This window comes from Paenibacillus sinensis (assembly GCF_019904155.1).
Taxonomy (GTDB): domain Bacteria; phylum Bacillota; class Bacilli; order Paenibacillales; family Paenibacillaceae; genus Paenibacillus_AQ; species Paenibacillus_AQ sinensis.
Genome location: NZ_JAHCMB010000063.1, coordinates 28,708 through 72,480, shown reverse-complemented (window position 1 = coordinate 72,480; position 43,773 = coordinate 28,708). Strand labels below are relative to the sequence as shown.

The window sequence follows — 43,773 nt, the reverse complement described above, 5'->3', positions numbered from 1 at the left end:
TTTTGGAACCGCCGTATGCGGACCCGCATGTACGGTGGTGTGAGAGGACGGGGGCTTGCCGCCCCCTCCTACTCGATTGTACACCTTCCAACATCCCTATGTTTTACATAAGTGTTAGAATAATGAACAGTGAAATTATTTTTTCCTTAATTATAATTTTGGCTCCTTTTACAGTTATACAGGATAGAGAGGAGGTGAAACGGTGGATGACGAGGAATGCATTCGCCGGATTCGTCGGGGAGAGAAGGAATACCTTGACAATCTGATCCGGCGTCATTATTCCAGTATCGAGAAGTACTGCTACTGGAAGACGGGAAGTCAGGAGACTGCTCAGGATATCACGCAGGAAACCTTCTACCGTTTTTTTCGCTGTTTTGACAGATATACTCATGGAGGAAAGCTTAGAGCATATCTGTATACCATCGCACGCCGACTATGCAGCGACTATCTGCAAGACGGCCGGCCGCTGGCTCTGGAAAACGCGGATATCATATGCGGTGACGACATCCCCATGGAGGAAGCTGTGGAGAGCGGCCAGAGTGTTCGGCAGATGCTCAGCGTTCTGCCGCCGGATCAGAGGGAAATCCTGCTCCTGCGCTTTGTCCACGATATGAAATATCGCGAGATTGCCGAGATTACCGGGATCAGTATCTGCCTGGTTCAGTACAAGATGAGAAGAGGTCTGACGCTACTTCGAAAAGAACTGGAAAGGGGAAAGGAGCTTGAACAAGCAAAGGTTAAAAGAAATGGAAAAGCTTCTGCAGCTGCACCCAACACCTCCATCTGATCCAGGGCGGATTGAGGAGACCATTGCGCGATCTAGTGAAATTCTGGACGGACGCACCGATCTTCCAGAGCAAGGAGGTAGCCGTGACTTTCTTGCCTCACAGCTTCGCTTCATAGGAGCCAAGACCTGGGCGGCGCACCTGCTGATTGTTGTATTGGCGGCGTTGTCTCTGCACGAATTTATGACCTTCTCCTCACTGCCGCCAGCGCAGATGCTGGCCCTCATGACGATTGCAGCACCGCTGCTGGCGTTGGCGGGAGCGCAGGTGCTTGCCCGTTCTTTCCGGTATGGGATGCTGGAACTGGAGTTAAGCGGAAAACGTTCGATCGTACGACTGGTGGCTGCGCGCGTGACTATTTTAGCCTGTACGGATGTGCTATGCCTGGGCGGTCTGCTGGTGATGCTGAACCTCAGCTTTGAGTTCAAAGGATATTTGATTCTGCTGTACGTGCTCGTTCCGTTCACCATTGCACTGCTGGGCTGCCTGCACATTCTGAACCGCATTCGAAGCAAGGATATGGGCTGTTTGGTATTCACGGCACTCCTTGTTCTGGTGCAGTTCTTTCTATCTTTTCTGCATAAGAGCCTGTTCACGGACCAGACAACCGGCATCTGGATCGTCGTTCTGTTTAGTTCCCTCGCGGCAATGGCTGAAGAGCTTAGACGGCTTCCTCAGGCTTACCGAACTATCGACGCGCTGAATGGAGCTTGATTTTCGATCGTCCAAGAAAGAAGGGGGACTAAAAATGGAATTAAAGCTGGATAAGCTGAGCAAACAATTCGCAGATAAAACGGCCGTGCGGGACGTTACCGTCTCCCTAGGCTCCGGAGTCTACGGCTTGCTCGGTGCAAATGGCGCAGGGAAGACGACCTTGATGCGCATGATTTGCGGCGTGCTGTCACCTACTTCGGGCCAGATCTTGTTTGATGGAATCGATATCGAGGAGATGGGTGAGAGCTATCGGGCTTTGCTCGGGTATTTACCGCAGAACTTCGGTTATTATCCTGATTTTACAGCGGAGGAATTTCTCTGGTATGTCGCTTCACTAAAGGGATTGTCGCTACGCACTGGTAAAGCCAGATCCCGCGAGCTGCTGGGGCTGGTGGCTTTGGCAGATGTGTCCAGGCGCAAGATCCGCACCTTCTCTGGGGGAATGAAGCAGCGCCTGGGTATCGCTCAGGCAATGCTGAACGATCCTGGGGTCGTTGTGCTGGATGAGCCCACAGCCGGTCTCGACCCCAAGGAGCGGGTGCGATTCCGAAATCTGATCTCGGACTTGGCCAGAAATAAAATAGTGCTGCTCTCAACCCATATTGTGTCGGATGTGGAGTACATAGCTGATCAAATCTTTGTCATGAGGAAAGGCAGCATGCTGATGAACGGGACCCCTCAACAACTGACGGCATCGATGGAAAGTTCGGTATGGACTTGCCGAATTCCTGCGGGTGAAGCAAATGAGTGGAGTGACCGATACTGCATCAGCAATTTAAAGCATGAGGGTGATGAGGTAGAGCTGAGGATTGTATCCAAGGAGCGGCCTACAAGCGGTGCTGCGCCGGTGCCCGCGACGCTGGAGGATCTGTATCTGTTCTATTTCAGGGACGAAGCTTCCTCCTCCGAACGAAGTGGGGGGATCGCATGAGCTCACTTACTTCTTTCGAACTGCGTAAAATGATTCGAAAAAAGTCGTTCGCCGTTGGCGTGGTGGTCCTGCTGCTGGGCTCTATCCTGCTTCTGGTGTCGGCAGTCTCCTTCGAGAGCTGGACGGATGAGAATGGCAAGGAACTGAAAGGTCTGTCGGCCATTGCTCTCGCCAAGAAGCAGACCCATGCGGAAGCGGGAGTGCTAACGGAAGATAGAATCGCCAAGGTTATCAGCCGTTACCATCTGGTAAGAAGCGACAAAGGCAATCTCAATACATCGGTTGAAGCCAGCGAGGCGGACCTGAGCAATGAAGCTTATGGCAAGTACGAACAGCCGGATTACAAAATCTTAAGCCTCATCCGTGAAGCATATTCCCCCTTATCGGAATACGATTACTACATCGTCGGTAAGCTGAAGACCGGAGATGCCGTCGAATTCTATAACAAACGGCTCGATAAAGTGAACGCTTATTTGAATACCGACTATACATACGGCAATTATTCCGCTGCTGACAAATCCTATTATATGGAAATGAACAGCCGGATTCCCGAACCGTTCAGCTTCGACTATGCGGAGGGGTGGAAAAATGTGCTGCTCAATTTATGGCTGATTGTTTTTGCCATAGCCTTTCTGGTCTGCATATGCGTATCGCCCGTATTCGCGGGTGAATATGAGAGCGGTGCGGATTCGATTATTCTCTCTTCCCGGTATGGGCGCAGCAAGGTGGTTGCCTCCAAGCTGAAGGCAAGCCTGATTCTGACAACCTGCATTTATGTTCTGGGTGTGTTGCTTTTTACCCTGCCGACTCTCGGAGTGTACGGTCTATATGGCTGGAACAGCAGTCTGCAGATCATTCAGCTCCGGGCACCTTTTCCACTGACACTGTTTCAGACCTATCTATGTGCCGTAGCGCTCGGTTATCTGGCTTGTCTGGCGGTAATGGCGATAACGCTGCTGCTGTCTTCCCGAATGAGAACGCCTTTCTCCGTCATCATAGGCTCGGCTATTCTACTGTTTGCACCGCTGCTCATTCCGTACAGTAAAAACAGTCGGCTCTTCAACCATCTGCTCAACCTGTTTCCGGTGAAAATGATGAACGGCTATTCCGCCTTTTCCCATTATGAGCTCTACCATATATTCGGATACCGGATGCCCGAGCCTTACGTGCTGGCAAGTGTAGCTGTGTTGATCGCTGTTCTGTTTCTGCCTTTGGCTTATCGAGGCTTTAAAAAGCATCAGGTTGCCTGACTCCATTCAATAAAGAGGGGACCGAATACAGATTTATATTATTTGATGGTCTACCAAGCATTTTAGTAGCGGTTGTACGCCTATCGGCGGGCAGCCGCTTCTTTGTCGCGGGTCGCAAACTTTATGCCCCCGGCTTAGCCTATTTTTGCTATAATGGGTAGAAGGAATACATATGTTCGCTTTCAGGGCGAAGCTATGGTTCAGAGGAATAGGCATGCTGCTAGGGCAGAGGAGAGATGGTCTTGCGGATTTTGGGGATCGACCCGGGGATTGCGATAGTAGGCTTCGGTTTCATCGATAAGAACGGCAGCAAGCTGACACCGGTGCAGTACGGCAGCATCCAGACGGAAGCTCATACGCCTGACGAGGAACGGCTGCTTCACGTATATGAAGGCATGCTTCAACTGATTGACCGTTACAAGCCGGATGCGGTGGCGTTCGAGAAGCTATTTTTCAACCGGAACGTCACAACGGCGATGTCGGTAAGCCAGGCGCGGGGCGTGCTGATTTTGGCTTCGGTGCAGCGGGGACTTCCGATAGCGGAATATACGCCGATGCAGGTGAAACAGGCGATTGTCGGCTACGGGAAGGCGGAGAAGAAGCAGGTGCAGGAAATGGTCCGAATGTTCCTGAAGCTGAGCGCTGTGCCGAAGCCCGATGACGTGGCCGATGCGCTTGCGGTAGCCGTCTGTCATGCCCACTCCTACACACTCAATTCGAAAATAAATGAGGTATTGCGAAAATGATCGATTTCTTAAGAGGTCCGGTTGTGCACCTGGAGCAGGAATATGTGGTGCTGGACGTGCAGGGAGTAGGGTATCGGGTGTTCTGCCCGAATCCTTACGCTTTTGCCAAACAGGAAGGGCCGGTTACGATATATATACATCACCATGTGCGTGAAGACGCCATTCAGTTGTTCGGATTCCCGACGAGGGAGGAGCAGAAGCTGTTCCGCAAGCTGATCGAGGTGTCGGGGATCGGCCCCCGCGTCGCGCTCGGCATCCTGTCGGGTGGTACACCGGATCATGTTATTTCGGCCATATATCAAGAGAACCTTACGTTCCTCACCAAGCTGCCGGGAATCGGGAAGAAGACGGCCCAGCGCATGATCCTGGATTTGAAGGATAAGCTGGACGGGCTGGGAACGATTACATTCCAGACAGGGCTGTTCGCAGTCGCAGAGGAGAGTGCAAGCGGCGAGACCTCCTGGCAGGAGGCGCGGGACGGCCTGAAGGCGCTCGGTTATACGGAAGCGGAATTGGACCGTGTCTGGCTGTCGCTGAAAAAAGAAGGCGCAGAGGAATCTTCGGTCGATGTGCTGATGAAAAAAGCGCTGAAGCTGCTGTATGTCGCCAAATAAAAGGGTAAGGCTGCATGAGGTCCCAGGGCCGTGTACGCCGAACGCGTTGCAGTTTCTTACCTTTGACGAAGTGGAGCGATGAAAGATGGAGGACCGGATCATATCCGCGAATTTAATGATGGAAGATCAGGCGGTGGAGCTTAGTCTGCGTCCCCGCTATTTAGCCGAATATATTGGACAGAACCAGGTCAAGGAGAATCTCAAGATTTATATCGAAGCGGCCAAAATGCGCAGCGAGGCGCTGGATCATGTGCTGCTGTACGGTCCCCCCGGTCTTGGCAAAACGACGCTGGCGAACATTATCGCCAACGAGCTAGGCGTGAATCTGCGCACGACTTCGGGGCCAGCGATCGAGCGGCCGGGCGATTTGGCGGCACTGCTGACGAATCTGCAGGAGGGCGATGTGCTCTTCATCGACGAGATCCACAGACTGCACCGGACAGTGGAGGAAGTGCTGTATCCGGCGATGGAGGATTATGCGCTTGATATTATGATCGGCAAAGGGCCGAGCGCACGCTCGGTCCGGCTGGATCTGCCGCCGTTCACGCTGGTTGGAGCGACGACGCGAGCCGGGCTATTGTCCGCCCCGCTTCGCGACCGTTTCGGTGTTGTCAGCAGACTCGAATTCTACACGGTGGACGAGCTCAGCTATATCGTATCCCGGGGAGCTGATATTTTCGGCATCGAAATTGTTGGAGACGCAGCCGAGGAGATTGCGCTCCGCTCACGGGGAACACCCCGGATCGCGAACCGCCTGCTCAAGCGTGTCCGCGACTATGCACAGGTTAAGGGCGACGGTATTATCACGCCCGAAGTTGCAGAAGAAGCGCTGAAAATGCTGCAGGTCGATCCCAGAGGGCTGGACAGCATCGACCACCGTATGCTGCATTCCATGATTACCGGCTTCCGCGGAGGCCCGGTCGGACTCGATACGATTGCCGCCACGGTAGGCGAGGAAAGCCAGACCATTGAAGACGTATATGAGCCTTATCTGCTGCAGATCGGCTTCCTTCAGCGAACGCCTCGGGGCAGAGTAGCAACGCCCGCAGCTTATCACCATTTGGGAATCCCGCTCCCTCCGGAGCAGAATTAAAAAAGAGTCAGCACCTGGCTATGGGAGGAGAACGTGAGAATGAAGGGTTTGTGGACCAAAGGAAGACCGGCGCTTGCCAAGGGCATGCTGGCCGCTGTATTGGCTGCCGGTAGCCTGATACTGCCTGCAGAAACCGGCCATGCGCAATCCGGCGATACGATTCGTGTAGCGCTGTTCGCTGATATCGGCAGCAAATATAAACTGACAGTGCCTGTCGTGACGCTGCAATCGGGACAAGCCTGGAGCCTGTCCGCCAAGGACAGCGGGGTCTCGCTGGTGACCGTGCCTGCGGGCAGCAGAGCCCGGGTCAGCCTTGACGGCTACCGGGTCAAGGTACTCGAGACGTCATCCTGGCAGACGGCTGCCGCAGCGGCGAAGAAGCTTAGCGCAACCGATGACAAGCCGCTGCTGTTCCTGAATTCGAAGGGCGGAGCGAACATCTATCAGCTCTATACAGGTACATATGCCAGCGAAAGCGCTGCGAAGAATGCGGCCACGAGAGTCGCGAAGGCAGGACTTGGACTGCCGGCGGATCAGACGCCGGCAGTCCAGGGCGGGAAGCATTTGACCGCCGGAAGTTATACGACCCAGGCGGAGGCCGACACGGCAAGGCTGTCTCTAGCCGCCGCTGGCGTCGATGCCTGGACCGCGGTCGTTCCCGTGGATGGCGGGGGAACGCGGTATGAGGTATGGGTGGCCGAAGCGGCGAATGACGCCGACCTGGCCGCAGCCAAGCTGGTGCTGAGCCAGGCGCTGCCTCAGGTCACACTCGGAACCGCAGGGGCCGGGTTGATAATCCGGACCGATGCGGGTCTTGATTTCAGCGCCGAGACCCAGGCGGCGCATTATGCCGTATCCGGCGGAACGCCGGTCATGGCGGCGGGTACGGCCGGCATTCAATTAACGGAACGGTCGAAGCGGACGTACCGGGGAAGTCTTGAGCTCGGCGCGTCGAACGGCTCGCTGTCGGTGATCAATGTCGTGCCGCTGGAGCAGTACCTGTACTCCGTGGTAGGCGGCGAAGTCTCTTCGAGCTGGCCGGCCGAAGCGCTGAAGGCGCAGGCGGTGGCGGCGCGCAGCTATGCGCTGGCGCAGGGTAACCGTTTCGACATTGCGAATGTTGTGGATACGACGCTTAGTCAGGTGTATAACGGAACCGGAAGTGAGGCGGCCTCGGTGATAGCCGCTGTTGACGCAACCTCTGGCGAGCTGCTCATGAACGGGGGCAGCGTGGTTGAAGCCGTCTTCTCGTCGAACAGCGGCGGGAAGACAGCCGATCCCTCCGAGGTATGGAACAGCGGCGGCAGTGTGTTCGCCAGCGTGGATAGTCCTGGGGATACCTCGGCGGTATCATCCAAGATGTGGTATTATGTGCAGCTGTCAAGCGGCAGCGCCGGTTACGTCCGCGAAGACAACGTCAAGCTGACGGGGAACAAGAACGCGGCGGGTATGCAGCTGTTGACGGCGACGACCAAAGATGTCAATGTGCGGGCGATGCCTGTGGTGGAATCAGGCAAAGATCCGGTTGGCAAGCTGAATCCAGGCGACACAGCGGTTGTGCTGGACAAGGTATCAGAGTCGGGCAGCTATAGCTGGATCAAGGGGCCTTTTACTTCGGCAGATATTTTGAAGAGCCTGCAGGGCAAGACTACGGCCTCCCTTCCTTCTTCGATCATAACGCTTGAGGTCACGCAGCGCGGTCCTTCGGGACGAGCCATGATGGTCAAGGCCAACGGAACACCGCTGAGCGTGAAGTATCCCGATTTGTACCGTTCAGCCTTTGGCGGTCTGCCGAGCACTTTGTTTGATATTGTGCCTGCCGGCAGTTATACTGTATTAGGCGCGAACGGCCAGACCTCAACGGTATCCGGCCAGACAAGCGTCCTCTCCGCTTCCGGTGTTGTGACGGGAGGGGGAAGCGGGACGGTTGTTATGAACAACCAGTCCGAGGCACGCGTCATCAATTCATCCCCCGGCTTCATGTTCATCGGCAAGGGCAACGGACATGGCTTGGGTATGTCCCAATGGGGCGTTAAAGGGATGGCCGATGAAGGGTATGATTACAAGGCAATTTTGCAACACTATTTTCAGAACGTGACTATAACTAAGGAATGACCTGCAATGAATGTGGATTTATATGATTTTGATCTGCCAGAGGAACTGATTGCCCAGACTCCGTTACCGGACCGCAGCGCTTCCAGGCTGCTCACGCTGGATAAATCCAGCGGAGTGACGGGTCACCGGCATTTTACCGATATTCTGAATGAACTGAAGCCCGGCGACACGCTGGTGCTGAACGATACCCGGGTGATTCCGGCCCGCCTCTTCGGGGTCAAGGAAGACACCGGGGCGAAAGCGGAAGTGCTGCTTCTGAAGAATCTGGGTGAGGACCGATGGGAAGCGCTCGTTAAACCCGGCAAGAAGCTCAAGACCGGCGCGGTGATCTCCTTTGGAGAGGAACTGCGTGCAGTGGTCGAGGATGAAAGTGACATGGGCGGCCGTACGCTCCGCTTCATCTATCAAGGTATTTTTCAGGAGATTCTGGACAGGCTGGGCACGATGCCACTTCCTCCCTATATTAAGGAAAAGCTTGATGACCGGGAGCGTTATCAGACCGTGTATGCCAGGAACGAGGGCTCGGCGGCAGCGCCGACGGCCGGACTGCATTTCACGAAAGAGCTACTGAAGCAGATTCAGGACAAAGGGGTTCGTCTTGCGTATATCACGCTGCATGTCGGTCTTGGCACCTTCCGCCCGATGTCGGTGGAGACGGTTGAAGAGCATGTTATGCATGCCGAATTCTTCATGCTCTCGCAGGAAACGGCGGATATACTGAACAAGGCGCGGGCCGAGGGCGGACGGATTGTGGCGGTCGGAACGACCTCGTGCCGGACGCTGGAAACCGTAGGCGGAATGTTTGGGGATGGTCCGCTTGAGGCGTGCAGCGGCTGGACGGATATTTTCATCTATCCGGGCTATTCGTTCAAACTTGTGGATGCGCTGATTACGAACTTTCATCTGCCTAAATCCACACTCGTCATGCTGGTCAGCGCGCTGGCCGGCCGGGAGCATATTTTAAACGCCTACCAGGAAGCGATCCGGGAAGATTACCGGTTCTTCAGTTTCGGTGACGCGATGTTCATTTACTAAGTAAGGATGGGTTATCAAAAATGGCAGCTATAACATATGAGCATATTAAAACCTGCAAGCAGTCGGGAGCCCGGCTCGGCCGGGTGCATACGCCTCACGGTGTAATCGAGACGCCGACCTTCATGCCGGTTGGCACGCAGGCAACGGTGAAGACAATGAGTCCGGAAGAATTGAAGGAGATGGATGCCCAGATTATTCTGAGCAACACCTATCATCTGTTCCTTCGCCCGGGTCATGATATCGTCCGCGAAGCGGGTGGTCTGCATAAATTCATGAACTGGGACCGCCCCATTCTGACGGACAGCGGCGGCTTTCAGGTGTTCTCGCTGGCCGAGATGCGTAAGATTACGGAGGAAGGCGTACATTTCCGCTCCCACCTTAACGGAGATAAGAAATTCCTCTCTCCTGAGGTTGCGATGGAAGTAGAGAATGCGCTCGGCTCCGATATTATGATGGCTTTTGACGAATGCGCACCCTATCCGGCGGAGTATGATTATGTCAAGCGCTCGATGGAGCGGACGACTCGCTGGGCTGAACGCTGTCTGAAAGCCCACGCCCGTCCTCACGATCAGGGTCTCTTCGCGATCGTGCAGGGAGGCATGTACGAAGACCTGCGCCGTCAGAGCGCGGCGGATTTGACTTCCATGGATTTCCCGGGGTATGCTATTGGAGGGCTCAGTGTCGGAGAGTCCAAGCAGCTTATGTATGAAGTTCTGGATTACACGGTTCCGCTGCTGCCGCAGAACAAACCGCGCTATTTGATGGGCGTCGGTTCGCCTGACGCGCTGCTGGAAGGTGCAATCCGGGGAGTGGACATGTTCGATTGCGTTCTGCCGACCCGAATTGCCCGGAATGGAACAACGATGACCAGTCAGGGAAGACTTGTCGTCCGCAACGCCCAATATGCCCGTGATTTCGGGCCGCTTGATCCTGAATGCGACTGCTATACATGCCGCAATTATTCGCGTGCGTATTTGCGCCATTTGATTAAGAGCGATGAGACGTTCGGACTTCGTCTGACGACCTACCATAATCTGTACTTCCTGTTGGATCTGATGCGTAAGGTGCGTAAAGCCATCATGGAAGACCGACTGCTGGATTTTCGCGATGAGTTTTTCGCGCAATACGGTTTACATGACAATACAAAAGGCTTCTAATTGCTGATTGTGCATGATTTGCTGAGAGGAGGGAGAAAGATGTTTCAATACGCTGCTGCTAGCGGCTCGCAAGCCTCAAGCATTTATGGGCTTATCCTGCCGTTCGTTCTGATGTTCGTCGTGTTCTACTTCCTGCTGATCCGTCCCCAGCAGAAGAAGACCAAGTCGCGCAACCAGATGCTGAAAGAGCTGAAAAAAGGCGACAAGGTGGTAACCATCGGGGGCCTGCACGGAACCATTGTGGAAATTACGAATGATATCGCTGTACTCCGCGTTAATGATGTCACCAAGCTGACCTTTGACCGCGGTTCGATCAGCCACGCGATCTCTACGGATACGAAGGAATAATTCCCGGCCATCTGTCGGAAGGTACGATCTACAGCAACAAACTAAAGCAACAAGCCAAGGCAACTTATAAACGGCATTCTTTCCGTATGGGAAGGAATGCCGTTTATTGCTGTGCCCGAAATAAATTTGCGAACTGCCGCATACAGCATGATTGCATTGAGAAGTTGAGTTGAGGAGGATCGTGCAATAACCCTGCGTGCCGAACAGGAAACTTCATATGAGACGGACAAGATGTTGTAAAGAAACGATGCTGACCACAATATGAAAAAACGAAAGAGCCCTGAAGAAGGGCTCTTTGCCTTGTACGTACAATTGCTGCAGCCGGTGCAACGCCAGACACCTTCCTAGGAAGTTTTCTGTTAGATGTGCGGCGCTTCGCTTCCGACTCTTACGGCGGATTCGCCGCCGCGAAGCGTCAGCTTGGCAAGCTGGATGCTGAGCGAGGAGGACACTATAGCCAGCACAGTGCCGCCCATCATGTCGGTTAGCCAGTGAATGCCTAAGTAAAAAATGCCAAAGATGATGACTGCCGCGGATATGCCTGAAATAACCATCCAGCGGCGGTTGCCTGAGCGGAATGCCAGCAGCGCTGTCGTGAGCGAGATGGCCGTATGCAGGCTGGGAAAGCAGTTGTTGAGCCCGGACAATGCGCGGTATTCCGATTCGAAATTAGGGAAGGCATCCAGCATGACAAACCGGACACCGGCCGGCGCATAGGACCATACCTCATTTACCGGGAAATACAGATAGAACGGAATTGCAACCGCATAATTCACGATGACGGCGTAGCAAGTGGCGTACAGCAACAGCCGATTTTTGTCCAGCAGGTACACGCCGAGTGATGCGGCCAATACAGACTGAAGCATGAAGATGTAGAAGAATACGATAATCGGCGTCAGCCAGGGTGCAAAGAAGAGCTGTTGAAAGTGCTGGACGAAATGACCTTCGATTCCAAACACAAAGCTCGTATAATTGGACGTCAGATGCATCAACTTCTCAATCTGCAGCTCATACTTATTCAAGGCCAGGATGGCGAACATACCGGCTACAAGGAGAACCAGCTTGTAGGAATGCAGCAATTCCTTGCCGAGGCTGGCCAGCGCGACGAATGGGTTCCGCCGGGCTCCCAGGCCGATCAGCACAATTACAAGCACCACGGTAAACCAGCTGATGGTAGTCATGGAATGGTAAAGCAAAGGATTCGAAGCCTCCTTGAATGTGTAAAGTGACATGGGATGAAGACAGTGTATCACATTTTGAGAGGCGCGTTTCAATTTTTTTCATCGAAAAATTTACGCTTTCTGGAAATTAACTCCCAGTATGCCTCCAACCGCTCCGATCAAACCGGCCGCTGCAATCCACAGTATATCGGCTGCTCTGAGCGAAGCGTCCAATGCCAGAAATCCAATGAGCAGCACAATCAAGCCGTAAAAAGCGCCTGTCAGACAGCCCTGATACCACCCCTTGGAGGAAGCGCGCCTTCCTGAAGCCCAGCCACCGAAGACAATAGCGAGGGCATGCACGACATAAGTGTACACCGATAAATCATGCTCGGTAAGGCCGCTTCCCCACAGAAGCAGTGACAGGGCAAAGGCTCCCAGCAGCATCCACAGAAAGGCGCGGACAAGCCCTGACAGCACGGGATTTCCGACATTCGGCAGTAATAGTTTGCGGAGCAAATGCATATTTCATCCTCCTAAAAGTTTTGATAGCATATACTTCCTTGATAATATCTTCGCAAAACTCGCTTCGGAAGCATACGCTTTGTATGATAGCCGCTTGGTCCAGGTGCATTGTTCATTGCTTCATTTTATGAGACAGCTTGCCACACTAGTACAAGAATGCGCGGCCTGGCCTTTTACCAAGAATTGATCGCAAGGAGTCCGAATGTCCCAAAGTTCGTGAGGTCAGACTAGCACTACATGGCTCCTGCCCGGAGCTTGTCGGCCGCTAACCTGAAAGGAGAGCTTAAGCCAATGGTTGGGCATATCGCCACACATGCTTTTTTGACTCTGCTGATGTATGTGACCATTTTCTTGTGTATGCGCATTATGGGGAAACGGGAGATCGGTAAGCTTTCGGTGTTTGACCTGACCATTTCCATCATGATCGCCGAGATCGCAACCTTCGTCATCGAAGATATCGAACGTCCGCTGTACGACGGATTTGTGCCCATGGCTACGCTTGTCCTGACTCAAGTCGTACTGGCACATTTCAGCCTCAAGAGCCGTAAGCTTCGTCTACTGATTGACGGCAGACCCAGCGTTCTGATCTCGGGAGGGCAAATCCGGCCCAGAGAAATGCGCAAACAGCGTTACAATATCGATGATTTGCTGCTTCAGCTAAGAGGGCAGAATATCACGAATCTGGCAGATGTCGAATTCGCGATTCTGGAGCCAACGGGACAGCTGACGGTTATAGAGAAGAACAAGGATGCTTCAGGATCAGGCGACACCAGCACGAACCAGGCATCCGGCTTCGGAGGCGGTCATAAGGGTAGCGGCAAATCCTCAGACGGCACCGGTCAATCGGATAAACACGGCATGAAAATCGAGAATATCCGGTATGAGGGGCTTCCCGTTCCGCTGATCATGGACGGCAGGGTGCAGGATGAGAATCTGGAGATGATCGGGAAAAACCGGTTTTGGTTGAAAAATCAAGTCCGGCAGAAGGGGACCTCTGACTTCCGGGATATTTTTCTATGCACGATCGATCATAAAGGCAAAATCTATATCGACCGGCGGCCCAATAAATAGCCATGGGATCTGAGAGGGATACAGTTGGTCCGCGAAAAATTACAGCCAGCGGCGGAACAGAGGGAGCTTCTTGAGATCCTGCCTTGAGAACAAGCCCGTGAGCATCGAGACGCCGATGTACAGGGCGAATCCCAGTGCCGAAGCCAGGATGAAATTAAACCACTGCGCTGCTCCCGGATAGGGAGAGTGCAGATAGACGTATTTGGCGCCGGCTCCCATAATGGTCATCGCAGCGCCGATTTTGAGCAGATCCCCCGACTTCAGCCGCAGGGACACAAGCTTGACCACACTGTAACCGTGCAGCAGCGTTACCAGAATGCTGTTCACGATAATGGCGATTAACGCGCCTTTAATGCCATATTCGGGCCGGGAGGCAAGACCGAGAATCAGCGCGATCTTGACGATGGCGCCTGCGAGCGTATTGAACAGCGCCGTACCCGGACGTTCCATAGCCTGAAGAGTGGCTTGCAGCGGAGGCTGCACATACATGAACAGGGAAAAAGGAGCCATCATCCGCAGCATCGGCGCCGTATCGGCACTGCCGTACAGCAGTGTACACAGCGGGTCGGCGAGAACGTACATGAGCACGGCAAACGGAGCGCCTGTTACCATAGCCAGGCGGAGCGCCTGATGAATCCGCTTGTGAATGGAGCTGCTGTCCTTGCGTGCGGCTGCTTCCGCCAGGGACGGGACCAGCGAGACCGCAAGAGCGGTAGTCAGCGCGCCCGGCAGCAGCAGCAGCGGAATGACCATTCCCTGAAGTGAGCCGTACTGGGCGGTTGCCACCGCTGTTGCGACGCCGGCCATAGCCAGGCTCCGCGCCGTTATGATCGACTCCAGCAGATAGGAGAGGGAACCGACAAGCCTCCCGCCTGTAACCGGGATGGAAATACGAAGCAGCTGCCGGATAACGCCCTGATTGCGTTGATTATGATCTCCCTCTGAATCTGAATACGGGTCTTGCTTGTTTGAAATATCAGTTGGCTTGGTTATAGTCAGACGATACTGAACCAGCAGAACGAGCATACCCGCCAGCTCGCCGACCGTAACGCCAAGCATGGCACCAGCGGCTGCATAGGCCATTCCTTTTGGAAGGAGCAGCCAGGAGAAGTAGAGCATGAAGAAGATGCGAATCAAGGTCTCCAGCACCGAGGACAGCGCCGAAGGGATCATGTTCTGCTTGCCCTGGAAGTAGCCCCGGTAGACAGCTGAAACGGCGACGATGCTGAGCATCGGCGTCATGGCAATCAGCGTCAAATATACCCGGCTGTCTGTTAGGATAACATGGGAGACCCATGGAGCGAGTGCAAGAGAGACGGCCGTAAACAGCAGACCCAGACCAACGCTGAGTCCGAGCGAGGTATGCAGAATTTGCCTGGAACGCTCATTCTTGCCCTTCCCTTCGGCTTCGGCGATCATTTTGGCCACCGCCAGCGGAATCCCCCCGGTTATAACCGTAACGAGCACGAGAAAAAAAGGATACCCGAGCTGGTACAAGCCGACGCCTTCAGCTCCGATGAGCCTGGGAAGCACAATACGCGGTATGAAGCCCAGCATGCGGTTGACTATTCCCGCGGCCAGCAGAATGAGCGTTCCGTAAATAAAGCTCTGTTTGTTGGAGTTTCTCAAGGGGCATTCCTTCTTCCCATGTTGAAATAGGCATAGGCGACAGCGGACCTGTCCTTTATCATGGATATGCCGTGTCTCGCTGGACATGACTGGATGCTTGGCACAACATTTTGGATATGTAAGAAGGAAAGCGGGCTTTGGAGTCGAATATAAGCTATTGAACGTTTGTTGTTGAACGTAACAGGGGTACCGGAGGTGGAACACGTGGAATCGAATCAGGAAGAACAAGAACTGCCCGCTAAGGAAATCGAAGCCATGTGTCTCAGCAAAGCGGAGGAATTCCGGCTTCTCGGCTATGAATATGTGACGGCCGAGGACATATGGGACTGTGTCAGTCGGAATTACGCCAAAGAAGGGACCCCGCCGCTTCACCGGGTAGTGAATGACATTTACTCGCTGAAGGTGACGACGTACATGAACTATTTGACGATTTCCGCCTACAAAGGGTTGAAATAATCCGGGAGGCGGCCGCTTTGCCTTGCAAACGGCTTCATCCTCTAACTATCATCTGAACGGAAGGCTTGTGCGCTCCCGTCTAGCGCATATGGCCGGCCGTTTTTTTATGGATAAAAAATGGAACGGTTTGCCCTCATGTCCGTATGTCCATAGATGCGGGCTTTTTTGGAGACATAAGCTATAGGCGTGCAGGGAATGCCAATACCTGCTTAATTGACGCTTATTTGGCACCTAGCTATAATAGGAATATTGAGTTTAAGAAAGGGGAACTAGCAAGAGCATGAAAAGACTTCTGAGCTTCATCATCACCGTGCTGGTCCTGACGGCTGTCATGGCGGTATCTTCGCCCGGTCTTCTGGACAAAGTGCGGCTTGGTCTTGATTTGAAAGGCGGCTTTGAAATTTTATATCAAGCTACGCCTTCCGAGCAGGGCCAGCAGTTGACCCGGGCTTCTCTGCTGCAGACCGCTGCAGCCCTTGAGAAACGAGCCAACGTGCTTGGAACGAGTGAACCCGAGGTTACGACCGAAGGTTCGGATCGGATTCGTCTGAAAATCGCCGGTGTCACCAACGAGGCTGAGGTAAGAGAGAAGATGAAGGAACCTGCTGTACTGACTTTCCGAAGCGCTGCTGAAGGCGATCCGGCAGGAACGTTCAGCAAGATCGAGCTGGTCGGCAGCGATTTCGTTGAGAATGCCGCTTCCGTTGGCCGCGACAACCTGAATCAGATCGAAATCAGCATCAAGGTTAAAGATAAAGATAAATTCGCGGAAATTACGAAGCGTCTGCTCGGCAAGCAGCTGGCTATCTACCTGGACGATACACTACTGTCCAACCCTCCGTATGTCAGAGCGGTGCTAACGGACGGAACGGCTTCCATCTCCGGCAACTATACCATTTCGGAAGCCCGTGAACTGGCCGATACGATCAATCTCGGGGCACTGCCGCTGAAGCTGACGGAGAAATATTCCCAAAGCGTTGGCGCCACCCTTGGCAAGCAGTCGTTGGACGAGACCATTCGTGCCGGTCTGATCGCCTCCGTGCTCATTCTGATCTTCATGATCGCCATGTACCGGATTCCGGGGCTCGTCGCGAGCTTCGCGCTGATCCTTCACACCTGGCTGCTCATTCTGGTGTTTGTGCTGGCGGATTTCACGCTGACGCTACCCGGCATCGCCGCCTTTATTCTAGGGATCGGGATGGCGGTTGACGCCAACATCATTACGAATGAACGCATCCATGAAGAAATGCGCAGCGGCAAGAGCATTATGTCTTCCGTCAAGGCAGGCAGCAAATCCTCTTTCCGGACGGTTATCGACTCCAATGTGACGACAATTATCGTTGCGGCGGTCATGTTCGCATTCGGCACCGGCTCGGTCAAAGGCTTCGCGCTCGTGCTGATTGTGGAAATTCTGCTCAGTATCGCTACAAACCTTTATTTCGCGCGCTGGATGCTGAACCAGCTTGTCAAGGCCGGCAAGCTGAGCAAGCCAAAGCAGTTCGGTGTAAAGGAGAGTGAAATCAATGCACTTTAAGAAAGAGCTCGATTATGTGCATTTAAGCAAGTACTTCTATATCTTCTCAATCTCGCTGACTGTGATCGGCATTGTGTTCCTCGCCATCTTCAACCTGAATTACAGCGTTGACTTCAAGGCTGGCTCCAACGTGGATATCAGCTTGTCGAAGAAGTTGACCCAGGAGCAGATTGACGGAGCCATTAAAGGGATTAAGAGCGGTCACGAGCCCAGCATGACGATCGGCAGCCAGCGGGTCAATATCCGCTACGACGTAGAGCTCACCAGTGGGGAAGACGAAGCCCTCAAGAAGGCGATCACCAAGCTGGATGACAAGGCTTCGTTCGAGATCAATACCGTTGACACTGAAATGGCGAAGGAATTAGCCCGCAACGCCATGTATGCGGTGCTGTTGTCCTGTATCGGGATCATTATTTATGTCAGCATCCGATTCGAATGGCGCTTTGCGATCGCGGCAATCGTAGCCCTGATCCACGATGCATTCATGGTCGTTGCCGTCTTCTCCATCTTCCGGCTGGAGGTGGACCTGACGTTCATCATCGCGGTTCTGACGATCATCGGTTATTCCATTAACGACACCATCGTTATCTTTGACCGGATCCGTGAGAATCTGCGGTTCGGCAAGCAGAAGACTTACGACGATTTGAAGACCCTGGTCAACAAGAGTGTGTCGCAGACGATCATGCGGTCCCTCTATACGGCACTCACCGTCTTCATCGCGGCATTCTTCCTGATGGTGCTTGGCGGAGAATCGATCAGAATGTTCTCGCTCGCCATGGTAGTCGGCCTGCTGTTCGGGGCTTACTCCTCCATCTTTATCGCCAGCCCGCTGTGGCTGCTGCTTAAGAAGAACCAGAAGTCCAAGGTGAAGAGCAAGCCAGCAAAAGCTCAATGAGGTTATTCGAAGGCCGCGTCCGTGACGACGCGGCTTTTGAAACGCCGAAGGAAGACAGAATTCCCTCATCATGCGTGTCTAAGGTTCGGCAAGGAGGTAACCCAGATGAATGACAACTATTCGTCTAGAAACGAACGAGTGTCGTGGACTGGAATCGCCGGCGATTTTATGCTGGCTCTGGCCAAAGGCGGCGTAGGTTATTACTCGGGAAGCAAGGCATTGATTGCCGATGCGTTATACTCCGGAGCGGATGCCGCGGCGAAGCTGTCGGAGATTCTCCCTTGGCAGAGCGGCTCCGAGGGTAACCGGAAGCGGAGACCGAATACCCGGGATGCCAAGAAGAACGGCGAGCCTGTGCTGCCTGTCGTATTTGCAGTGCTGATCCTGATGGGAGGATTGCAGATTGCCTTTTCCGCCATTCGGGATCTGACCAGTGGAGATCTGAGGCCTTCGGGAGAGCTTTCCATTCTGATCATCTGTCTGTCCCTGCTTGTGAAGGAAGTCATTTTTCAGTATCAATACCGGTATTTCCAGAAGCTTGGCAACGGAAGCCACGCAGCTTACGCTGACAACCACCGCTTCAGCCTATATACATCACTGACCGTTCTGATTGGAGCCGTTTCTTCCATGCTTGGCGGCTATCTGAATTGGCATCCGCTCGTATATCTGGACCCTATTGCCGCGCTGCTGGCAGCCTGCCTCATTCTACGGAGAGGGTACCTGCTGATTATGAGCACCATATACGGGAAGAAGAGTCTTGAGCTGCCGCATGAAGACTCGGTCAGCTTCATCGACACCGTACAGAAGGTGCACGGCGTCATACGTGTTGAGCAGTTAAAGGCGCTGGAGGAAGGCCGGCATGTCAATCTTCAGGTCACGATCAGTGTTAACCCCAGAATCAGCGTAATGGAGGCCTATGAAATCGCCGATTGCGCCAAGAAGCTGCTGCTGCAACGTTTTGTCCATGTCGGTGAGGTGCATATGGATGTCGTGCCATATGAAGCCGGTTATCCGTACAAGAACAACTTCGAGCTGACGGACAGTGAAATGCCGACACTGCTGCAATAGGTGTCTTCAGGCGAGAGAAAGGTGAATAATTGTGCTTCATTCCAAAACCAAATGGCAATCTCCGGCTGCCGACCCCGCCCTTGGCGGGGAACTGGCCCGGAGACTTTCTATTTCTCCCCTTGTTGCTTCCTTGCTGGCTGCGAGGGGAATGACGGAGCCCGAGACAGCGATGCAGTTCATCCACGGAGGCGCTGATGAAGAGCATGATCCGTTTCTGCTTAAAGGCATGAAAGAGGCAGTTCCCCGGATTCGCAGAGCCCTTGAGGACGGGGAGCATATTCTCGTATACGGCGATTACGACGCGGACGGGGTGTCCAGCACGTCGCTGATGATCTACCTGCTGCGCCGGCTGGGAGCGTCATATGATATCTATATTCCCCACCGCTCCAATGAAGGCTATGGGCTGCATAATCATGCGCTTGATTGGGCGCTGCAGCAGGGAGTCACGCTGATCATTACCGTTGATACGGGCATCAGCGCCTGCAGTCAAATTGCATATGCCAATGAGCTCGGCATAGACGTCATCGTTACGGACCACCATGAACCTCCCGAGGTTCTGCCGCCCGCTTACTCGCTCATCAATCCCAAGCTTCCGGATTGCCCATATCCTTTCAAGGGACTGTGCGGAGTCGGAGTAGCCTATAAGCTGGCTCAGGCCCTGCTTGGTACAGATGTCCCCGAGGAGTGGACAGAGATCGTTGCGATTGGAACGATCGCCGACCTGATGCCGCTGCTTGGCGAGAACCGGGCATTGGTCCGGCGGGGGCTTGCCAGCATGCGCACAACCCGGTATCCCGGGATTCGGGCGCTGCTGGAAATAAGCACGGTTCCGGTTGAACGGGTCGGGGCGATCAATGTCGCTTTTGCACTGGCTCCCCGGATTAATGCCAGCGGGCGGCTGGATCACGCAGGAAGAGCAGTGTCCCTTCTGACGACGGAAGACGCTGATGAAGCTGAACAGCTTGCCTCGGAACTGGACATGCTGAATAAAGAGCGGCAAATGGTAGTGGAACGCATCGTTACGGAAGCAACGGCAGCTCTTGAAGAGAAAATGAACGGCGGCTCTCTCCCGCATGTGATTGTTCTGGCGGGGGCGGGCTGGAATGTCGGTGTGGTCGGCATTGTGGCCTCGAAGCTTCTGGAGCGGTATTACCGGCCGGTCATCATCCTGGACATTCATCCGGAGACGGGCGCCTGCAAAGGTTCCGCCCGTTCGATTCCCGGTCTGGACATTTACTCGGCGCTGTCTTCCTGCAGCGAGCTGATGGATCACTACGGCGGCCATCCGGCGGCCGCAGGGATGAGCCTGCACCGCGACCGGCTGGAGGAGTTCGCCGCCGCGCTTGAGTCCTATGCGTCCGGCGTCCTGCGGGAGGAGCATTTTGTACCGGTTACGCCGGCGGACGGTGAGTACAAGCTGGCCGATCTGACGCTTCAAGCGGCCGAGGAGCTTGAGCTGCTGGCCCCATTCGGCATGAGCAATCCTCTGCCGAAGTTTATTGTGCGCGGCGCGGTCGTTCAGGAGACGCGCACGATGGGGCAGGGCAGCCGGCATCTGAAGCTGACGCTCCGCCAGGGCGGCGTGACGACGGACGCCGTCGCCTTCGGCAAAGGGGAGCTTGCGGAGTTGCTCCCCCGGGGAACCGTGATCGACGTTCTGGCGGAGCTGTCGATCAATGAATGGAACGGCTCCCGTAAGGTGCAGCTCATGCTGCAAGACCTGGCCATACCGGAGCCGCAGCTGTTCGATTTCCGCGGAGCCCGGGATTCCGCGGTGAAGATGCAGCGCCTGCGCAGCGTGCTGCTGCCTCCGGCGAGCGGACAATCGCGCGCAGCCGCGCTGGTCCGCAAGAATCGGCTGCATGAACGGATGCAGCCGGAATGGCAGGGCGTACCGTTCTGGGTATATGATGAGTGTAACGGGATTGCTCCGGCGGACAGTCCGGAGAGCGATGCGGATTCGGTCACGCTGGTCTGCCTGCTGGACATGCCGGAATCGGCCCGGCAGCTGGATGCGGTGCTGGAGGCTTTTCCGAATGTGGAGAACATCGCGCTCCTTCATTCGCTGCCAGGCGAACGGGACCGCCTTCTCGTACCGACGCGCGATCATTTTAAAGCCATCTACAAATGGCTGGCGGCAATTGCCGCGAGTCCGGTGTCCGAGCAGGAGGCGCTGCTGACGCTGGGGCGCAAGCTGCCGCTCAGTCTGCGGATGCTGAGAATGATGCTGGATGTATTCGAGGAGCTTGAATTTATCCGGAAGGAATCGGGAAGGATTGCTTTTGTGACCCGTCCGGCTGCACGGGAATTAACTTCTTCGAGCCGGTTCGTCCAGCTCAGTGAGCTGGCGGAAATGGAACGCTACTTCATGGAGAGCAGTCCGGAGGAGCTGTGGCAGTGGATGGAGTCGCGGCGTCTGGGTGTTTCATAACCTGCTTCCGTTGCAAGTTTTGCGAAGTAATATTCAAGGAAGCGTATGCTATCAAAACTAAGCGTATGCTTCCGAAGCCAGTTTTGCGAAGTAATATTCAAGGAAGCGTATGCTATCAAAACTTTTAGGAGGAGTTAGTTTGGACTTCAAAGAGATTATCCGCGTGATACCGGATTTTCCGACGGCGGGCATCAGCTTCAAGGATATTACAACACTGCTTAAGGACGGTCCTATGTACCGTCAGGCCATCGACGCGCTGAAAGAGCGTGTGGCCCATCTGAAAATTGATGTGATCGCCGGACCCGAAGCACGGGGCTTTGTAGTCGGGGCTCCGCTTGCATACGCGCTGGGTGTTGGCTTCGTGCCGATCCGCAAGAGCGGCAAGCTGCCGTATCAGACGATCGAAGCCGCGTATGATCTGGAATACGGCAAAGACCGGCTCGCAGTACATACCGACGCCATCCTGCCGGGACAAAATGTGCTGATCGCCGATGATCTGCTCGCTACCGGCGGTACAATCTCTACAGCGGTTAACCTGGTCAACCAGCTTGGCGGCAATGTGGTGGGAGCGGCATTTCTAATCGAGCTTGAACTCCTCGAAGGCCGTAAGAAACTGCCTGACGTTGAAATCATTTCCCTTCTGAGCTACGAAGATTAAAACCATTTCCAGGAACCTGATGCCAGGTTAACGGGAGGATTCGACTTTTTACTATTTTCCGGGAAATAAAATACCGGCAGACTGTCCGTCCCATGCACGGAGGTCTGCCGGTTTTTCATTTTGCTAATTATCGTGTCTACAAATTATCGTGGATTGGCTTCTGCGCCCATCCCCTGCAATCCCTTGCAGGGCTATTAAACGTCGGAGGCTTCTGCCTGCTTGATTTCTTCCTTGTCATTGGAGAGGCCCAATACCTCAAACAGCTTGAACAACAGGGAGAGGACCATGCCCGTAATTGTCGCAAGCGCCATCCCCTTCAGTTGAATGCCCCAAAACGTCAGCGTAGTGCCGCTGATACCGACAACGAGCACGATCGACGCGAGAATCATATTGGTCGGCTTGGCGAAATCGACCTTCTGCTCCACGAAAATGCGGAGGCCCGAAGCGGCGATAACCCCGAACAGCAGCAGCGAGACGCCGCCCATGACCGGCTGCGGAATATTGGAGATAATGGAAGAGAAGGTGCCCGAGAATGACAGCAGGATGGCAATAATCGCCGCTCCGCCAATAACGTATACGGAATACACTTTGGTTAGAGCCATGACGCCGATGTTCTCACCATAAGTCGTATTGGGAGTAGAGCCGACAAATCCGGAAATAATGGTGGATATGCCGTTGCCCATCAGCGAGCGGTCCAGCCCCGGCTCCTTGGTGAGATCCTTGCCCACAATGTTGCTCGTCACGAGCAGATGCCCGATATGCTCCACGATGACAACAAGCGACACCGGAATAATGGTCAGGATGACCGACCAGTCGAATGAAGGCGTTGTCACGGTTGGATGGGCAAGAAAATGCGCCTTCGAAATAGCCGCCGTATCAACCCGGCCCATCAGATAAGCCAGTACGTAGCCGGTGGTGATCCCGATCAGGATATGAATGATCTTGGGGAAGCCGCGGAACAGCACCGCGCCGATCACCGTCACGCCCAGCGTGACCATCGACAGAGTAATGGCTCCGTGGTCAGGCTTCCAGTCAGCCGCTCCGGAGGGAGCGATCAGTCCGGCCATCTGTGCTGCTATCGGCACTAGCTCCAGACCGATCGTGGCGACGATCGCGCCCATGACGGCGGGAGGAAAGACGACATCGATCCAGCGCGTTCCAGCGTACCTGATGATCAGGGCGACGAGGACAAAAATAATGCCAGTCACGATAAAAGCGCCCAGCGCCAGTGAATAACCGTGGCTGTGATCGCTCTTATGATCGAGCAGCACAGCCGAGACAGGCGAGATAAAGGCGAAGCTGGAGCCGAGATAGGCCGGGATTTTTCCTTTGCAGATCAAAATGTACAGCAGTGTTCCGATACCGTTCATGAGAAGAATCATGCCGGGGTCAACCCCGAACAGATTGGGAACCAGCACCGTGCTGCCGAACATGGCGAATAAATGCTGAAGGCTTAAGAGAAAGCCCGGTCCCAGAGGGAGCCTTTCGTTGACTTGAATTTCGCGTTGCAATCCGTTCACTCCTTGTTGGTATGAAATCTTGACGTCGGCTGTAAGGAAAACCGCCTTTACCAGATTATATAGATTGTCTCTTTTTTTCAACAACATTTTCACGGGATTATGCAATTTCCTGGCTTCTGCAATCGAATCGTTTGAGAAATGCCACAAGGTGGGAAGTGTTGACGTAATCCGCCGCAAGCGTCATAATTATAGGAAAACTTACGAACCGAACCCTGCCTGCGTGCAAGCGCTACGGCTCGGGTTCATTTTATTACAGAAAGGACACGGATACGACGAGTATGGGCATTGAGCGATTACTGGAAAAGGCCGGAGCCTATATAAAAGAAAAAGACCTTCCGCGCATACAAGAAGCTTATGAATTTGCCGACCAGGCCCACTACGGGCAGGTGCGCAAATCGGGAGAGCCATACATCCTGCATCCGTTAGCGGTTGCCGATATTGTTGTAGGCATGCAGATGGATGTCATTTCAATTATTGCGGCTCTGCTGCATGATGTTGTGGAAGATACGACGGTATCGCTCGAACAGATCCGGGAGAAATTCGGCGACACCTGCGCCATGCTCGTAGACGGCCTGACCAAGCTGGAGCGCATCCGTTTCCGGTCCAAGGAAGAGCAGCAGAACGAGAATTACCGCAAGATGTTCATCGCCATGGCGCAGGACATCCGTGTGATCGTAATCAAACTGGCGGACCGCCTTCATAATATGCGTACCCTGAAATATCAATCGGAAGAAAGCCAGCGGCGCATCTCGTATGAGACGCTGGAGATTTTCTGTCCCATCGCCGACCGTCTCGGTATTTCCGCGATCAAGTGGGAGATGGAGGATATTGCGCTCCGTTATTTGAACCCCCAGCAGTATTACCGGATTGCCAATCTGATGCACAAAAAACGCGCCGAGCGCGAACAGTTCATCGATAGCGTCATCAGCCGCATCCGCGTCAAGCTGGACGAAATGGGCATTGAAGGCGATCTTTCAGGCCGCCCCAAGCATATTTACAGCGTCTACAACAAAATGACGACGAAGAACAAGCAGTTCAATGAAATCTACGATCTGCTGGCGATACGGATTATCGTTGACAACATCAAGGATTGTTATGCCACGCTGGGCATTATCCACACGCTGTGGAAGCCGATGCCCGGACGTTTCAAGGATTACATCGCCATGCCAAAGGCGAATATGTATCAGTCTTTGCATACGACGGTTGTGGGTCCCGGCGGAGAACCGACGGAGGTTCAGATCCGGACCTGGGAAATGCATCGCACGGCCGAATTTGGAATAGCGGCACACTGGGCATACAAGGAGGGAAGCGGCACAACCGCCAATCCTGAGAACCGGATGCCTTTTTTTCGCGAGATTTTGGAGCTTCAGCATGAAGCCAAGGATGCCTCGGAGTTTGTCGAATCGCTAAAAATGGACTTTTTCTCCGACCTCGTCTTCGTATTTACGCCTAAAGGGGAAGTCATCGAGCTGCCTGCTGGCTCTGTTCCGCTTGACTTTGCGTTCCGTATTCATACGGAGGTCGGCAACCGCACCATCGGCGCGAAGGTGAATGGACGGATTGTCCCGCTCGATCATAAACTCAAGACCGGTGATATTGTCGAAATCCTGACCTCGAAGCATTCTTACGGGCCGAGCCGGGATTGGCTCAAGATCGCCCAGTCTTCGCATGCCAGAAGCAAGATCAAGCAGTGGTTCAAGAAGGAGAAGCGCGAGGAGAACGTCGAGAAGGGACGCGAGGCGATCGAACGGGAGCTGAAGCGGCTCGGTATTGAACCATCCGAATGGATGACTGATGACAAGCTGCTGGAGGCGGCCAAAAAATTTGCGTTCAACGATATCGAGGATATGCTCTCCGCGGTCGGCTTCGGCGGTATTACGGCTGCGCAGATCGCCACGCGTCTGACCGAGAAGCTCCGCAAGGAGCAGGAGGAAGCCGCGGTTGCTCACTTAGAGCTTACGACGGAGAAGAAGGAAATCAAGGTTGCCGAGAAGCGCAACCAGCCTACGAACGGCGTTCGTGTCAAAGGCATCGACAATCTGCTGGTCCGTTTCGCCAGATGCTGCAACCCGGTGCCGGGTGATGATATCGTGGGCTACGTAACCCGCGGCCGCGGCGTATCGGTGCATCGCTCGGACTGTCCGAACATCAAAGCCGAGGAGAGCGAGGAAGCCGCACGCGTCATTGAGGTGGAATGGGAAGGCAGCATGGAGGCGAATTACAGCGTCGACATCGAAATTACGGGCCATGACCGGAGTGGCCTGCTGAACGAGGTGCTTCAGGCGGTCTCCGAGAGCAAGACCAACATTTCAGCAGTTACGGGGCGTTCCGACAAGAATAAAATGGCGCTGATTCATATGACGATTCTGATTCGGAACACGGATCATTTATATTCGGTTGTGGAAAAGGTAAAGCGGGTCAAAGATGTGTACACCGTTCACCGGATTATGCAGTAAGCGAAAGCTTGAGGAATTTGGCGTCGGGAGATGTGGCAGAAGTGAGAGTTGTGGTGCAGCGCTGCAAGGAGGCGCGGGTAACCGTTGCAGGTGAGACGGCCGGAGCCATTGGCGAAGGGCTCATGCTGCTGGTGGGTGTAACCCATGAAGATACCGAGAAGGACGCCAAGTACCTTGCCGATAAAATCGCCGGACTTCGGATCTTTGAGGATGAGGCAGGCAAAATGAACCACAGCGTCACCGAGACCGGAGGAGCTATACTCTCCGTGTCCCAGTTCACGCTGTACGGCGACTGCCGCAAAGGGCGGCGCCCGAACTTCATGGGGGCAGCGCCTCCTGAAGAAGCGAAGCGGCTGTATGATTATTTTAACTCGGAGCTGGCCGGGCATGGTCTTGGCGTAGAGACCGGTATATTCGGGGCGATGATGGATGTCTCGCTTACGAATTGGGGGCCGGTTACCCTGATCGTGGACAGCCGGGCGTAAAGGGAAGGGATGGAGAAGGAGCGGGGACGCTCCGGCTCCGTCCTTTTTTTTATGAAATTCAACTGAAGCTAAAGACTGACTTAAACGTTTCACCCAAGACCGATTTCTTGCGATATAATATTGCAATGTAGAGCTAATCAGCGGATATATGGAGGGGAACTATGTACAAGACGGTAATTTTCGATTTATACGGAACGCTGATCGATATCCATACCGACGAGAGTGATGATCAGCTCTGGCAGACATTAAGCTTTCATTTCAGGTATGGCGGAGTGCCCATGGAGGCTCAGGAGCTGTTCCGCGAGTTTCACGAAGAGATCGGCCGGCAGATGAGCTGCCCGAAGACGCCTTGCGAATTCCCCGATTTCGTAATGGAGGAAACATTCGAGGCGATTGCCGCCCGCAAAGGTGTCAAGCTCGGGAGAGCCTGGGCGGAGGAAACGGTCCGTTGGCTGCGTCTCTTGTCAATGCGGCGGCTTGCGCTGTATGACGGAGTAGAGGAAACTCTTCTCGCGCTCCGCGAAAAGGGCTGCAAGCTGTATCTGCTCTCTAACGGGCAGAAGACGTTTGTCGAAGCGGAGCTGCGGGTGCTTGGACTGGACAAGCTGCTTGATGGCATCGCTATTTCGTCTGAAGCTGGCATCAGCAAGCCAGACCCGCTGTTCTTCAGGTACCTGGCGGATACTTACGGAGCCGACCTGTCTTCAGCGGTTATGATCGGCAACGATCATACAACCGATGTAGAGGGCGCGCGGCGGGCAGGCATCGATGCGATCTATATTCATTCGAACAGCTCGCCGGACGCAGCGGAGGTCGATTGCAAATACCAGATATGGGACGGAGATTTTCGGCGGATTCTGGATTTTGTATAGCCACTCCTGGACAGTGTACTCATGAGAGGACAAAAAGTTGTTTCGCGGCAGACGGCGAAGCAGCTTTTTTTATAGAAATTTTAAGGGAGCAGCTCTTTTTCAAGAAATGAGTGTTTATTTTGAAAGAGAACGGAAGGCTCGGGTGAATGGTGGATAGGGAACCCACGGATGGGGCACACTGCTGTTGCAGCTATCCTGTCAGCCATCGGAGAGAATGAACATGAGACTTTCACCTCAGGCCAACGCCTGGACCCGGCTCGGCGCTCTTTCGGCAAGCAGCCGGAGTGAGGCCAACGCTTTTGCGAGGGAATCGGGCGAAACCGCAGTTCCACGCGAGATGTGCAAAGGACAAAGCCGGCTTTTGCTGCCGCGTACATAATGCGTACATGAGCGGGAGAGAGTGGAAGCACGCTTGCCGATCAAAGACACTGCCCGGGTTGGGAATTCATTGTGCTTTTACTATGTCGGTTCAGATGCAGCATTTAAAGGGCCAAGGGGCTTTAGTCTTAGCTATGCCGTTAGAGGAAGAGCCAGGGCGGGTAATACATCAGAGTAGACGACCAAATCAGAAAGGAGAAACTTTTACCATGAGTAAAGTAGCTTTTCTGCTGGCAAGTCAGTTTGAGGATTCCGAAATGAAGGTTCCGTACGATGCCATTAAAGAGGCCGGCCATGAGGCTGTTATTATTGGACTGAAAAAAGACGAGACTCTGAAAGGCAAAAAAGGCGAAGCCTCTTATACAGCCGACAAGGCCATCTCCGAAGTCAAAGCGGCCGATTATGATGCGGTGGTGATCCCGGGAGGTTCTTCTCCTGAAGGACTGCGGTCAGACCCCGGAATCCTGAATTTTGTGAAGGAATTCAACTCAGCGGGCAAGCCGATCGCGGCTATCTGCCATGGCCCGCAAATTCTGATCAGCGCGGGTCTGCTGAAGGGCCGGACGATCACATCCTACCCTCCGCTCAAGGATGATATGGTGAACGCCGGAGCTTCCTTCAAGGATGAAGAGGTGGTTGTGGACCAAAATTTTATTACATCGCGCACGCCGAAAGACGAACCTGCCTTCGTTCGCGAGCTGCTCCGGTCGCTTAAGGTTTCGGTATCCCGATAAGCCGGTCTCGCTTATTCAGGCAGGATGCTTACGAAGCCAGTTTTGTTGGATGTACCTCAGTGTAGTGATTTCACCACAAAACTAAGTGAATGCTTACGAAGTCAGTTTTGCTGGATGTACCTCAGTGTAGTGATTTCATCACAAAACTTTTAGGAGGGCTAATCATGACCAAACGCATTCAGGCTTACTTCAGAACGGAAGACGACGCGGAAGGCGCCAAGACGGCGCTGATCGGCTATAAAGCGGACGGGCTGGATGTATGGGCGCTTACGGACCCGCTCGGCAACGATCGGAATCTCCTGGTCCCGCTCTTGCCTGTCAACAATCTGGGGGGAATCAGTACCGGAACTGCGCCGGCCAGCTATGGAGCAGCCCCTGCAGCCTACCCTGCAGTAGTCGCCGCCGCAGGCGGAGAAGCTGTCGATGGTACGTCTCGCAATAACAATAGCGGCATAGGTGATGGGAGAACTCAGGCCTATGACGATGCAGATCTGGGCGATCTTCGTTACGTCATGGAGATCAAGGCCAGCGATGATGATTTTGACGCTGTTGTTCATACGCTCCGCAGCAAGAACGGTTATGTTGAGGTCTTTGAATAGACCTTGATTAGCACGGAGCAGGAAGCCACAGCAAGCCCCGCTGTCCTGCCTGACGCGGGGCTTGCTTCTGAAGGCAAGAAAACGCGAAAACCAGTCATATATGAAGCGCTTTCTTTTCTGTAATATACACGTAATATAATGTACATGATCGCTTAATATAGCCTGTTTATAATAACAGCATGACCCCCTTTTTTATAATATATGTGATGGGCCCGAAGAGATGATCTTCGGGTCATTTTTTGTTCATTCGTATTCCTGCAAGACATCCGGCCCCGCAAAAAGAGGACATCAGGTGTTAATCCTTGACTTTAGTGCTTTGATTCAGTAGAATCTATGGGTATACGGCTATTAATAAATGTTTTGATGACGGGACCAAGTAATTCGATATCCACAACCCCAGAGAGGAATCCCCGTTGAATTTATGATTGATGATTCCGTCAACCTGTAATTCAACCCGGCTGCAAGGATTCTGTTGATGAGCGAATGAATGACTTCCCCGAGAACGTACGGCGAACAGCGGACAGATCCGCCTCAGTAGCCGCTGCGCGTAGGCGGGCGTTAACCGCTTGAAGCGGACGGAAGAACGTAAGAAATTCCGGCCGGAATGTGGGTGGTACCACGGGTGAATATCGTTAGGATAATCCCTCGTCCCTGTTGATGAAACAGGGCGGGGGATTTTTTAATGCAAATTTGCAAATCTTCCAAGGGCATTGTTCAGGAGGGATCATAAGTTGGCTAAAGAGAGAATCGAGAAGCCGACCGGAACGCAGGATTTCCTGCCCGGTGCGGTGGAGAGATGGCAGTTCGTCGAAGAAAAGGCCAGAGATTTGTGCCGGCGCTTCAATTATCGCGAAATTCGCACTCCGATGTTTGAGCATACGGAGCTGTTCGAACGCGGCGTCGGCGAAACGACCGATATCGTGGAAGGCGAAATGTACAACTTCAAGGACAAGGGCGGCCGGGATCTGGCGCTGCGTCCGGAAGGAACGGCCGGCGTTGTCCGGGCTTATGTACAGAATAAGCTGTACGGGGAGCCTGATGTCAGCAAGCTGTATTATATCGGACCGATGTTCCGTTATGAGCGCCCGCAGGCCGGCCGGTATCGCCAATTCCATCAGTTCGGGGTCGAGGCGTTCGGCGCGGTCGATCCGGCGATCGACGCGGAGGTCATCTCCCTCGGCTACCAATTCTGCAAGGACCTCGGTCTGCAGGGCGTCCGGGTGGAGATCAATTCGGTCGGCAATATTCCGAGCCGCGCGGCATACCGCGAGAAGCTGCTCGGCTTCCTGCGTCCGATGAAGGACAGCCTGTGCAGCGACTGCCAGCGCCGCATGGAGCGCAATCCGCTGCGCGTACTGGACTGCAAGATCGACCAGGACAAGTTCACGGACGCGCCGTCTATTCTGGACAGCCTGGACGAAGAGTGCACCGAGCACTTCGCCAAGGTACGAAGCCATCTGGATGCGATGGGCGTTGATTACTCAGTCAATACCCGCCTTGTTCGCGGGCTCGACTATTACACGCACACAGCCTTTGAATATAAGGCGGCGGGCATCGGGTCCATCGACACCGTCGGTGGAGGCGGACGGTACAACGGCCTGGTCGCCGAGATCGGCGGACCGGACCAGCCGGGCATCGGCCTAGGCATCGGGCTCGAACGGATTCTTCTGATCCTGGAGCATCAGAAGATCGAGACGGGAGCGGTCAAGCCGCTGGATGTGTATCTGGTGGCGCTCGGCGAGGAAGCCGAGGCGGAGATTACGAAGCAGCTGTACCTGCTGCGCAGCCAGGGCTTCTCGGCGGAACGCGATTATCTGGGCCGCAAGATGAAGGCGCAGTTTAAATCCGCCGACCGGATGTCGGCGCGCTTCACCGCCATTCTGGGCGAGGAAGAGCTGCAGCGGGGTGAAATCGCCCTGAAGTTTATGGCGACCGGCGAGCAGCGGACCGTGAAGCTGGAGAATCTGGGCGAAGTGCTGGCGGAACAGGCTTAAAGCTCGACTCATAATACGGGCTTGAAGGTAGTCCCGCAGATTGAAGATAGCTTCACAGTCCGAAGGCAGGTTTACAGGCTCAAGGTTGTCTCGTGGTCTGAAAGATCGCCTCACGAGGGGCTTAAGGTTATGCCACAAGTGTTACCTGAGAAGCGCGAACCAAGGCGGTATTTCAAACGAGTCTAAGAAACAGGCTGCGGGACCAGTCAGTCGGCTTGGCTCCGATAACGAAAGTCCTGTACAAGCCGGATTTCTTCGAAATAAGATTTTCTAAAGTTAGATTTTACTAAGGAAAGGGTATGATAGTTTATGCAAAGAACTCACAACTGCGGTCAGCTGACCCCCGAGCATATTGGACAGACGGTGACCTTGAATGGATGGGTGCAGACCCGCCGCGACCTTGGGGGCGTGCTGTTCATCGATCTACGCGACCGCAGCGGCATCGTGCAGGTTGTCTTCAACCCGGCATACTCGGGCGAAGCGCTGCAGACAGCCGACAAGGTGCGCAGCGAATATGTAATCGCTGTGAAGGGCGAAGTCGTCAAGCGCGACCTGGAGACCGTTAACCCGAACCTGCCGACCGGTGAAATCGAGGTCCGCATTACGGAAATCGACGTGCTGAACGCGGCCAAGACGCCTCCTTTCTTCATCGAAGACGGTGTGGAAGTGGACGAGTCTCTCCGTCTGAAATACCGTTATCTTGACCTGCGCCGTCCGGAAATGCACAAGACGCTGCTGCTTCGTTCCAAGGCGGCCAAAATCTTCCGCGACTTCCTCGATGGTGAAGGCTTCCTCGATATCGAGACGCCGATTCTGACCAAGAGCTCGCCGGAAGGCGCGCGCGACTATCTGGTGCCAAGCCGGGTGCATGAAGGCGAATTCTTCGCCCTTCCGCAGTCGCCGCAAATTTACAAGCAGCTGCTCATGGTAGGCGGCGTGGAGCGCTACTATCAGATCGCCCGCTGCTTCCGCGACGAGGATCTGCGCGCCGACCGCCAGCCGGAGTTCACCCAGGTCGACATCGAGACCTCGTTCCTGTCCCAGGAGGACCTGCTCTCCATGATGGAGCGCCTGATGCAGCGCCTGTTCAGAGAGACGGTCGGCGTTGAGCTGGCGCTTCCGTTCCAGCGCCTGACCCATGCCGAAGCGATGGGCAAATACGGCTCGGACAAGCCGGACCTGCGCTTTGGCCTTGAGCTGATCGAAATGAACGACATCGTAGCCGGCAGCGGCGTGAAGGTGTTTGCATCCGTCATTGAAAAAGGCGGCGAAGTGAAGTGCCTGAACGCCAAGGGCTGCGGCACATGGACACGCAAGGAAATCGACGATCTCGGACCTTACGCGGCCCGCTACGGAGCCAAAGGCCTTGCCTGGATTCAGGTCAAGGAAGGCGAATTCCGCGGCCCGATCGTGAAGTTCTTCACCGAAGAGGAAATCGCCCAGGTGAAGGAGCGCACGGGAGCCGAGGAGGGCGACCTGCTGCTGTTCTCCGCCGACACGAAGAAGGTCGTAGCAGACGTACTCGGCGCGCTTCGCCTGCGGATCGGCCGCCAGCTTGGCCTGATCGACGACAGTGTGTACAAGTTCGCCTGGGTCACCGACTTCCCGCTGCTTGGCTATGACGAGGATCAGAAGCGCTACGTGGCCGAGCATCATCCGTTCACCCGCCCGCGCGAGGAAGACGTTGCCCTGTTCGACACCGATCCGGGCGCGATCCGCGCTCAGGCTTACGACATCGTACTGAATGGCTACGAAGTCGGCGGCGGCTCCATGCGTATCTATAAGCGCGACGTTCAGGAGAAAATGTTCGACGCGCTCAGCCTGTCCAAGGAGGAAGTTCAGGACAAATTCGGCTATCTGCTCGACGCGTTCGAATACGGCACACCGCCTCACGGCGGCATCGCCTTCGGCTTCGACCGTCTGGTCATGCTGCTGACAGGCCGGAGCAACCTGCGCGAGACGATCGCCTTCCCGAAGACGGCCAGCGCAACCGACCTGTTGATGGACGCGCCATCGCCGGTCAAGGATGCCCAACTGGACGAGCTTCATATCCGGGTGGCCATCAAGGAGAAAGCCAAGAAATAGGAGGAAGCCATCATGCTGCATCAGTTCTCGCGCACCGAGCTGGCGATTGGACCCGAGGGTCTGGAAATCATGAAGAACAGCACCGTAGCGGTGCTCGGCATCGGCGGCGTCGGCTCTATTGCGGTTGAAGCATTGGCACGTACGGGCGTCGGCCGGATCATCCTGATCGACAAGGACGCCGTGGACATTACGAACATCAACCGTCAGATTCACGCGCTGACCACGACAATCGGGCAGAAAAAGGCGGATTTGATGGTCGAGCGGGTCAAGCTGATCAATCCGGAATGCGAAGCGATTGCGCTCAATATGTTCTACACCGAGGAGACGTACGAGGAACTGTTCAAATACAATCCGGACTATGTCATTGACGCATCGGATACGATTTTTTACAAAATCCATCTGATCAAACAGTGTCTGGCCCGTAAAATCCCGATGATCTCGAGCATGGGCGCAGCCAACAAGATGGACCCGACGAAGTTTCAGGTCGCGGATATTTCCAAGACCTCGATGGACCCGATTGCCCGGGTCATCCGTCAGAAACTGCGCAAGGACGGCATCAAGAAGGGCGTAAAGGTCGTCTTCTCCACGGAGGAGCCGATGAAGCCGCGCCAGGATGTCACGGACAAGATCGTGCCGGAGAATGCGCCGGATATCCGGAAAGCGAAGCAGCCGCCTGCAAGCAATGCGTTCGTTCCGCCGGTGGTGGGGCTGATTATGGTCAGCGTCGCCGTCAAGGAGCTGCTGGCAGCCGGCGGCGTCACAATCTAACAGCGGGCCAAGGCCCGGGTGAGACTTAAAGAGGGGCGAGCGCCGTCGGAGGCGTCTCGCCCTTTTTGGCTGCGGCGCAGCCGGTGGCCTCCGGTATTTCGGCTGCTGTTGCTGTGCGTGTCAAGCATGTCACCCGGTGCGGCTGGCAATTACTATAAGGTACGGGGAGGTACCAGATATGAACAACAATTTTTGGAGCCGCAGCCTCGGCCTGGAGCCTGAATATGAACGGAGAAAAGAGTGGGGGGCCGGGCTCATCTCCTATTTTGCATCAGTCTATATCGTAATGGTCAACGCGACTATTCTGCAGGATGCGGGAATGCCGCTGCGGGCGGGGATGGTAGCGACGCTGCTGACAGCCGTATGCGGCTGCCTGCTGATGGCCTTTGTCGGTAAGACGCCGATTATCGTGGTGCCGGGCATGGGGATCAACGCTTTTTTCACCTATACACTGGTGCATTCCATGAAGCTGGATTGGAGAGAGGCGCTGGCGGTAGTCACGGTAACCGGGGTGCTGTTCGCGGCGGTGGCGTTCACTTCACTGTACCGCATCCTGAGCGACGCCATCCCGCTCAATCTCCGGCATGCGATCACCGTCGGGATCGGGCTGTTTCTGACCTTTATCGGCCTGCAAAAAAGCGGCATCGTCATTGCCCATAAGACGACCTTCGTTGCGATCGGCCACTTCAGCGACCCCGCCGTCATCACCTCCTGCGTAACGCTGGTCCTGGCACTGGTGCTGCATCTGCGTGGCACGCGGGGCGGCCTCTTGATCAGCATGATCGCAGGCACGCTGCTGGCTTATGTGCTGGGCGCCGGCCATGGGCGGGAGAATGCGGGGACGGGACATCTCTTTGAGGGATACGGCCAGGTCTTTCTGGGCCTGGACATGAAAGGGGCGCTCAGTCTCGTATTCTGGATTGCCGTCTTTCTCCTGCTGCTGATCGTGGTCTTCGAGAATATCGGCCTGATTTCGGCCCAGACGACGATGTCCGGGCATCCCGAGCGCTTCAAGAGCAGCCTGCGGGCGCTCTCGCTTGTGAACATCGCCGCCGGTCTCCTGGGCAGCAGTCCCGCCGTCGCGGCCGCCGAATCGACCGCGGGCATCGCGGCCGGAGGACGCTCCGGCCTGACCTCGCTCACTGCGGGTCTGTTGTTCGCCGCGACCTTCCTGTTCATTCCGGCGCTTGTCTATGTGCCGGACAGTGCCATCGCGCCGATTCTGATCATTATCGGCGGCCTCATGATGCAGGATGTGCAGGTCATGGACTTCAGTGATCCGACAGAGGCTTTTCCAGCCTTTCTGATCCTGGTCATGATTCCCTTCACATACAGCATCGTCGACGGCATGGCCTTCGGCTTCATCGCCTACCCGATTGCCAAGCTTGCGCTTCGCAGAGGCGCCGAAGTGCCACTCGCGCTGTACGGAATTGCGGGGCTATTCCTGGCGAATTTTATTCTGCACGCACTGTTATAGAACCTGTGGAGTTTGTGCGACAATTCTTGGCATTCGATCGGTCATTGTGATATAATAATACTCCTTTTTGAATTAGGGCGCGTCTGAATCTCTAGGTAAGGTCGCGTTCTGCTGATCGGACATACAGGCCGGTTTTGCCTTAAGGGACGGGGATTATCCCGTATTACTTTTAGGAGGTAACTGAAATTGGAGGACAAGTTTCAAAGTGCCTATCAAGAGGAACAGGAAAGGCTGAATACCGCGCTTGAGGAGATTGAACGGCAGCTTGAGAAGCTGCGAAATACACCGGTGTATACCGGGAATGAGTACACCGAACAGGTGCTGGAAGCATCGCGGGAGCAGAGAAGGAACAATCTGGGAAAGCTTCGGCAGGAGCCGTATTTTGGCCGGCTGGATTTTCAGGAAGACGGTCAGGGTGACCGCAAGCCGCTCTATATCGGCAAAATCGGCGTAGACCGCGAACAGGTATCCGACCGGCCGCTTGTCATCGACTGGCGGGCTCCGGTAGCGAGCCTGTTTTATTCGTTCACCGGTGGCACAGAGCCGGCATCCTATGAGTCGCCTGAAGGAATCGTCGAGGGTCTGGTGTATCTGAAGCGGAACGTCGTGATCCGCAAACAGATTCTGGAGCGGGTAGCCGATACCTATGACCGCGAGAGCGACGGCCCTGCCGTCTCGGACGAGTTCCTCGTCTACCGTCTCGGGGAGAACAAGGATAACCGGCTGCGGGATATCGTGTCCACGATCCAGGAGGAGCAGGACCGGATTATCCGGGCAGCCAAAAATACCGCGCTCATCATCCAGGGCGTGGCGGGCAGCGGGAAGACGACGGTTGCACTGCACCGGCTCGCTTTTTTGCTGTATCAGTACAAAGAGCAGGTGTCGGCGGAACGGATGATTATTTTTGCCCCGAACCGGATGTTCCTGGATTATATCTCCGACGTGCTGCCGGAGCTAGGCGTTGGCAATATCCAGCAGAGCACCTTCGCGGATTGGGCTGCCGGGCTGCTGGGCATTGAGCTGGCAGATACCGGCGTGATGGAGACGCTGCACCGCTGGTTCGAGAACAAGGGGGCAATGCCCGTCCTCACAGAGGAGACGCCGGAGCGCTTCAAAGGCTCCACGAAGCTGATGGGCGTCATCGAAGAAGCGGTGTCGCTGCTGGAATCGGGAGCGGTTCCCGAAGGCGATTTCTCGCCCTGGGAAGGCGCTGTCCTGCCCCGGCGGATGATCATGCGCTGGTACAAGGAGGAATACGCTCCGTATCCGCCGGCGAAGCGCAAGGAGCGGGTGATGGCCCGGATTCACCGCTGGATTGAAATGGAGCTGAAGAAGAGCCCTTCCGCCGCGGCGTTGAAGGACCGGAAGAAGAAGGGTGCCCAGCGGGAGAAGGCGTATGCCGGCAAGTGGCCCAAATACGATCCGCTGACGATCTACAAGCAGATCTTTCGGGCTGTGAAGCCACCCGTCGATTGGCCGGCAGAAGAGCCGGAGGAGATTCCGGCTGCTGTGTTGAAATCGACGCGGACGCAGCTCAAGAAGGGGCATGTGCTGGAGGAGGACCTTCCGCCGCTGCTGTACGTTCATTATCTGCTGAACGGAGACGAGGGCGTGCAGAAGTTCGACCATATCGTCATCGACGAGGCCCAGGATTTCTCGCCTTTCCAGATTGCCGTGCTCGATCTGTATGCCCGCAATCATTCATTCACCATTCTCGGGGATCTGTCGCAGGGGATTCACGCCTACAAGGGCGTGCATGAATGGCGCGAGATGCAGGAGCTCTTCACTCCGGAGCATACCTCGTATCATGCGCTGACGCGAAGCTACCGGTCGACTATGGAAATCATTGATTTTGCCAACGGGATATTAAGTGCCGGCGTGAAGAGCGATTTGCTGGCCGTTCCGGTGTTCCGCAGCGGCAATCCCGTGCGGCTTCTTGAGTATGGTGCGAGCCGAACGGAGGATATCTCCGCTGCGCTCGCCGAGCTGTCAGGTCGCGATTACCGCACCGTGGCGGTGCTGACACGAACGCTGGCAGATGCGGAGGGGCTTTACGCTGAGCTGTCGGGCCGTTTCGAGGACGTTCATCTGATCGACGGCAGCATGACGGAATATCAGGGCGGACTGTCGGTCCTGCCGCTGTATCTGTCCAAAGGACTCGAATTCGACGCAGCCATCGTGGCCGATGCGGACCTAAGCTCTTACGGTGAGGCGGCTTGGGACGCCAAGCTCCTGTATGTCGGCTGCACCCGGGCGCTGCATGAGCTGTGGCTGCTGCATAACGGGCGCCTGCCTCACTATCTGGTGAAGGCGGCGGAAGAGAGCGAGTCGGCAGAAGGCTGGCCGGTCAAGGAACAGGCAGGGCACTCATAATTAGTCGGGCGGCATTAGCCGGACAACAATCAGGGAGGATGGCACAGCCGGAAGGTCGCCAAGCTCCCTTTGGTGTATATGATCTGCCTAGGGCAGCGAATAACCTGGCACCGGAAGGCCGGGTGCACGGCATGAACATCAAAGCCGCAGCCTGTGCGAGCGGAAGGCTTCACAGGGGTTCAGGCGGGAGCGGGATCAGAACGCCTGTGCTCTTTTGACAGGCAAATGGTATGATAGAGTTATATCGCTTATGGCAAGGAGTGTCGACATGGATTTATTTTCGTTCGAGGAGGAGACGCGTGACGGGCGTCTTCTTGCTGACCGCATGCGGCCGGAGACTCTTGATGAATATATCGGACAGGAGCATATCGTGGGCAAAGGAAAGCTTCTTCGCCGGGCGATTGAAGCGGACCAGGTCTCTTCCATTCTGCTGTACGGGCCGCCTGGCTGCGGCAAAACGACACTTGCCCACATTATCTCCCACCAGACAAAAGGCGAGTTCGTCCGCCTGAATGCCGTGGAGGCGAGCGTCAAGGATGTCCGTGAGGTCATTGAGCGCGCACAGAACGCCAAATCGCTATATGGTACGAAGACGATTCTGTTCCTGGACGAGGTGCATCGCTTCAACAGCTCCCGTCAGGATGCGCTGCTGCCGGCCGTCGAGAAGGGGACGATTATTTTCATCGGGGCGACTACCGAGAATCCGTTCCATTATGTGAACGGCGCGCTCATGAGCCGGTCCACGCTGTTCCAGCTGGAGGCGCTCGGCAAGACCCACAGCCTGGCGGCGATGAAGAGAGCCCTTGCCGACAAGGACAAGGGCCTCGGGTTTATGGACCTTCAGGTGGACGATGCCGCGCTTGAGCACATCGCCACCATGGCGAACGGCGATATCCGCCGCGCGTTAAATGCGCTGGAGCTGGCCGCCATGACAACTCCGCCTGACAGCGGCGGGACGGTGCACGTCACGCTGGAGGTGGCGGAGGATTCCATCCGGCGGCCGACCGTGAAGGCGGACGAGTCGACGCAGTACGACGTGCTGTCCGCCTTCCACAAGAGCATCCGCGGTTCCAGCGATGCCGCGCTGTTCTGGTTCCTCTATGCCGTCGATAAGCTCGGCATGGACCCGATTGTGTTCATCCGCCGGCTGATTGCGGCGGCGAGCGAGGATATTGGCCTGGCGAATCCGCAGGCCATGGTGCAGGCGGTCAGCGCGCTGGAGGCTTACCGCAACAACGGCTGGCCGGAGGCGAGGCTCAACATCGCCCAGGCGATTCTGTTCGCCGTGGAGAGCCCGAAGTCGAACGCCGTCACTATGGCGATTTCGCGGGCCACTTCGGCGATCGAGGAGCTGAAATCCGCGGAGGTGCCCATGCATCTGCGGGATACGCATTACAAAGGCTCCGCGCAGCTCGGCCATGGGGGATACAAGTATCCGCATGATTATCCGGGCCACTTCGTGAAGCAGCAGTATTTGCCGGATGCCATTTCGCGCCGGGTGTTCTATCAGGCGACGGAGCAGGGCAACGAGGCGAAGATTCGGCATAACCAGGCGCTGCGAAGAGAGCAGCAGTAGACGGACTTTACGGTCGGATTCCAGATCTGTCCAGCCGTATCATCCCGCACATCAAAAAGGTGCCCGGCAAGCCATCCTCAAACGGCTTGCCGGGCACCTTTATCGTTTCGTCCTCTTATATGCTTAACTCGGCTTACTGATGCTGCGGCACAACCTTCTCGGCGTATTCAATAATGCCGCCGCCGAGGCAGACCTCGCCGTCATAGAACACGACGGCTTGACCAGGTGTTATGGCCTTTTGCGGGACGTCGAAGGCGACATGGAACAAGCCGTCCTCCCGTTTCGTCAGTGTGACACCCTGGTCCGGCTGGCGGTAGCGGAACTTGGCCGTGCAGCGGACGGCATCGCCCGAAGGCATATCGCCGCTGATCCAGTTCACGCCGGAGGCGACCAGGCCCGTCGAGTACAAGCTGTGGTGCTTGTCGCCCTGAACGACGTACAGGATGTTCTTCTCCAGATCCTTGTCGGCGACGAACCAAGGTTCGCCCGTGCCGGAGCCGCCGATGCCAAGGCCCTGACGCTGTCCGAGCGTGTAGTACATCAGGCCGTCATGACGGCCTTTGACTTCGCCGGTCGCGATATCCACCATGTTTCCCGATTTAGCAGGCAGATACTGGCTCAGGAACTCGCGGAAATTGCGCTCCCCGATGAAGCAGACGCCCGTGCTGTCCTTTTTCTTGGCGGTGTACAGACCCGCTTCTTCGGCGATCCGGCGCACCTCCGGCTTCGGCAGATGGCCGATCGGGAACATGGCCTTGGACAACTGCTCCTGATTCAGCGCGTTCAGGAAATAGGTCTGATCCTTGTTGCCGTCCACGCCGCGGAGCAGCTTGTACTGTCCGTTCTCTTCCACCACACGCGCATAGTGCCCGGTTGCGACGTAATCGGCGCCAAGTTGCAGCGCTTTGTTCAGAAATTCGCCAAACTTGATCTCCCGGTTGCACATGACGTCGGGATTCGGTGTGCGTCCCGCTTTGTATTCATCGAGAAAGTAAGTAAACACCTTATCATAGTATTCTTTCTCAAAATTAACGGTATAGTAAGGGATATCGATCTGTTCGCATACGCGGCGGACATCCTCGGCGTCGGTTTCCGCCGTGCATACGCCAAACTCGTCAGTGTCATCCCAGTTCTTCATAAAAATCCCGATCACGTCATAGCCCTGCTGCTTCAGCAGCAGCGCGGTAACCGAGGAGTCGACGCCCCCCGACATGCCGACGATTACACGGGTGTCTTGTATTGCTTTTGCCATCATGGTCACCTCTTTTGTTCCAGAATGTGAAGTACGTGATCCCTAGTGTCCACTGGAGATGCACACGTAAATGAAAAAAATTGTCTTTTGTGTTTCAAATCAGCCTTCGGATATGTTAACATAAATTCAAGAGCGGTCATCGGAATACGCTGATTTTTAGATATTACTGTTTTGACCAACTACTAATTATACTATACCCAGCTAATATATTGAAAGAGGTGTCCCTTTGAAAATATCGACAAAAGGCCGATACGGATTAACCATTATGATGGAGCTTGCCGCCAGATTCGGCGAAGGTCCGACATCACTGAAGAGCATCGCCGAGAAGAACGGCTTGTCCGAGCATTATCTGGAGCAGCTCATTGCGCCTCTGCGCAATGCCGGCCTGGTCAAGAGCATCCGGGGCGCTTATGGCGGTTATGTGCTTTCCCGTGAAGCCGATAGCATCACAGCCGGGGATATTATCCGCGTGCTGGAAGGCCCGATTTCTCCGGTGGATTTCACCGAGGAAGACGACCCGGCCAAGCGTGACCTGTGGCTGCGCATCCGCGACAGCATCGCCGATGTGCTGGACTCCACCACTTTGTCCAATCTGATTACCTTTAAGGAAGAAACCCATTCGGACAATTACATGTTCTATATTTAACAGGAATCAGAATTCCGAGATTTCAAAAGGATTTTTTAGAAATCGTTACCCACAAATTACCCACACTTTAATGATTGATTGCCCACTCGAAGTCGTCAGCAATCTCGATCTGGCGTTGCTTTGTAACGTGGAGATAGATCAGTTCTGTAACCTTGGAATTGCTCTTGTGCCCAATACGGGCCTGAATCTCTGGCAGTCCGACTCGCGGATTGGACGCGAGCAGGGAAACATGGGTGTGTCGCAAACTGTGAGGAGTCAGGCTTGTAGGAAGATCTGCTTTCTCAAGTACCGTCCTCATAATATTGCCGATGCTGGTAACTGCAACTGGGTAACCCGGTAAGCTTGGGCACCAGAACACAAAATCATCTTTAGGATTTAAAGACTTGGCCGACAATCGTTCTTCCCGCTGCCATTCTTTCAACAGTTCAAGCGCCTTAGCTACGGTGTCTCCGAAACTTACGATCCGTTCGCTTTGTTCGTTCTTTGGTGGTATGAATGAGTAGTTTCGGACACTTGTGCCGTAAAGTTGCTTGTTTACATCGATCGTTCTTCTCTTCATGTCGATGTCCTCCCATTGAAGTCCAGCGGCCTCGCTTATCCGAAGGCCTGTATAGGCTAAGACAACGAACAGTACCCAGTAATTGGACGTGAGCATGAACCTACACAACTGAAGAAACGTTTTTAGCTCGTCCTTCTCAAGAAATTTGGGAAGGACATGTTTTTTTTCTCCTCGTTTTCGGTTAGGTTTCTTCTCCCTCGGTATGACGGCATCCTCAGTTGGATCCATCTTAATAAGTCCATTCCGCCTAGCGTGCTCATACATTAAAGATGCTGCCGTATGAACCGTGGTAATCGTGCTGCGGCTTTTTCCTTTCTCCTTCATTTTGTAAAGAAAATCTTGATAAAGACTGGGTGTTACCTCGGTTAAATCGAATCCGCCAAACTGTGCCAGCAAGACTCCAAGGCCGTACTTCCTACTTTTGATCGTGTTACCAGTTGGCTCTCGCTCCAGAATGTATTGCTTCAGCCACGTCTTGCTCCAATTGCTTACCGTGAGCCCTTCGGTATGCTTTAGCTTTTTCTGGATTTTCTGCGCCTGAATCAAGATACCGAAGTCAACAGCTTCCTGAATGGTATCAAAACGGGGGGACTCCTTCTCCTTGCTGCTCTTCACTTCCTTTCCGTCAACGAACTTGGTAGCGGGAACCCTATAACGGTAGGAGTACTTACCGTCACGCTCTCGTACGTTAGTCGGGAGTTCCTGTTCTACTTTCCTCATCCTTATTTCTCCTTTCTCCAAACATATGTTCTATTTTTGGGCATATGTAAACAGCCTTGCGGCTGGAAAGCACGAGTGCGTATTGTAACTAATATTTTTTTTGCCTTAGCTCGGTATTTATTGTTAAGCAGTCAATTGATCTTCTAGAGTACATCGTTGAATCATCCGTTTACTTTTGAATGTCGCAACTTCATTTTTTTGAAAAAAATCATTTTAAAGACTTTTTAAGTGTTCAACTTCTTTAGGAATACCACATATCATAGCAGCCTCATGAATTGTGGCACCTTCCAAAAGTAGCTCGTCAGGAAGGAGAAGTTCGACGGCAAAACTATTCGCTTCTCTCTCAATTCGATCCACAGAATATAATGTGCGTTTTCTCAAGAACGGTGTATTGACATGAGAATGCAAAATGGCATGTCCTAATTCATGGGCACAGGTGAAGCGCTGTACTTCAAAACTTGCTTCTGAGTTGATATGTATCATTTGGAATCGACGATTGTAATTGTAATAGCCAAGCATATCACCCAACATTTCAAAAAAAACAAAAATACTTTTCTGAGATGCAATGTCAAATGGATCGTTCGTTCTGTATTTTTTGACCAGTTGGGCGACGGTGAGTTTAATCATACTGTCCCCCATAATGTAATTTATTCGGTATCTCTATATTTTTTTGGAGTATATTTTTTCTTGGCCATCTCTCTTGCAAGACGCAGAGAGTTTTCAAGGGAGATCGCAAATAGTCGCTTTGTTTCTTCATCCATAGGTTCTCCACTGAATGCGAGAGCTTTACCGGAATCTAAATCTGCGAGCATTTGTTCTACTTCTTTAGCGATATCTCGTTCGTCTTTATTGTTGAGAGCGTAATAAGTGTTTTTCCTTTCAGTAGTTCTTCCAAGAAGGTAATCAATACTGCACTCAAATAAATCAGACATTTTATAAAGGTTTTCATTATCAATTTCGTAAGCGCCATTTTCCCAACCTGAAAGTGTGCTTTGTGCAACTTTAAGATGCTTTGCTAAATCTACTTGCCTCATATTCTTTTCTGTCCTCAATAGTTTAATCCG

At 54.3% G+C, this 43,773-nt stretch carries 39 protein-coding genes; 31 read left to right on the top strand and 8 right to left on the bottom strand.

Translation table 11 applies throughout. The annotated features are described in order from the left end of the window. The first annotated feature begins 202 nt into the window (after positions 1-202). The 11 genes from KIH86_RS08805 to yajC all read left to right on the top strand — a co-directional run bounded on the left by KIH86_RS08805 (position 203) and on the right by yajC (position 10,788). Positions 203-787 carry an RNA polymerase sigma factor gene (locus tag KIH86_RS08805; protein ID WP_223084022.1) on the top strand — a complete coding sequence of 195 codons (585 nt, stop codon included), beginning with the start codon at positions 203-205 and terminating at the stop codon, positions 785-787. Next, on the top strand, positions 747-1,499 hold the full coding sequence (locus tag KIH86_RS08800; protein ID WP_223084021.1) for a hypothetical protein: 753 nt from the start codon (positions 747-749) through the stop codon (positions 1,497-1,499). Before KIH86_RS08805 ends, KIH86_RS08800 begins: the two co-directional genes overlap by 41 nt. A 34-nt stretch (positions 1,500-1,533) precedes the next feature. Further along, positions 1,534-2,430: an ABC transporter ATP-binding protein gene (locus KIH86_RS08795; protein WP_223084020.1), complete on the top strand. Its 897-nt coding sequence runs from the start codon at positions 1,534-1,536 to the stop codon at positions 2,428-2,430. Further along, complete coding sequence (locus KIH86_RS08790) at positions 2,427-3,680, top strand: ABC transporter permease subunit (RefSeq protein ID WP_223084019.1); 1,254 nt, start codon at positions 2,427-2,429, stop codon at positions 3,678-3,680. Before KIH86_RS08795 ends, KIH86_RS08790 begins: the two co-directional genes overlap by 4 nt. Positions 3,681-3,922: 242 nt before the next feature. Further along, positions 3,923-4,426, top strand: coding sequence for a crossover junction endodeoxyribonuclease RuvC (gene ruvC / locus KIH86_RS08785; protein WP_223084018.1), 504 nt, complete (start codon positions 3,923-3,925; stop codon positions 4,424-4,426). Then, complete coding sequence (ruvA, locus tag KIH86_RS08780; protein ID WP_223084017.1) at positions 4,423-5,040, top strand: Holliday junction branch migration protein RuvA; 618 nt, start codon at positions 4,423-4,425, stop codon at positions 5,038-5,040. The genes ruvC and ruvA overlap by 4 nt, the downstream gene beginning before the upstream one ends. An 85-nt stretch (positions 5,041-5,125) precedes the next feature. Then, the gene (ruvB, locus tag KIH86_RS08775) at positions 5,126-6,133 is read left to right on the top strand and encodes a Holliday junction branch migration DNA helicase RuvB (protein WP_223084016.1); all 1,008 of its coding nucleotides are present in this window, start codon (positions 5,126-5,128) and stop codon (positions 6,131-6,133) included. A 39-nt stretch (positions 6,134-6,172) separates the two neighbouring features. Further along, complete coding sequence (locus KIH86_RS08770) at positions 6,173-8,248, top strand: SpoIID/LytB domain-containing protein (RefSeq protein ID WP_223084015.1); 2,076 nt, start codon at positions 6,173-6,175, stop codon at positions 8,246-8,248. 6 nt (positions 8,249-8,254) lie between these two features. After that, the gene (gene queA / locus KIH86_RS08765; protein ID WP_223084014.1) at positions 8,255-9,283 is read left to right on the top strand and encodes a tRNA preQ1(34) S-adenosylmethionine ribosyltransferase-isomerase QueA; all 1,029 of its coding nucleotides are present in this window, start codon (positions 8,255-8,257) and stop codon (positions 9,281-9,283) included. Between the two features lie 20 nt (positions 9,284-9,303). Further along, positions 9,304-10,440 carry a tRNA guanosine(34) transglycosylase Tgt gene (tgt, locus tag KIH86_RS08760; RefSeq protein WP_223084013.1) on the top strand — a complete coding sequence of 379 codons (1,137 nt, stop codon included), beginning with the start codon at positions 9,304-9,306 and terminating at the stop codon, positions 10,438-10,440. A 39-nt stretch (positions 10,441-10,479) separates the two neighbouring features. Then, positions 10,480-10,788, top strand: coding sequence for a preprotein translocase subunit YajC (gene yajC / locus KIH86_RS08755; protein ID WP_223084012.1), 309 nt, complete (start codon positions 10,480-10,482; stop codon positions 10,786-10,788). 359 nt (positions 10,789-11,147) lie between these two features. Here the strand turns inward: yajC and KIH86_RS08750 are convergent, their stop codons facing one another. Together KIH86_RS08750 and KIH86_RS08745 are read right to left on the bottom strand one after the other, a co-directional pair. After that, entirely contained in the window at positions 11,148-11,984 is an 837-nt protein-coding gene (locus KIH86_RS08750; protein WP_235775325.1) for a phosphatase PAP2 family protein, read from the bottom strand. A 96-nt stretch (positions 11,985-12,080) separates the two neighbouring features. Next, positions 12,081-12,473: a TIGR04086 family membrane protein gene (locus tag KIH86_RS08745; protein ID WP_223084011.1), complete on the bottom strand. Its 393-nt coding sequence runs from the start codon at positions 12,471-12,473 to the stop codon at positions 12,081-12,083. Positions 12,474-12,764: 291 nt separating this feature from the next. Here KIH86_RS08745 and KIH86_RS08740 point away from each other — a divergent pair, with 291 nt between their 5' ends. Beyond that, positions 12,765-13,544 carry a DUF421 domain-containing protein gene (locus KIH86_RS08740; protein WP_223084010.1) on the top strand — a complete coding sequence of 260 codons (780 nt, stop codon included), beginning with the start codon at positions 12,765-12,767 and terminating at the stop codon, positions 13,542-13,544. 39 nt (positions 13,545-13,583) lie between these two features. On the opposite strand, the gene spoVB is transcribed toward KIH86_RS08740, so the two are convergent. Continuing rightward, on the bottom strand, positions 13,584-15,260 hold the full coding sequence (gene spoVB / locus KIH86_RS08735) for a stage V sporulation protein B (RefSeq protein ID WP_223084009.1): 1,677 nt from the start codon (positions 15,258-15,260) through the stop codon (positions 13,584-13,586). 117 nt (positions 15,261-15,377) lie between these two features. On the opposite strand from spoVB, the gene KIH86_RS08730 reads away from it, so the two are divergent. The 6 genes from KIH86_RS08730 (at position 15,378) to KIH86_RS08705 (ending at position 22,215) form a co-directional block, all read left to right on the top strand. Next, positions 15,378-15,629 (top strand): post-transcriptional regulator, encoded by a 252-nt coding sequence (locus tag KIH86_RS08730; RefSeq protein ID WP_268964132.1) that lies wholly within the window; start codon positions 15,378-15,380, stop codon positions 15,627-15,629. Between the two features lie 280 nt (positions 15,630-15,909). After that, positions 15,910-17,163, top strand: coding sequence for a protein translocase subunit SecD (gene secD / locus KIH86_RS08725; RefSeq protein ID WP_223084008.1), 1,254 nt, complete (start codon positions 15,910-15,912; stop codon positions 17,161-17,163). Beyond that, positions 17,153-18,058, top strand: coding sequence for a protein translocase subunit SecF (gene secF, locus KIH86_RS08720; protein ID WP_223084007.1), 906 nt, complete (start codon positions 17,153-17,155; stop codon positions 18,056-18,058). Before secD ends, secF begins: the two co-directional genes overlap by 11 nt. 105 nt (positions 18,059-18,163) lie before the next feature. Continuing rightward, entirely contained in the window at positions 18,164-19,126 is a 963-nt protein-coding gene (locus KIH86_RS08715) for a cation diffusion facilitator family transporter (RefSeq protein ID WP_223084006.1), read from the top strand. Between the two features lie 31 nt (positions 19,127-19,157). Beyond that, positions 19,158-21,557 (top strand): single-stranded-DNA-specific exonuclease RecJ, encoded by a 2,400-nt coding sequence (gene recJ / locus KIH86_RS08710; protein ID WP_223084005.1) that lies wholly within the window; start codon positions 19,158-19,160, stop codon positions 21,555-21,557. Positions 21,558-21,696: 139 nt separating this feature from the next. After that, the gene (locus KIH86_RS08705) at positions 21,697-22,215 is read left to right on the top strand and encodes an adenine phosphoribosyltransferase (RefSeq protein WP_223084004.1); all 519 of its coding nucleotides are present in this window, start codon (positions 21,697-21,699) and stop codon (positions 22,213-22,215) included. Between the two features lie 194 nt (positions 22,216-22,409). Here KIH86_RS08705 and uraA read toward each other — a convergent pair whose 3' ends face one another. After that, positions 22,410-23,726 (bottom strand): uracil permease, encoded by a 1,317-nt coding sequence (uraA, locus tag KIH86_RS08700; RefSeq protein WP_223084003.1) that lies wholly within the window; start codon positions 23,724-23,726, stop codon positions 22,410-22,412. A 287-nt stretch (positions 23,727-24,013) separates the two neighbouring features. Between uraA and KIH86_RS08695 the strand changes: the two genes are divergently transcribed. The 12 genes from KIH86_RS08695 to KIH86_RS08640 all read left to right on the top strand — a co-directional run bounded on the left by KIH86_RS08695 (position 24,014) and on the right by KIH86_RS08640 (position 39,532). Further along, positions 24,014-26,191 carry a RelA/SpoT family protein gene (locus KIH86_RS08695; RefSeq protein ID WP_038697926.1) on the top strand — a complete coding sequence of 726 codons (2,178 nt, stop codon included), beginning with the start codon at positions 24,014-24,016 and terminating at the stop codon, positions 26,189-26,191. Positions 26,192-26,232: 41 nt separating this feature from the next. Continuing rightward, a complete protein-coding gene (gene dtd, locus KIH86_RS08690) occupies positions 26,233-26,676 on the top strand; it encodes a D-aminoacyl-tRNA deacylase (protein WP_223084002.1) in 444 nt (147 codons plus the stop codon). A 161-nt stretch (positions 26,677-26,837) separates the two neighbouring features. Continuing rightward, entirely contained in the window at positions 26,838-27,548 is a 711-nt protein-coding gene (locus KIH86_RS08685) for an HAD family hydrolase (RefSeq protein ID WP_223084001.1), read from the top strand. A gap of 220 nt (positions 27,549-27,768) precedes the next feature. Next, entirely contained in the window at positions 27,769-27,927 is a 159-nt protein-coding gene (locus tag KIH86_RS08680) for a hypothetical protein (protein WP_223084000.1), read from the top strand. Positions 27,928-28,135: 208 nt separating this feature from the next. Next, positions 28,136-28,660, top strand: a complete 525-nt coding sequence (locus KIH86_RS08675) for a type 1 glutamine amidotransferase domain-containing protein (RefSeq protein WP_223083999.1) — start codon at positions 28,136-28,138, stop codon at positions 28,658-28,660. A 164-nt stretch (positions 28,661-28,824) separates the two neighbouring features. Then, on the top strand, positions 28,825-29,259 hold the full coding sequence (locus KIH86_RS08670) for a hypothetical protein (RefSeq protein ID WP_223083998.1): 435 nt from the start codon (positions 28,825-28,827) through the stop codon (positions 29,257-29,259). Positions 29,260-29,990: 731 nt separating this feature from the next. Beyond that, complete coding sequence (hisS, locus tag KIH86_RS08665; protein ID WP_223083997.1) at positions 29,991-31,253, top strand: histidine--tRNA ligase; 1,263 nt, start codon at positions 29,991-29,993, stop codon at positions 31,251-31,253. A gap of 309 nt (positions 31,254-31,562) precedes the next feature. Continuing rightward, the gene (aspS, locus tag KIH86_RS08660; protein WP_223083996.1) at positions 31,563-33,338 is read left to right on the top strand and encodes an aspartate--tRNA ligase; all 1,776 of its coding nucleotides are present in this window, start codon (positions 31,563-31,565) and stop codon (positions 33,336-33,338) included. A gap of 12 nt (positions 33,339-33,350) precedes the next feature. Continuing rightward, positions 33,351-34,106: a tRNA threonylcarbamoyladenosine dehydratase gene (locus KIH86_RS08655; protein ID WP_223083995.1), complete on the top strand. Its 756-nt coding sequence runs from the start codon at positions 33,351-33,353 to the stop codon at positions 34,104-34,106. 178 nt (positions 34,107-34,284) lie between these two features. Beyond that, the gene (locus tag KIH86_RS08650; protein WP_223083994.1) at positions 34,285-35,583 is read left to right on the top strand and encodes an NCS2 family permease; all 1,299 of its coding nucleotides are present in this window, start codon (positions 34,285-34,287) and stop codon (positions 35,581-35,583) included. Positions 35,584-35,769: 186 nt separating this feature from the next. After that, complete coding sequence (locus tag KIH86_RS08645) at positions 35,770-37,956, top strand: HelD family protein (protein WP_223083993.1); 2,187 nt, start codon at positions 35,770-35,772, stop codon at positions 37,954-37,956. Between the two features lie 268 nt (positions 37,957-38,224). Then, a complete protein-coding gene (locus KIH86_RS08640) occupies positions 38,225-39,532 on the top strand; it encodes a replication-associated recombination protein A (protein ID WP_223083992.1) in 1,308 nt (435 codons plus the stop codon). 133 nt (positions 39,533-39,665) lie between these two features. Here the strand turns inward: KIH86_RS08640 and mnmA are convergent, their stop codons facing one another. Further along, entirely contained in the window at positions 39,666-40,784 is a 1,119-nt protein-coding gene (gene mnmA / locus KIH86_RS08635) for a tRNA 2-thiouridine(34) synthase MnmA (protein ID WP_223083991.1), read from the bottom strand. Positions 40,785-41,010: 226 nt separating this feature from the next. Between mnmA and cymR the strand changes: the two genes are divergently transcribed. Further along, positions 41,011-41,430, top strand: a complete 420-nt coding sequence (gene cymR / locus KIH86_RS08630) for a cysteine metabolism transcriptional regulator CymR (RefSeq protein WP_223110397.1) — start codon at positions 41,011-41,013, stop codon at positions 41,428-41,430. Between the two features lie 67 nt (positions 41,431-41,497). Here cymR and KIH86_RS08625 read toward each other — a convergent pair whose 3' ends face one another. The 3 genes from KIH86_RS08625 to KIH86_RS08615 form a co-directional block, all read right to left on the bottom strand. Next, positions 41,498-42,730 carry a tyrosine-type recombinase/integrase gene (locus KIH86_RS08625; protein WP_223110395.1) on the bottom strand — a complete coding sequence of 411 codons (1,233 nt, stop codon included), beginning with the start codon at positions 42,728-42,730 and terminating at the stop codon, positions 41,498-41,500. 192 nt (positions 42,731-42,922) lie between these two features. Further along, positions 42,923-43,336, bottom strand: coding sequence for an ImmA/IrrE family metallo-endopeptidase (locus KIH86_RS08620; RefSeq protein WP_235775323.1), 414 nt, complete (start codon positions 43,334-43,336; stop codon positions 42,923-42,925). Between the two features lie 20 nt (positions 43,337-43,356). After that, positions 43,357-43,773, bottom strand: a 417-nt coding sequence (locus tag KIH86_RS08615) for a helix-turn-helix domain-containing protein (protein WP_268964131.1), incomplete at its 5' end; no start/stop codon positions are given.

Coding starts and splice junctions, on each gene's coding strand:
- KIH86_RS08800 (WP_223084021.1), top strand. CDS start 747: ATGGAAAAGCTTCTGCAGCTGCACCCAACACCTCCATCTGATCCAGGG.
- KIH86_RS08795 (WP_223084020.1), top strand. CDS start 1,534: ATGGAATTAAAGCTGGATAAGCTGAGCAAACAATTCGCAGATAAAACG.
- KIH86_RS08790 (WP_223084019.1), top strand. CDS start 2,427: ATGAGCTCACTTACTTCTTTCGAACTGCGTAAAATGATTCGAAAAAAG.
- ruvA (WP_223084017.1), top strand. CDS start 4,423: ATGATCGATTTCTTAAGAGGTCCGGTTGTGCACCTGGAGCAGGAATAT.
- ruvB (WP_223084016.1), top strand. CDS start 5,126: ATGGAGGACCGGATCATATCCGCGAATTTAATGATGGAAGATCAGGCG.
- KIH86_RS08770 (WP_223084015.1), top strand. CDS start 6,173: ATGAAGGGTTTGTGGACCAAAGGAAGACCGGCGCTTGCCAAGGGCATG.
- queA (WP_223084014.1), top strand. CDS start 8,255: ATGAATGTGGATTTATATGATTTTGATCTGCCAGAGGAACTGATTGCC.
- tgt (WP_223084013.1), top strand. CDS start 9,304: ATGGCAGCTATAACATATGAGCATATTAAAACCTGCAAGCAGTCGGGA.
- yajC (WP_223084012.1), top strand. CDS start 10,480: ATGTTTCAATACGCTGCTGCTAGCGGCTCGCAAGCCTCAAGCATTTAT.
- KIH86_RS08745 (WP_223084011.1), bottom strand. CDS start 12,473: ATGCATTTGCTCCGCAAACTATTACTGCCGAATGTCGGAAATCCCGTG.
- KIH86_RS08740 (WP_223084010.1), top strand. CDS start 12,765: ATGGTTGGGCATATCGCCACACATGCTTTTTTGACTCTGCTGATGTAT.
- spoVB (WP_223084009.1), bottom strand. CDS start 15,260: ATGTCCAGCGAGACACGGCATATCCATGATAAAGGACAGGTCCGCTGT.
- secD (WP_223084008.1), top strand. CDS start 15,910: ATGAAAAGACTTCTGAGCTTCATCATCACCGTGCTGGTCCTGACGGCT.
- secF (WP_223084007.1), top strand. CDS start 17,153: ATGCACTTTAAGAAAGAGCTCGATTATGTGCATTTAAGCAAGTACTTC.
- KIH86_RS08715 (WP_223084006.1), top strand. CDS start 18,164: ATGAATGACAACTATTCGTCTAGAAACGAACGAGTGTCGTGGACTGGA.
- KIH86_RS08695 (WP_038697926.1), top strand. CDS start 24,014: ATGGGCATTGAGCGATTACTGGAAAAGGCCGGAGCCTATATAAAAGAA.
- KIH86_RS08685 (WP_223084001.1), top strand. CDS start 26,838: ATGTACAAGACGGTAATTTTCGATTTATACGGAACGCTGATCGATATC.
- KIH86_RS08680 (WP_223084000.1), top strand. CDS start 27,769: ATGAGACTTTCACCTCAGGCCAACGCCTGGACCCGGCTCGGCGCTCTT.
- KIH86_RS08675 (WP_223083999.1), top strand. CDS start 28,136: ATGAGTAAAGTAGCTTTTCTGCTGGCAAGTCAGTTTGAGGATTCCGAA.
- KIH86_RS08670 (WP_223083998.1), top strand. CDS start 28,825: ATGACCAAACGCATTCAGGCTTACTTCAGAACGGAAGACGACGCGGAA.
- aspS (WP_223083996.1), top strand. CDS start 31,563: ATGCAAAGAACTCACAACTGCGGTCAGCTGACCCCCGAGCATATTGGA.
- KIH86_RS08655 (WP_223083995.1), top strand. CDS start 33,351: ATGCTGCATCAGTTCTCGCGCACCGAGCTGGCGATTGGACCCGAGGGT.
- KIH86_RS08650 (WP_223083994.1), top strand. CDS start 34,285: ATGAACAACAATTTTTGGAGCCGCAGCCTCGGCCTGGAGCCTGAATAT.
- KIH86_RS08640 (WP_223083992.1), top strand. CDS start 38,225: ATGGATTTATTTTCGTTCGAGGAGGAGACGCGTGACGGGCGTCTTCTT.
- mnmA (WP_223083991.1), bottom strand. CDS start 40,784: ATGGCAAAAGCAATACAAGACACCCGTGTAATCGTCGGCATGTCGGGG.
- KIH86_RS08620 (WP_235775323.1), bottom strand. CDS start 43,336: ATGATTAAACTCACCGTCGCCCAACTGGTCAAAAAATACAGAACGAAC.